Raw genomic sequence first — 55,680 nt, forward strand, 5'->3', positions numbered from 1 at the left:
CATGCTGGACACCCTGAAGGAGCGCAAGCCGATCGTCGTGCCGCACCGATGGGCCCAGATCCTCGAGGATCCTGCCTGGGAACCGCTGCACGCGTATCTCGGGGAGCTGAACTGGGATTCCTTCGTCAGTGTGCCGTTGATGGCGCGTGGACGTCCCGAAGGGGTGCTGAACGCCTACTTCGCCCCCGGCCAGGAGATCGGCAGTCGGACACTGGAGTTCCTCGCCGCCATGGCCGAACAGGCGGCCCTCGCCGTCGACCACGCCATGCTGCTTCAGAGGGAGCGCGAGGGAGCCCGCCGCAACGAGCGTCAGCGGCTCGCCCGCGACCTGCACGACTCGATCGTGCAGCAGGTGTTCTCCATCGGCATGCAGGCCAACGCCGTGGGAGTGCTGGGTGCGCGGGACGAAGCGGTTCCCGCCGAAGCGGTCCGGAACTTCGCGGACGAGGTCGGGGCCCTCTCGCGAACCGTCCTCGCCGATCTCCGGGCCATGGTGCACGAACTGCGTCCGTCCTCCTCCCTCCGGCTCGGGCTGGAGGACGCGGTGACCACGCTCGTCAAGAGCACCGAGAACCGGACGGGTCTCGACATCCGATTGCTGTACGGGCAGGAAGTGGACGCGGTCGAACCGGACCTGGCCGAGGACATGTACCGGATCGTCGCCGAGGCCATCCACAACGTGGTCAAGCATGCGGAGGCCACCACCGTCACCATCCGCCTCGGCGTACGCGACCACACACTGACCGCCGTGATCCGTGATGACGGTTGCGGATTCGCGGACTCCGGCGGACGACGGGACGCACCGGACGGCGAAGGGGGCCGGAGGACCGGTTCCCCCCGGCACCACGGCTATGGACTGACGACCATGCGCGAAAGGGCGGAGCGATGGGGCGGCACCATGAGGATCAGATCAGGCGCGAGGAGCGGCACGACCGTACGGGTCGTCGTACCCCTTCCGGTACGAGTGCCCCAGGTGCCGCCCGCGGACTCGGAGCGCGGCCGGAACGCCCCGTCGGCAGTCCCGCTCACGAAGGCGGAGCACTCCGCCCGGTCCGGGTCCTGATCGTCGACGACCATGCCGTCGTACGCCGCGGGATCCGCGCCTATCTCGAGGTCCTGGACGACATGGAGGTGGCCGCGGAGGCCGCAGACGGTCAGGAGGCGCTCACCAGGCTGGACGCGATGGCCGCGCACCGGGAACTGCCGGACGTGGTGCTGATCGATCTGCTCATGCCCCGGATGGACGGGGCGACGGCGATCGGAGCGATCAAGCAGCGTCACCCCGGTGTCCGGGTCGTGGTGCTCACCAGCTTCGGCGAGATGGAACGCGTGCACGCGGCGCTCGCCCAGGGAGCCGCCGGCTACCTGCTCAAGGACGCCGAAGCGGGTGAGGTGGTAGCCGCGATCCGTGCGGCTGCCCGGGGCGAGGTCTTCCTCGACCCCGCGGTGGCCAGGGGACTCACCCAGGAGATCGTTTCGCCGCCGACCGGGCTGGCCTCGCTCACCGGCAGGGAACGCGACGTCCTCGTCCTGGTCGCCGAGGGGCGGTCGAACCAGCAGATCGCCGATGAGTTGGTGATCAGCGAGCGCACCGCACGCACCCACGTGAGCAACGTCCTGCGCAAGCTCCGGCTCACCTCCCGGACCCAGGCCGCGCTGCTCGCCGTACGGCAAGGGCTGGTGCCACCCAAGGGCTGACCGCTCCGCCGACCGCGACGGATGTCCCGGAGCGGACGGGACACACGTCGGCCGGAGATGCCGTCATCAGCGGGATCCTTACGGACCCCGGCGTTCCTACGCTCGGGAGACACCGTACCGACCAGCTCAGGAGGACATCATGCTCGACGGCAAAGCCGCCATTGTCACAGGTGCGGGCCGAGGTCTGGGACGTGCCTACGCCCGTGCCATGGCGGCGGCGGGTGCCTCCGTCGTGGTGAACGACCTGGACGCCGACGTGGCCGAGGAGACCGTCGATCTGATCACGGACGCGGGCGGAGCAGCTGTCGCCCATGTCGGGGCGGTCGGCGGTGCCGAGTTCGCCGACGGGCTGGTGCGGCGCGCGGTCGACGAGTTCGGCCGGCTCGACGTGATGGTCGCCAACGCCGGTGCACTGCGTGACAGGACCCTGCGCAACACCACCGACGACGACTTCGACCTCGTCGTCACCAGCCATCTGCGCGGTACGTTCACCTGCGGCCGTGCGGCGGCGGCCCACTTCCGGGAACAGGGCGAGGGCGGTCGGCTCATCCTGGTGGGATCACCGGCGGGGCAGCGCGCCAGCTTCGGCCAGACCGCGTACTCCGCCTCCAAGGGCGCGATCGTCGCGATGACACGCACCTGGGCACTCGAACTCGCGAAAATCGATGTCACCGTCAACGCCATCGTGCCCACCGCGTTGACCCGCATGGTGGCTGCCATGCCCCGGATAGGTGACCTCGTGGCGACGGTCGACGCCGGGGAGCCCGTTCCCGACGCCGTCCGGCGGCAGGGGCTGGGATCGCCGGACGACGTGGCGCCGGTCATCGTGTATCTGGCGTCGAAGGAGTCGGCCCACATCACCGGACAGGCCGTCGCGGCGGGGGGCGACCGGATCGCACTGTGGACGCACCCCGGTGAGATCGAGGAGCGGTTCCGGCCCGGCGGCTGGACCGCCGGATCCGTCGCGGAACTCTTCTCCGGCGCCTACGCGAACCAGCTTCAGGACTTCAGGCCCACACCCCTCGATCTGGCAGCTTTCGAGGAGTCGTGAGGCGCACGCTGCCCCTGCACGGCCCTCAAGCCCGTGCAGGGGCAGTGGCTTTTCAGGCCTGCGGCACCGTGGCGACGCGGGCGAAATCCGCGCTGATGTCTCCCGCCGTCTGCAACAGCGGTGGCAGATGCTTCTCGACAAGTTGCTCGACCGATGTCTCGGCCGCATGGCAGTTGACATTGAGCGCCGCGATGACCTGGCCGGAGCCGTCGCGCAGCGGGGCCGCGACCGACCGGATGCCGGGCGCCAACTGCTGGTCCGTCAACGCCCATCCGCGTGCTCGCACCTCGCGCAGGACCGCGTCTCGTTCACCGAGGTCGGGCTGCCAGCAGGGCGTCAGCCCCGAGCGCGAGGGCTCGGCGAGCACCTGCTTCAGCTCATCGGCCCGCAAGGCTGCCAGCAGTACCTTTCCCAGGGAGGTCTGCAGAGCCGGAAACCGCGTTCCGATCTGCACCGACAGGGTCACGAGCTTCGGGACAGCCACCCGGGCCACATAGACGATGTCCGATCCGTCCAGCTGAGCCACGGAACACGACTCGCCGGTTCGCTCCACAAGGTGCTCCATATGGGGCCGCGCGATGTCCCACAGGCCCATGGAGCGTACGTAGGCGACCCCGAGTTCGAGCACCCTGGGGGTCAGCGCGAACCCCGCCTCGCACGAGCGGACATAGCCCAGTTCCTCCAGGGTCAGCAGAATCCTGCGGGCGGTAGGCCTGGCGAGCCCGGTGGCGCCGGCGACCTGAGTCAGCGACATCTGTGGCTGCCCGGGCGGGAACGCGGCAATGACCTCGAGCCCTCGGGCCAGTGCCTCGATGAAATCCGGTCCTGCTCCCTGGCGTGGCACGCGACTCCTCGACTGCGGTCGAACGGTGGGTTCCCACAGTCAGCCTAACTCCTGTCCGCGCTGCGGACAGGAGTACAGGCGGGAGTTCCGCAGCCAAGGGGTTGACACCGGCAGGGCCCGAAGTGACGCTGACCTCAAGCTGTCCGCCAGACGGATGATTGTCCGACAGGCGGGATCGGCCCCTTCCTTCCCGCGCTTCCTGGTCATGGACGTCCTGCACGCACACCTGATCCTCTGGAGAGTCGCATGTCCGAAAGAACCCGAGCAACGCCGGCGCAGACCTGGGCGGCGCCTGTCCGTACCGGACTGCTCATCGACGGCAAGACCATGGAGACCGAAGACTGGACGGCCGTCCACGACCCTGCGGCCCCTGACCAGATCGTCGGTCATGCCGCAGCCGCCACCGTCGAGCAGGCCCGGGCGGCGGTAGCCGCCGCGGACGCGGCGTTCCCGAGCTGGGCGGCGATGCCCGCACGCCGGCGAGCGGAGATCATCGGCCAGGCGCTCACCCTGCTCGACGGCAGTGAGGCCCAGCGCGCGGCCCTGATGACGAGGGAGAACGGCAAGGTCGCCTTCGAGAGCCAGGTGGAGATGGGGGTCTTCGTCGCACGCACCCGGGCGGCGATCGACCTGGCCGACTCCCTCGACCAGGTACGACGCCTCGACGGCCCGCCGCTGACCTCGCACATCCATCGGCTCCCCACGGGCGTGGTCACGGTCATCGTGCCGTTCAACTGGCCGATCGCCATCCTCGGGGCGAGCCTGCCGTACGCGCTGCTCGCCGGGAACACGGCCGTGGTCAAGCCTCCGCCCACTGTGCCGCTGGCCATGGTGCGCACCCTGGAGCTGTTCGCCGCGGGGCTCCCGGCGGGGGTGCTGAACGTCGTGACGGGCAGCAACGACGCGGTCGCCCCACTGCTCACCGACCCTCGTGTCCGAAAGATCGTCTTCACCGGCAGCACGGCCGCCGGCAAACACATCATGGCCGCCGCCGCACAGAACCTCGCCTCGGTGACGCTCGAGCTCGGCGGCAACGACCCCGCGATCGTCCTCGACGACGCCGTACTCGACCAGGAGCACGTCGGACGGCTCGTCCAGGGCGCTTTCCTGACCAGCGGCCAGGTCTGCATGGCGGTCAAACGGGTGTACGTCCATCGCTCCCGCTACGACGAGCTCGTCGACGCGCTGTCCTCCGCCCTCGACACCCATCGCGTGGGCGCGGGAACCGATCCCGCCTCGACCATGGGGCCGCTCAACAGCGCCGCCCAGCGTGACAAGGTCACCGCCATGCTGGCCGAGGCGGCCGACGCCGGAGCAGAGGTGCGCGAACGGGGCGTCCTGGCCCCTGGCGCCGCTGCTTCCACGGGCCACTTCCTGCGTCCCGCACTCGTCCTCGACCCCGACCCCCGCCTGCGGATCGTCACCGAGGAGCAGTTCGGCCCCGCCCTGCCGATCCTGCCTTTCGACGACGTGGATTCCGTCGTGGACCGGGTCAACAACGACTGGTCGGGACTGTGCTCCTCGGTCTGGAGCGGCGATCTTGACCACGCGGGCAGGATTGCGGAAAGGCTGCGTACCGGCACCACCTGGATCAACCACGCCAACGCCGTCGCGTGCGACGACCGGGCTCCCTTCGGCGGCTTCCGCCAGAGCGGCATCGGACGGGAGATGGGTCCGGAGGGCCTGCTCTCCTTCACCGAAGCGCACACCGTCACGACGCACGGATAGAAACGGCGAGTACGGCTGTACCCCGCCCGCTTCGAGCGGACGGGGTACAGCCGTACTCCGGTCGTACGTCACACCAACGGCACGGACACCGCGTTGTAAGGGGTGTTCTCGTCCCGGTCCGGGGTGGTGAAGCGGGAGTTGGGAAGGTACAGCCGGCCCTTGTAGGCGGCGGCCGTGGTGGGCAGGTCGAAGCGGTCGTCCCTGATCACTCCGATCGCAGTGCCCCTGGTGCCCGACCGGTTGAGCCGGAGTACGTCCACCTGGTTGGAGTTGGGCTGGACCACGTAGAGGATGCGGCCGATGAGCACCAGTCCGTCGCCGCTGGGCAGCGTCGTGTCACCCAGGTCGACCTTGCGGGCCACGCCGGTGCGGGGGTTGACGCGCATCAGTGAACCGCCGTCCGCGGCCGCGTTGGTGACGAGCAGGGCGCTGCCGTCGGGGGTGAGCGAGATGCCGTTGGACGTGAAACCGGACTGCACCCAGTCACCGCTCAGTGTGAGGCTCTCCGGGGCGCCGATGCGGCCCCTCCTGCCCAGGGGCAGCTTGAACAGCTGTGCGCTGAACGACTCGGTGAACCAGGCGGCGTCACGGGTGAGCAGGACGTCGTTGACGAAACTGGTCTCTCCGGCGACCACGTGGTTGGCGAGCAACTCACCACTGTGGGCGTCGACGACCCGCAGTTCGCCACTGCCGCCGCCCGCCAGGAACAGCCGCCCCCAGGAGTCGGCCTTCAGCCCGACCGTCATGCGTCCCAGGCCGCGGTGGACCACCTTGCCCTTGCCGTTCGTGAGGTCCACCCGGTACACGCCGCCGGTGGCGATCGACCCGAAGTAGGCGTACGGCGCGGAGCCGATCGCGACTCCCTCCGGCCCCCACCCGTCGGGCAGGGAGAACTCCTTGGGCCAGGATCCGGCGGTGCCCGGGGCGGCCTGTGCCGTACCGCCGATCAGGGCCGTCGCCCCCAGTGCGATGCCCGCGCCGAGAATCTGCCTGCGTGCGAGAGAACTTGTCATCGATCGTCCTTCCACGGAAAACAGCACGGGCCGTGCCGTTCCGGCTGGTCGCCTGGAGTTAATTATTGAGAGTTCAAGTATGTGGGTACAGCGACGAATGTCCTGACTCTCCGACTTCCTTCGTCCCACCGGAGGGAAGCGGCCTGGTCGGTGCGAGCCCGGACCGTGAGGGCGGGCCACCCGACACCAGGCCGACCTGGCAAGGCCGAACGTCGCGCACGGGATACGTCATTCGTCCTTACTTCCAGCGCTCGCCTCCCGGCTCCCTGTCCAGGCCGTCACCGGTGGGCCATCATCCGAAAACCTGCCGGTCGCAGTGGCGCGACCGGCGTGAGTACGGTGACGGCTTCGCGCCGCACCGGGAAGGCGAGCGGGCATGAGCGTGCAGCGGCCGCACATCGAACCGGGCAGGCTGTTCATCGGCGGAGAGTGGCGGGACGCGGAGTCCAAGGCACGGCGCGACGTCATCGACCCCTCCACGGGCAAAGTCGTCACCACGGTCGCGGAGGCGGACGGGGCCGATCTCGCCGCCGCGGTGGCCGCTGCCCGTGTTGCGTTCGACGCGGGGCCGTGGCCCCGGACGCCGGCCCGCGAGCGCGCCCGTGTGCTGCATCGAGTGGCCGATCGGGTGCGGGAGAGGGCCGACGAGATCGCCGCCGTCGAGAGCCTCGACGTCGGCAAGCCCGTCTCACTCAGCCGTGCGGTCGACGTGGAGACCGTGGCCGAGACGTATGAGTACTATTCGGCGCTGGCGCAGGCCGTCGACGGGGCCACGCGGGAGATCCCCATCCCCTCCCACGCCTACACCCGTAGAGAGCCCATCGGTGTGGTAGGAGCCATCACCCCGTTCAACTTCCCGCTGATCCTGAGCACGTCGAAGCTCGCGCCGGCCCTGGCAGTGGGCAACACCATCGTCCACAAACCGGCCGACGAGGCACCCCTCAGCGCTTTGCTGATGGCGGAGATTCTCGCCGACGCCGGCGTACCCGCAGGTGTGGTGAACGTCGTCACCGGCAGCGGCCCCGTCCTCGGCGAGGCGCTGGTGCGTCATCCCGGCATCGACAAGATCGCCTTCACCGGGTCGACGCGGGTCGGCCGTCTGGCATCGAGCGCGGCCGGCGAAGGGCTCAAGCCGGTCACCATGGAGTTGGGTGGCAACGCGCCGCACATCGTCTTCGAGGACGCCGACGTCGGCAAGGCGATCGGCGCGATCATCAAGGGCTTCGTCTTCAACACCGGACAGTTCTGCATGGGCGGACCCCGGCTGCTGGTCCACCGGTCCCTGTACGACACGGTGTTGGGGATCCTTGCCGAAGCGGTTCCGGCGGTTCCCGTCGGCGACCCCTTCGACCCGGCCACCGTCGTCGGGCCGATGGCGGGCGTGCGGCATCTGGAGAACGTCGAGCGGTATGTGAGAGCGGCCGTCGACGACGGCGGCCGCATCGTCGTCGGTGGCGAGCGCATGGAACTCGACGGCGGCTACTACTACAAGCCCACGGTCATCGCCGGCCTGGACAACAACGCCCGCACCGTCCAGGAGGAGATCTTCGGCCCGGTCCTGACCGTCCAGCCCTTCGACACCGAGGACGAGGCGATCGCGCTGGCGAACAGCACGCCCTACGGACTGGCCGCCGGTCTCCAGACCTCCGACCTGGCGCGCGCGCACCGCGTCGCGGCACGACTGGACGCCGGCATCGTCTGGGTCAACGACTGGGCCATGCTCGACCCCGCCGTGCCTTTCGGCGGCGTCAAGCAGTCCGGCTACGGACGCGAATCCGGGCCGGAGGCTTTGCAGTCGTACACGAGAACCAAGTCGGTCGTCATCTCCCTCGCCTGAATTCGGGACGGGGTCCGCTTCCGGCACGCTGCCGCCGACAGCGGGCCCTTCCGGCCGTCCCGCACGGACCAGCAGACCCAGGAGCCGCCGGGTATCCCGCTGGTGCCCGTCTTCTCTCCGCCCGTCGAAGATGGGGCAGCCGAGTGAAAAGTCGGCATCAAGTCAGCGTCAGGCGGCGAGACGGTCCCTGAGGCCCGGGACACAGATTTAGATTCTCCCAGGTCAGCGCACTCTTCCGCGGGGTTTCAGCGGCACCGGGGGCAGCTCCGGGGCGGGCAGTGGCGCGCCGTCGTAGCCCTTCACCTCGCCGAATCGGGTACCCGTCGTCCAGTCGGCGCGTGCCTGCTCGATCTCCTCCTGGGAGCGGCCGACGAAGTTCCACCACATGACCAGCTCCTCCTCGAAGGGTTCGCCGCCGAGGAGCATCAGCCCGGCGTCGGACTCCGCGCGCAGCGGCAGTTCGGTGCGGCCGCAGCCGAGGTAGAGCAGGGAACCGGGGAGCACCGGGACGCCGTCGACGTGGACCTCGCCGGACATCGACAGCACGCCGTACTCGAACTCGGGCCGGAGTGGCAGCCGTACGTCCGCGCCGTGGGCGAGTGTGAGGTCGGCGCCCACGAGAGGGGTGTACGCCGTACCGGGCGAGAGGGCCCCGTCGAGGTCGCCGAGGAGCACGGTGGCGTGGAGGCCGGGGGCCGTGACCACGGGCAGGTCGGCGTGGTGCTCGAAGCGGGGGTCGGTGTGCCGGTGCGCGTCCGGCAGCGCCACCCACAGTTGGGCGCCGTGCAGATACCGGGCGTGTGAGCGCGGGCTCTCCTCGGAGTGGCTGATGGCGCGCCCCGAGGTCATCAGTCCGAGTTCCCGGGGCCGAATCGTCTGGAGGCTGCCGGTGGAGTCGCGGTGCAGCACCTCGCCCTCGTGCAGCCAGCTGACGGTCTGCAGACCCATGTGCGGGTGCGGCGGGACCTGCATGCCGGGTTCGTCGGCGATGTCGTCGGGGCCGTAGTGGTCGACGAAGGCCCAGGCGCCGATCATGCGCCGGCCCAGGTTGGGCAGCAGCCGCCGTACCTCCGTCGATCCGCCGAGCTGCACATGCCGTGGGCTCAGCAGCTCGCGGACGGGCTCGGCGACGACGAAGCCACGGCCGCCGCACACGCTCGGCTGGGGCGAGCGGTCAAGGTTGCTCATGCGGCCCAACCTAGCGGTCGGGTGCGCGGACGCGCAGCGGGGAAAGGGACGGGCGCACTCCGCAGGGCCTCCCGGGCGGCTCCGTGCTCCGCACTCCGGGCTTCTCAGTCGGTGAGGGCGGCCGCTAGTTCGGTGGTGGCCCGCAGCATCTCGGCGTCGGGGGCCGGCTCCCGCAGTAGTTGACGCAGGACGTCGCGCTGGGCGTGGACGGCGTGGCGGGCCTCGCGCTCCCACCCCACGTAGTCGTCGGGGTGGTGGTACAGCTTGGGATACGCGGCGGCGGTGGTCTCCCACTGCCGGGCGTCGGCGATGCTCTTGAGCAGGCGCAGTATCTCCACCCGGCAGGTGACCTGGGGGAGCCGGACGAGTTCCCAGAGGAAGGGCACCGTGGCCGCCGTCGCCTGGTCGACGACGAATCCGAACTGGCAGATACGCCGCCGAAGTTGGCCCAGTGCCGGGCCGGCGCTGTCGGCGTCGCCCCGGGCGAGTGTGGTGAGCAGGGAGGGGATGGCCGCGGCGGACCCGGTGGAGTCCTTGATGTCGGGCCACGGCACGTGTCCCAGGCCTGCGAGCGGGGTGGTTCTCTTCGTGGCAGTCATGTCAGAAGTCAGGATCGGGCGTCGGGGATCAGGAAACGGGGCGGGTCGGCAGCATGGCCCATACGGTCTTGCCCACGGGGAAGCGGCGGGTCCATCCCCAGTGCTCCGAGAGAGCATCGATCATGCGCAGTCCGCGGCCGTGCTCGAGGAGGTCGTCCATGGACTGCGGGCAGACGGGCAGGCTGTCACTCGGATCGGTGACGGCGCACACCAGGTGCGAGCGGCGCAGGGTGAGTCTGAGCCGCACCGGGAACTGGTCCGTCCCGGCGTGGGGGAGTGCGTGCAGGACCGCATTGGCGGCCAGTTCGGTGACGACGGTGATCGCGTCGTCGCCGCAATGGCCGAGGGACCAGCAGTCCAGCGTGCGGTGGGTGAAGTCGCGTGCCCGGGCGAATCCCTCCCCGCTGCCCGTGAGATGAAGGGCGGCGGTTCTGGGCACGTCGCGGACGGCGACGGACTCAGGACTCCGGAACTGCGCAGGTGATGGCACGGTGCATCTCCCTGAGATGACGTCAGAACGGGGCGCCGGAAGAGCGGTTGACGACAGGGCTATTATCCACGCTGACGATGTCCTCGTGCAATTTCACGGGAAATTGCGCACACAAGTGAGGAGAGTGCGATGCCGTCAGTGCGTAACGGAGTGCGGGCGAGCTCGCTGGGCGTTCGCTGGATCAAGAGCAGCCACAGCAACGCCGAGGGCAACTGTGTCGAGGTCGCGGCCCTCGACGGGGGAGGTGTCGCGCTGCGCAACTCCCGTGATCCCGACGGGCCCGCGCTGGTGTACACGCCGGCGGAGGTGGCCGCGTTCCTGGCCGGCGCCAAGGGCGGGGAGTTCGACCACCTGGCGTGAAGGCCGCGCGAAGACCGCGTGAAATTCTGCAGCGCGACGACTCGGGGCGCGGTGGACGAGGTGGAGCGGACGGAGGTGGAGCGGTCGAAGACGGCTCGGGGCGAGGCGGGCGGCGGGTCCGAAGGACTCGAAAGGGGCTCAATTCCTCTGCCGCGTGCGGCTGGAGGGCTTCGGATGCGATACTTTCGGTCTGTCGTCTGCCGGTCCACGGGGAGTCAGGATGTCTGTCGAGTCGCCTCGCGTCTCCCGCCTCGAACCGTATCTGAACCGGGCCGAGCCCGCCCCGACCTTGCTGAAAATGCTGGTCGGCGTGCAGCTTGCGGGCATCCGGGAAGACGCCGGGTTCTCCCAGGAGCAGGCCGCTCGTTCCCTCGGATTCAGCCCGGCGAAGTTGTCGCGCATCGAGGCCGGCAAGGGGCGCAGGCCGCCCGTCGAGGCCGACGTCCGTGCGCTCCTGTCGTTGTACGAGACCGAGGACCACGAGGCGTCCGTGCTGCTGCAACTGCTGCGGCAGGCGGGAGAGCCGGGCTGGTGGCAGCGGTACGACAAGCGGCTGATGCCCGAGTGGTTCGACCGGCTGGTGGGGCTGCAGGAAGCCGCCACGGCGATCCGCACCTTCGAGATCCAGTACGTGCCGGGTCTGTTCCAGACGCCCGCATACGCGCGCGCCGTCGTGCAGCGCGGACTGCCGTCGGCCACCTCGCGGGAGGTGGAGCGCCGGGTGGAGCTGCGGACCCGCCGCTCCGAACTGCTGCGGCGACCGGACGCCCCGCGGGTGTGGGCGATCCTCGACGAGTCGGTGCTGCTGCGGGTGCTGGGCAGCCGCGACGTGATGCGGGAGCAGCTCGCCCACCTGGTGGAGCTGGCCACGCTGCCCCAGGTCACCGTCCAGGTCGTGCCGTTGGACGTCACCCACGCCTCGGCGCCCGCCATACCGGTCACCTACCTGCGCTTCGGCGGCGCCGATCTGCCGGATGTCGTCTATCTGGAGCAGATCAGGAGCGCCACCTTCCTCGAGGACAGGGACGAGACGGAGGAGTACCGGGTCGCCCTGGACCGGCTGGCCGACGAGGCGCTGAACCCGCGTGACTCCGTCGCGCTGCTGGAGTCGACCGCGCGGCAGCGCTACGCCTGACCTGCGGCGGCCTCCCCGACGGCCGCCGCGTTCCGGGCAGGTCAGCCCAGACGGCCGACGCCGCCGAACTCGATCCACTCCTGCGTGAGCTGGCGGGGCGTCACCTCGGTGTCCGGTCGCCAGGACGAGACCTCGACCAGCCCCGGGGGGAGGATCTCCAGGCCGTCGAACAGGGCGGCCACGTCCTGCTCCTGGCGCACCCGGCCCCAGTGGCCCTGGGTGGCCTTGTCCATGAAGTCGGTGACGAACTCCCGGACGCCGGCGTCCTCGCTGACCAGCTGGCACATCACCAGGAAGCTGCCGGGCGCGAGGTGTTCGCTGACCCGGCGCACCACCGCCCGCGGCCCGTCGCTCTCGCTGTCGGGGATGCAGTGGAAGACCGAGTTGAACAGCACGGCGACCGGCTGCGAGAAGTCGATCAGCCGCCGGGTCTCCTCGTGGCCGAAGATGGTCTCCGTGTCGCGCAGGTCGGCGTGGATGACGGTGGTCCGCTCGTCCTGCTCCAGCAGGGCCCGGCCGTGCCCGAGGACCATGGGGTCGTTGTCGACGTAGACGACGTGCGTGCTCGGGTCGACGCGCTGGGCCACCTGGTGCACGTTGTCCTGCGTGGGCAGACCGGAGCCGTGGTCGAGGAACTGCCGGATCCCGTGCTCCTGCGCCAGGGTCCGCACGACCCGCTGCAGGAAACGCCGGTTGTTCAGCGCGAGGGCACGGGTGCTCGGGACGACCTTGTCGAGCTCCTCGCAGGCGGCGCGGTCGGCCGCGTAGTTGTCCTTGCCGCCGAGATAGTGGTCGTACATGCGCGCGGCCGTCGGAACCGTGGCATCGATGTTCGTGGACAGCTGCTTGCCTGGCTGCATCTCTTCCCCCAGGATCGCCGCCGTGCCACGGGCTGACGCGGCGGACAACACATCCTAGGGAAACGCGGATTGGCGACACCACCCCCTTGATCGACGGTTCGCCTGAAGGTGTCCGTGCGCTCCCGTGCCCTCCCTTTTCGGCCCGACCTGATTGGACTGCTGGTCCAATAGCTGGACGCATGGTCTAATCGATGCATGGAACCCCAGGATCCACAGGCCCTGCGCGAACAGGAGCGCGAGGAACCCGAGGTGCGCGAGGAGAGCGAGGAGCGCGAGGAACGTGAACAGGAGCGCGAGGGGGAGCGGGACGCGATCCTGCGCGCCCTCGTCCCCGTGGTCGACGGCATCGCGGCGACCTTCGGCCCGGTGTGCGAGGTGGTCCTGCACGACTACCGGCGGCCGGAGAAGTCCGTCGTCGCCGTCGCCGGAGCGGTGACCGGGCGGACCGTCGGCGGCGCCATGAGCGAGATCGGCATGCGGGTCCTCGCCCGCGGGGACGCCGCCTCGGACGAGCTGAACTACGTCACCCGCACCCGTCCCGGACAGTTGGTGAAGTCGTCCACGATGGTGCTGCGCGACTCCACGGGCGCGGTCTTCGGCGCCCTCTGCGTCAACGTGGACGTCACCGAGGTGGACCGCGCGCGCACGCTGCTGGGCGCACTCGCGGGGACGACGACCGGGCCGTCCGACCCGCCGGCGACCACCTTCGGCGACGACATCGACTCCGTCGTGGACGCCCTCCTCGACGCCCATCTGCTGCGCCAGGACCAGACCTGGGCCGGTCTCGACCGGCCGCGGCGACTGGCCCTCTTCCGCAGCCTCGACGAACGCGGCGTGTTCGCCGTGCGCCGCGCGATCGAGCAGATCGCCGCCCGCCTCGGCATCTCCCGCGCCTCCGCCTACACCTACCTCTCGCAGGCCAGAGCCACCCCGGCGACCGGGACGGACGGAGCCGACGACACCTCTGAGGGAGCACACCCGTGACGACCACGCCCTTGCCGATCACCCTCGACGACGTCCGCGACGCGGCAGCCCGGCTCAAAGGCGTCGCGCACCGCACGCCCGTGCTGCGCTCTACGACCCTCGACCGGATCGTCGGCGCCGAGGTCCTGCTGAAGTGCGAGAACTTCCAGCGCGTCGGCGCCTTCAAGTTCCGCGGCGCCTACAACGCGGCCTCCCGGCTGGCCCCCGAACAGCTGGCCCGGGGCATCGCCGCGTACTCCTCCGGCAACCACGCCCAGGCCGTCGCCCTGGCCGCCCGGGAACTGGGCACGACCGCGGTGATCGTCATGCCCGAGGACGCCCCCCGCTCCAAGCGGGCGGCGACGGCAGGGTACGGGGCCGAGATCGTCACCTATGACCGTTACGCCGGCGACCGCGTCGCCATCGCCGAGGCGCTGGCCGCCGACCGCGGCCTGGCGCTGATCCCGCCCTACGAGCACCCGCACGTCATGGCGGGCCAGGGCACCGCAGCCCTCGAACTCCTGCAGGACGCAGGTGAGTTGGACGCCCTGCTGGTGCCGGTCGGGGGCGGCGGGCTGATCGCGGGCAGCGCGACCGCGGTCAAGGGGCTGCGCCCAGGCATCCGGGTGGCCGGCGTCGAACCCGAGGCCGGCGACGACACCAAGCGCTCGCTGGAGGCGGGCCGCCGGGTCGAGATCCCGGTGCCGCGCACCATCGCCGACGGGCAGGCCCTGCACACGCCGGGCGAGCTGACCTTCTCGGTGAACCGGCGGCTCGTCGACGAGATCGCGCTCGTCTCGGACGGCGAGATCCGCGCCGCCATGCGGTTCGCCTTCGAACGGCTGAAGATCGTCGTGGAGCCCAGCGGCGCCACGCCGCTCGCCGCGCTCCTCGCCGGACGGCTCGGCGACCTCCCCCGGCGCGTCGGGCTGATCGTCTCCGGCGGCAACATCGACGCCGGCCGTTTCGCCGAACTGTGCGGTGAAGCCGTCTGAGAGCGGCACGCCCCGTATGGCGACCCCCGGTGGCCAGGCGGACCATGGAGGTGTAGGGGCGCGGCTCCGACCGGTGGCCGTCCAGGTCCGCCGGGGGACCGCCCCCGGCCGTGGTCAAGCGCGGCCCGGAAGGGAGGAGCGTCATGATGGAAGTGAAGACCCTCGACAAGCCGGACGAGCGCCGCGATTTCCCGCGCGGCCACATCGAGGCCGTCCACATGACCGGGCTCGACTTCGCCAAGGCGACCTTCGAACCCGGCTGGCGCTGGACCGAGTCGCTGGCGGGTCTGGTCGGCACGGACACCTGCATGATCCACCACAACGGCTATGTGGTCTCCGGACGCATGCACGTCACCATGGACGAGGGCGGCGAGAGCGAACTCGGCCCCGGCGACGTGTTCGTGATCCCGCCCGGCCACGACGCCTGGGTCGTGGGCGACGAACAGTGCGTCGTGTACGACTTCGCCGGTGCGATGGCCACGGAGTACGCGAAGGCCAAGGACGCCTGAAAGCTGAGGACTTGAGGACTTGAGGACCTGAGGACCTGAGGACTTGAGCGCTTGAGGACCGCCCGACCGGACAGAGCCCGGCCGGGGACGCCTGAGGACCCGTCCGCCGTACCCGTCCTACACGGGAAGCAGCCGGCCGATGAGCGCGCCGAGTTGATGGGCGTTGCGGCACTCGTGCATCGCGATCAGCTCGGCGTACTCGGGTGCGGCCGAGTCGCCCGTGCCCCACAGGGACCGGGGTTCCGGATTCAGCCAGTGCAGATGGCGGGCCTGCCCGGCGATCAGGCGCAGCGCGGCCAGGTTCGGGTCGGCCATGTTCGTCCGGGCGTCGCCGAGCACGAACACCGTGGTCCGGGGGCCGACCGCGGCGCCGTACCGCTCCGCGAACTCGCCCAGAGCCATGCCGTAGTCGCTGCTGCCGTGATAGCCCGTCAGCCGCGCCTCGTCCTGGATGCGGGCGCCGAGGCCCCCGGGGTCGGCCGCGCCGTGTTCGAGCAGACCGGTCACCTCGTCGATCCGGTTGACGAAGGCGAACACCCGCACCTTGGAGAACTGGTCGTGCAGCGCCTGCACCAGCAGCATCGTGAAGTCGGAGAACCCGGACACCGAGCCCGACACGTCGCACAGCAGCACCAGTTCGGGGCGGACCGGGCGCCGGCGGCGCAGCACGGGCCGCATCGGCACCCCGCCCGTCGAGAGCGAGGCGCGCAGTGTGCGGCGCAGATCGATGGAGCCCCGGGCGGCCCGGCGGCGGCGCGCGGCCATCCGGGTGGCGAGCTTGCGCGCCAACGGCTGCACCGTCCGCCGCAGTTCGGCGAGCCGGTCCCTGCCCGCGTACAGGAAGTCGACCCGGTCCGCGGTCGGGGCCACCGCCCGGCGGGCGATCTCGTCCCGCCCGCGCCGCTCCGCCACCCGACGGCGCGCCTCCGCGGCGACCAGGCCGCGGAACGCCTCGATGCGCCGTCGGATCTCGTCCTCCAGCAGCCGGCCGGTGAAGCCGGAACCGTCCCGCGCCCGCATGTCGTCGCGCACGCGCGCCAACAGCGTCTGCGGGCGCAGCCGTTCGAGTGTCTGGTACGACGACCAGCCGTCCGCGCCCGGCGAACTCCCGTACCCGCCCAGCCCGTCGACCGCCTCGATCGCCAGTCGGCCCAGCATCGCCTCGTCACCGTCGGCGAGTGCGGCGGCCAGCCGCTCGCGCAGGTCGTCCCGGTCGCCCGGCTCGCCCTCGGGCGCGCCCACGCCGCGAGGGAAGTACAGGTCGAAGACGGTGTCGAACACCCGCCGTTGGTCGGCCGAGTGCAGCAGCGTCGCCGCCAGGCCTTCGCGCAGCAGGGCCCGGTCGGCGAATCCCAGCGCCGCGGTGGCCTCGGCGGCGTCCACGGTCTCGCCCGTGCCGACGCGGACGCCGTGGGCGCGCAGTGCGGCGACGAAGCCGGCCAGCCGGTCGGCGACCCCGGCGGCGCTCACACGGCGTCCAGGTCGAGCTTCGCGCCCGCCTTGAGGACGTCGTCCTGGTGCTTGAGGATCACGCCGAGACTGTCGCGGACGACGTTCTCGTTCAGGGTGTCGGCGCCGAGCGCGAGGAGGGTGCGCGCCCAGTCGATCGTCTCCGCCACGGACGGCGCCTTGCGCAGGTCCATCGCGCGCAACGCGCCCACCACCCGGACCACCGACTCGGCCAGCGCCGCGTCGATGCCGGGCACCTTCAGCCGGACGATCCGCCGCTCCAGCTCCTCCTCCGGAAAACCGATGTGCAGGAAGAGGCAGCGGCGGCGCAGCGCCTCCGACAGCTCACGGCTGGCGTTGGAGGTGAGGACCACGAAGGGGCGGCGGGTCGCGGTGATCGTGCCCAGCTCCGGGACGGTGACCTGGAAGTCGCTGAGCACCTCGAGGAGCAGTCCCTCCACCTCGACGTCGGCCTTGTCGGTCTCGTCGATCAGCAGGACGGTCGGCTCGTCGCCGCGGATCGCGGTCAGCAGCGGGCGGGGGAGCAGGAACTCCTCGCTGAAGATGTCGGTGCGGGCCGCGTCCCAGGTCTCGTCCCGGCCGGCGCTGATGCGCAGCAGCTGCTTGGCGTGGTTCCACTCGTACAGCGCACGGGACTCGTCGACGCCCTCGTAGCACTGCAGCCGCACCAGCCGGGCCCCCGCGACCTGCGCCACGGCCTTGGCCAGCTCGGTCTTGCCGACCCCGGCCGGCCCCTCCACCAGCAGCGGCTTGCCGAGCCGGTCGGCGAGGAAGACGGTCGTGGCGACGGCGGGGGAGGCCAGGTACCCGCTCTCGGCGAGCCGGGCGCGGACATCGTCGACGGACGTGAACAACGGGGGCCTCCGGCGGTCGGCGCGGGCGGGGTGCGTGATCCGCCCACTATCTAAGCGCTTGTTCACCGACTTTGTCATCAGGGTTCCCCGCCCCCTCGCCGCCGGGGGCGTTGTCGGTGGCGGGCGGTACGTTGCGGGGCATGGGTGTGTATCTGGTGAGCGTGGACGCGCGAGAGTGGTTCGGGCACGAGGAGGGCGGACACGGCGACAAGGCCACGGCGCTGAACGAGGAACTGCGCCGGCGCGGACTGCCGCCGTACCTGCCGGCGGAGTCCGCCGCACCGGCACGGGACTGGTTCGAGGAGAAGGCGAGCCTGTCCATGGCGGCGTTCGCCGCGCTGTGCCGGGCGCACCTCACCCCGGCCGAGGAGGAGACGCTGCTGGGCTGGACCGTCCTGGTGCCGGTCTCCCTCGACCGGGAGGTGAAGGTGCCGATCGGCGGCGCCTACGTGGACGAGACGCTGATCGTCGGAGCACCTCAGGTCCTCACCCTCGCCGAACGGCTGGCCCACGCTCTCGACCTGCCCCTGGACGCGATACCGGAGACCGGCGGCAACCTGGAGATGACGAACTGGTTCCTCGAGGGCGGGGCGGACGCGGCGGGCGCGGCGCGGCCGGCGCCGTGGGCCGACGCTCCGGAGGCGGCCTTCTACGCGGCCCTGTACCTGCGCGCCGCCCGGTACGCACTGCGGCACGGCTGCCCGATGACCTGGTCTTGACCCGAGACCGCAGCCGCAGCCGGGCCGCGCACGCCGTGCGAGGGAGGCGCGCGTCGTGGCGCGCCGGAGCCCGGTGCGATCCGCCCGGCGGCGGGAACCCGGCCGGCCTGCGCCGGGCGACGGTGCGGTCGTCCGCGTCGGCGGTGAGCGCCACGCCGTCCACCGCGACGAGGACGGGCAGTCGCACGGCCTGTCCCGCAGGGCCCGGCGGTCGACCCGCTCGAACCCCGCGCGACCTCCGAGCCGGCCCGGCGGCGCGCCGAGGGCGGCCCGGTCCGGCCCGCCTCAGTCGACCAGGACGACCTCCAGGGTGCGCGGGCCGTGCACCCCCTCCACCCGGTCCAGCTCGATGTCGCTGGTCGCCGACGGACCGGAGATCCACGTCAACGGGCGGGCCGGGTCGAGCCGCTCGAGGGCCTGCGGCACGGACGACACGACCTGTCCGGGCACCCGGACCACGCACACATGGTGGTCGGGGACCAGGGTGATGCGGCGCCGGCCCTGATCGGGTCCGCCGTCCAGGACGATCGTCCCGGTCTCGGCGATCGCCACCGCGCACGCCGTGACCACGCTGTCGACGCCGTCCAGCTCGTGCGCGGTGCTCTCGGCCCGGTCCTCGATCCGCTCGGCGTCCGTCGCGGACAGCCAGGCGCGGTCCAGCCCGGGCGGCGCGAGAACCGACCTCGCCCCGTGGTCCGCGAGCAACCGGCCGATCAGGGACGGGAGTTCGTCCTCCGTGCAGCGATGCACGAGCGCCCGGTAGTCGGCCAGGTTCTCCGCCAGCAGCTCCGCCGTCTGTGCGGCGTCGCGCTCGCCGTGCTCCCGCAGATACTCCCGGGCGACGGCTTCCCCGTACCCGGCGACCTGCCCGGACCCACCGGACCCACCGGATTCACCGGACCCGTCCTGAGCGTCGTCGCGCGGTACGTCGGACAGCGCCCGCCGCACCCGGCCCAGGATCTGTTCCCTGCTGCTCACTTCGCCGTCCCTTCGCCGGCGTTGCCGCCATTGGTCCGCTGCCACCAGTCGCGGAACGGTTCCGCGGGCACGGGCGGAAGATCCCGGCTGCCGCTCCACGCCCGGCCCGGACCGGGCAGGGTGCGGGGGTGCAGCCGGCGGGTGCGCGACGCCAGCCGCTGACCGGCGCGCAGTGCGCCGGGGCGGGCGAACGCCCAGCGGGCCGCCCGCATCGCCGCTCGCTCGGCGGCATGGCCCTTGGCCGGCTTGAGCACCGTCCGGTTGCCCTCCAGGGTCACCGGCCCGCCCTGCACGACCCGTTCGCGCAGGTGCACCAGCACCTCCGGGATGTCGATGGCGACCGGGCAGACCTCGTAGCAGGCCCCGCACAGCGAGGAGGCGTACGGCAGCGAGGCGTCGATCTCGCTTCCGGTGCCCCGCAGCTGGGGGCTGAGGATCGCGCCGATCGGGCCCGGGTAGACCGAGCCGTAGGCGTGGCCGCCGGCCCGCTCGTACACCGGGCACACGTTCAGACAGGCCGAGCAGCGGATGCAGCGCAGGGCCTGGCGGCCGACCTCGTCGGCGAGGGTGTCGGTGCGGCCGTTGTCCAGCAGCACCAGGTGGAAGGTCTGCGGACCGTCGCCGTCCACGGTGCCGGTCCAGGTCGAGGTGTACGGGTTCATGCGCTCGGCCGTCGAGGAGCGGGGCAGCGTCTGGAGGAAGACCTCCAGGTCACGCCAGGTCGGCACGATCTTCTCGATGCCGACGACGGAGATCAGGGTCTCGGGGAGGGTGAGGCACATCCGCCCGTTGCCCTCCGACTCCACGACCACCAGGGTGCCGGTCTCGGCGACCATGAAGTTCGCGCCCGAGACGCCGACCCTGGCCCGCAGGAACTTCTCCCGCAGGTGCAGGCGGGCCGCCTCGGCGAGTTCGGCGGGCGTGTCGGTGAGGCCCTCCGGGGCCGGCCGTCCCCACTCGCTCATCTCCGCGGCGAAGATGTCCCGGATCTCGCCCCGGTTGCGGTGGATCGCCGGGACCAGGATGTGTGAGGGACGGTCCTTGCCCAACTGCACGATCAGCTCGGCGAGGTCGGTCTCGTAGGCCCGGATGCCCTCGGCCTCCAGCGCCTCGTTGAGCCCGATCTCCTGCGTCGCCATGGACTTGACCTTGACGACCTCCGACTCGCCGGTCTCCTTGACCAGCCGCGTGACGATCCGGTTGGCCTCGTCGGCGTCGGCCGCCCAGTGGACCGTGCCGCCGGCCGCGGTGACCGACTCCTCCAGCTGCACGAGATAGCGGTCGAGATGCCGCAGCGTGTGGTCCTTGATCTGCTTGCCGGCCTCGCGCAGCTCGGCCCAGTCGGACACCTCGGCGACCGCTGCCGCGCGCTTGGCGCGGATGGTGTGCGTGGCGTGCCGCAGGTTGGCGCGCAAGGTGGTGTTGCCGACCGCCTCGTGGGCGGCCTTCGGAAACGCCGGCATCCCGACGAACGTCCCGCTCACAGTGCCGGCTCCGCTTCCGTGCTCGCCAGGATCTCCGCGATGTGCACCGGCCGCATCCCGGTCCGCAGCCGGGTCATGGTCCCGCCGATGTGCATCAGGCAGGAGTTGTCGGCCGCGCACAGCACCTCCGCGCCGGTCGACTCGGCGTTGCGCACCTTGTCGGCGCCCATCGCCGCGGAGACGTCGGAGTTCTTCAGCGCGAACGTGCCGCCGAAGCCGCAGCATTCGTCGGCGCCGGGCAGCTCCGCGAGCTCCAGCCCCTTGACCGCCTGGAGCAGCCGCCGGGGCCGGTCCCCGAGCCCCAGTCCGCGCAGTCCGTGACAGGTGGGGTGGTAGGTGACGGTGTGCGGGTAGTACGCGCCGACGTCCGTCACGCCGAGCACGTCCACCAGGAACTCGGTGAGTTCGTACGTCTTCGGGACGACCGGGGCGAGGGTCGCGGCGAGCGTGTCGCCGCGCCCTTCCGCCCGGGCCCGTTCGCCCATCCGCGGATACAGCTCCCGCACCATCGCCCCGCACGACCCCGACGGCGTGACGATCGCCTCGTACCCCCCGAAGACATCGGAGAAATGCCGAGCGAGGGGCTCGGCCTCATGGCGGTAGCCGGTGTTGTAGTGGGCCTGGCCGCAGCAGGTCTGCGCCATCGGGAAGTCGACCTCGACGCCCAGTCTGGCCAGCAGTTTAACCACGGCACGGCCGGTATCCGGATAGAGCGTGTCGTTGACACAGGTCAGGAACAGGGCGACACGCATCGCGGCTCCTCGGGAATCGGTCATCGGATGAATGAAGAGTAGCCCCCCACGGAGTTCCCGGGGAGACCCCGTCTCACCGTGTGGCGAGACGGGCCTCCGCCTCCCGCCACAGGCCGGCGTCGCCGCGCGGCGTGTAGCGCGTCAGGGGCTGGGTGCGGGCGAGCAGAGCGCGCATGTCGGCGCGGTCGCCGACCAGCCCGTGGGCCCGGGCCTGGACGAGCACGTTGCCGAGCGCGGCCGCCTCCGTCGGACCGGCCACCACGGGCAGCCCGCAGGCGTCGGCGGTGAGCTGGCACAGGAGCGTGTTGCGGGTGCCGCCCCCGACGATGTGGACCACGTCGACGGCATGGCCGGCCAGCCGCTGCGCGTCCTCGACCGCCCTGCGGTGCGCCAGGGCCAGGGAGTCGAGGATGCAGCGGGTGATCTCGCCGGGTGTGCCCGGGACCGGCTGCCCCGAGGCGCGGCAGGCCTCGGCGATCCGCTCCGGCATCCGCCCGGGCGCCAGGAAGACGGCGTCCCCCGCGTCCACGACCGAGCGCAGCGCGGGCGCGTCCGCCGCGTCCCGCAGCAGTTCCGCCAGGTCGGGGTGGTCCCAGGCGCGCATGCACTCCTGGAGCAGCCACAGTCCCATGATGTTGCGCAGATAGCGGACCGTGCCGTCCAGCCCCAGCTCGTTGGTGAAGTTGGCGGCGCGGCTCTCCTCGGTGAGCACGGGCGCCGTCAGCTCCAGGCCGGCCAGCGACCAGGTGCCGGTGCAGATGTAGGCGAACCGCTCGTCGACGGCCGGGACGGCCGCCACCGCCGACGCGGTGTCGTGCGAGCCGACCGTGGTGACCGGCACCGGTCCGGTGAGGCCCGTCTCCTCCAGCACCCGGTCCCGCAGCAGCCCCGCCGGGTCGCCGGGCCGCCGCAGCGGGGCGAACAGGGTGAGGTCGATGCCGAGCCGGTCGGCGACGGCGTGGGACCAGTCGCCGGCGCGGGGGTCGATCAGCTGTGTCGTCGAGGCGTTCGTCAGCTCGGTGCCCTGCTCGCCGGTCAGCCAGTACGTCAGCAGGTCCGGGATGAGCAGCAGCCGCCGCGCCTGCGCCAGCTGCGCCGTGGAGGCGGCGGCCGTCAGCTGGTAGAGGGTGTTGAACGGCGCGTACTGCAGACCGGTCGCCGCGTACAGCTCGGCCGCCGGCATGCTCGCCCACACCTTCTCGGCGACACCCTCGGTGCGTGCGTCCCGGTAGTGCACCGGGTTGCCGAGGAGCGCCCCGTCGGCGTCCAGCAGACCGTAGTCCACGGCCCAGCTGTCGATGCCGACGGAGTCCACCCGGCCCGCCGCGCGGAGCCCGTCCAGCACTCCCGCGTACAGGGACAGCACGTCCCAGCGCAGCCCCTCGGGGAGGCGGACCGGGCGGTTGGCGAAGCGGTGCGCCTCGGTCAGGTCCAGCGTGTCGGGGCCGACGCGGCCGACCATGACGCGCCCGCTGGACGCGCCGAGGTCGACGGCGGCGTAGGACCGCACGGCCGTCACCGGAGGAACGCGGCCGCCACACCCGCGTCGACGGGGACATGGAGTCCGGTGGTGTGGGTGAGCTCGCCGCCGGTCAGCGCGAACACGGCGTTCGCCACGTGCTCGGGCAGCACCTCGCGCTTGAGGATGGTCCGCTGCGCGTAGAACTCGCCCAGCTTCTCCTCCTCGATGCCGTAGGTGGCGGCCCGCTGGGCGCCCCACCCGCCGGCGAAGATGCCCGAGCCGCGCACCACGCCGTCCGGGTTGACCCCGTTGACGCGGATGCCGTGCTCGCCCAGTTCGGCCGCGAGCAGCCGCACCTGGTGGGCCTGGTCGGCCTTGGTGGCGGAGTAGGCGATGTTGTTGGGCCCGGCGAAGACGGCGTTCTTCGAGGCGATGTAGACGATGTCGCCGCCGAGGCGCTGCGCGATCATCGTGCGGGCGGCCTCGCGGGAGACGAGGAAGGACCCGCGGGCCATGATGTCGTGCTGGAGGTCCCAGTCCTTCGCAGACGTCTCCAGCAGCGGCTTGGAGATCGAGATGCCGGCGTTGTTGACGACCAGGTCGACCCCGCCGAAGGCGAGCGCGGCAGCGTCGAAGGCGGCGGCGATCTGCTCCTCGGACGTCACGTCGACGGTGACCGCGACGGCCTTGTCGGGCCCGCCGAGCTCCTCGGCGACGGCGGCCGCGTTCTCGCCGTTGAGATCGGCGACGACCACGCAGGCGCCCTCGGCGGCCAGCCGGTGCGCGATCGCCTTGCCGATCCCGCTGCCGCCTCCCGTCACCAGGGCGACCCGGGTGGCGAGCGGCTTGGCCTTCGGCATCCGCTGGAGCTTGGCCTCCTCGAGCGCCCAGTACTCGATGCGGAACTTCTCCGACTCCTCGATCGGCGCGTACGAGGACACCGCCTCGGCGCCGCGCATCACGTTGATCGCGTTGACGTAGAACTCGCCGGCCACCCGGGCGGTCTGCTTGTCCTTGCCGAAGGAGAACATGCCCACGCCCGGCACCAGCACGATCGCCGGGTCGGCGCCGCGCATCGCGGGGGAGTCGGGCTCGGCGTGCCGCGCGTAGTAGGCGGCGTATTCCTCGCGGTAGGCGGTGTGCAGCTCCCCGAGCCGGTCCACGGCCTCGTGGAGCGGGGCGGTCGGCGGCAGGTCCAGGACCAGCGGCCGCACCTTGGTGCGCAGGAAGTGGTCGGGGCAGGAGGTGCCGAGCGCGGCGAGCCGCGGGTGCTCGGCCCGCGCGGTGAAGTCGAGGACGACGTCCGAGTCGTCGAAGTGTCCGACCTGCGGCCGGTCCTGGGAGGCGATCGCCCGCACGTACGGCGCGAGCGCGGCCGCCCGCTTGCGGCGCTCGCTCTCGGGCAGCGGCCGGTAGCCCTCGAGGACGGGACCGAAGGGCTCGGCCCTGCCCTTCTCGGCGAGGAACGCCTCGGCGGCGCGGATGATGTGCAGCGAGTTGCGCTCGCACTCCTCGGCGCTGTCGCCCCAGGCGGTGACGCCGTGACCGCCGAGGATCACACCGATGGCCTGCGGGTTGGCCGCCTTGATGGCGGCGATGTCCAGGCCCAGCTGGAACCCGGGGCGCCGCCACGGCACCCAGGCGACCGCGTCGCCGAAGCACTCGGCGGTCAGCTTCTCCCCGTCGGCGGCGCAGGCGAGCGCGATGCCGGAGTCCGGGTGCAGATGATCGACGTGCGCGGCGTCGACGAGCCCGTGCATCGCGGTGTCGATGGAGGGGGCGGCCCCGCCCTTGCCGTGCAGGCAGTAGTCGAACGCGGCGACCATCTCGTCCTCGCGCTCGACGCCCGGGTAGACGTCCCGCAGTGCCCGCAGCCGGTCCAGCCGCAGCACGGCCAGTCCGGCCTCGGTGAGCGTGCCGAGGTCGCCGCCCGACCCCTTCACCCACAGCAGCTCGACGTCCCCGCCGGTGACGGGGTCGGTGTCGGAGCCCTTGGCCGACGTGTTGCCGCCGGCGTAGTTGGTGTTGCGGGGATCGGCGCCGAGCCGGTTGGACCGGGCGAGGAGAGCCGCGGCTTCGGGGTGGGTGGACATGGAGTTTCCTTACTTCTCAGGAGAGGGTGAGTGGACTTACCAGGGGGCGCGGGGAACTGCGCGACCAGCCACTTCCGGCCTGCACTCCGCGACGAGACAGATCACCGCGGACGCTCACGCGCCCCAACCGGCCTGCTCCCCTCCCACCCGTTCTGCGACGATCTTCTCCGCCCATCCGGACGCCCGGTAGGCGGCGATGGGGTCGGGGTGCAGCCCGCTCTCCTCGCGTACCTCGCGCAGCAGCGGCCGCACGTCCGTGTTGTACGCGTCCATCAGCACCGCGTTGGCTTCCAGGACGTCGCCGGAGGCCTGCGCGGCGGCCAGGGCCGAGGCGTCGACGAGCAGCGCCTTGGCCGTCGCCTCCTGGACGTTCATCACGGAGCGGATGATCGCCGGGATCTTCGCCTCGATGTTGTGGCACTGGTCGAGCATGAACGCCACGTCGGAGGTGAACCCGCCGCCGCGCACCACCTCGTACATGATCCGGAACAGCTGGAAGGGGTCCGCCGCGCCCACCATCAGGTCGTCGTCGGCGTAGAACCGGGAGTTGAAGTCGAACCCGCCGAGCTTGTTCTCGCGCAACAGCGTGGCGACGATGAACTCGATGTTGGTGCCGGGCGCGTGGTGGCCGGTGTCGACCACGACCTGTGCCTTGGTGCCGAGCTTCAGACAGTGCGCGTAGGCCGTGCCCCAGTCCGGGACGTCCGTCGCATAGAACGCCGGCTCGAAGAACTTGTACTCCAGCAGCATCCGCTGCCCGTCGCCCAGCCGCTCGTACACCTCGGCGAGACCCTCCGCGAGCCGGTCCTGGCGTCCACGGATGTCGTCCTGGCCGGGATAGTTCGTGCCGTCCGCGAACCACAGCTTCAGATCGGTGGAACCCGTCGCGTCCATGATGTCGACGCACTCGAGCAGGTGGTCGACGGCCTTGCGGCGCACCGCCGCCTCCGGGTGGCAGATGCTGCCCAGCTTGTAGGCGTCGTCCTGGAAGGTGTTGGAGTTGATGGCTCCCAGCTTCACGCCCCGGTCCTCGGCGTGCTTGGCGAGCGCGGAGTAGTCCTCCACCTTGTCCCACGGGATGTGCAGCGCGACGGTGGGGGCAGCCCCGGTGACCGCGTGCACCTGCGCCGCGTCGTCCAGTTTCTCCTGCGGGGTGCGCGGAACTCCCTGCTGGGCGAACACCTTGAAACGGGTCCCCGAGTTCCCGTACGCCCATGACGGCGTCTCGACGGCCTGGGTCTTCAGCGCGGCCTTCACGGCGACGAGGTCGGTCACTTCGGGCTCCTGTGACATCAGTCCGGGATCGGCACCCGGATGAAACGATTCAGGACGGGAAGCTATGAGGCCACCGAACGGGTGTCAACCCCCCAGGCCTGGCGTGTTCATCGTGACCGGTGCGTGACCTTAGGGTATCGAAAACTTTTCGACACGTACCCATTGACGCGACATGGCCGGAATGCCTAACGTCCCGGCCATCCAGTTGAAACCTTTCACGACGTCGCGGCGGCCCCGAGCGGCCCGGCCTGCGGACGTCGTCGAGGAGCCACCCATGACCCACCCGTCCGACACGGGACCAGCCCCGGTGCTGGCACTGAGGGACGTGACCAAGTCCTTCGGAGCCGTACGCGCCCTGCGGGGCGTCTCCCTGGAGCTGTTCCCCGGCGAGGTGCACGCCCTCGCCGGCGAGAACGGCGCGGGCAAGTCGACCTTGATCAAGACCCTTGCGGGGGTGCACCGACCGGACTCCGGCCGGGTGCTGCTCGACGGCGAGTCCGTCGTCTTCCACGGTCCCGGCGACGCCCGCGACGCCGGAATCGCGGTGATCTACCAGGAGCCCACGCTCTTCCCCGACCTGTCGATCGCCGAGAACATCTTCATGGGCCGACAGCCCCGGCGGGCCCTTCGCCGCATCGACCACAAGGCCACCCACGCCGCCACCGCCGCCCTGATGCAGCGTCTCGGCGTGGACCTCGACCCCGATCGCCCGGCGCGCGGCCTGTCCATCGCCGACCAGCAGATCGTCGAGATCGCCAAGGCGCTCTCCTTCGACGCCCGCGTCCTGATCATGGACGAGCCCACCGCCGCCCTCACCGGCAGCGAGGTCGCCCGGCTCTTCGGCGTGGTGCGCACCCTGCGCGAACAGGGCGCGGCCGTGCTGTTCATCTCGCACCGGCTCGAGGAGATCTTCGAGATCTGCCAGCGGGTGACCACCCTGCGCGACGGGGCGTGGATCGCCAGCGAGCCGATCGAGGGCATGACCGAGGACGACCTGGTCCGCCGGATGGTCGGCCGCGAACTCGACGAGCTCTACCCCAAGCAGGACGTCACACCGGGCGAAGTCGCCCTGAGCGTCCGTCGGCTGACCCGCGAGGGCGTCTTCACCGACGTCTCCTTCGAGGTCCGGCGCGGCGAGATCGTCGGCCTCGCCGGACTCGTCGGGGCCGGCCGCACCGAGGTCGCCAGGGCGGTCTTCGGCATCGACCGCTGGGACGCCGGCGAGGTCTTCGTGGACGGCCGTCCGCTCACCAACGGAGCACCCTCCACCGCGATGTCCGCGGGCCTCGCCCTGGTCCCCGAGGACCGGCGCGCCCAGGGCCTGGTGATGGACATGTCCATCGAGCGCAACATCGGCCTCACCGGTCTGCGCACCACCGTCAAGGCCGGACTGATGGACCGCGGCGCCGAACGCAGCCGCTCCCTCGACTGGGCCGTCAAGCTCCAGGTGAAGTACGCCCGGATCGCCGACAGCGTCAACACCCTCTCCGGCGGCAACCAGCAGAAGGTCGTGCTCGCCAAGTGGCTGGCCACCGGCCCCAAGGTGCTGATCGTCGACGAGCCGACGCGCGGCATCGACGTCGGAACCAAGGCCGAGGTGCACCGGCTGCTGAGCGAGCTGGCCGCCGACGGGGTCGCCGTCCTGATGATCTCCTCCGACCTGCCCGAGATCCTCGGCATGGCCGACCGCGTGCTGGTGATGCACGAGGGCCGGCTCACCGCCGAGATCGCCCGTACCGACGCCACCGAGGAAACCGTGATGGCCGCAGCCACCGGGAGGGCCGCCGCATGACGGTGACCACTCCCCACGAGGCCCCCGTCGCCGGGACGCCGAAATCCAGCGGCACCCGGCTGGTCGACCGTGTCTTCAAGATGCGCGAACTCGCCATCCTGGTCGTCTTCCTGGTGATGATCGCCGTCACCCAGGCCGGCAACAGCGAGTTCCTCTCCGAGCAGGGCATCAAGGACCTGCTGCTGAACGCGACCATCCTGGTGCTGGTCGCCACCGGCCAGTCCCTGGTCGTCATCACCCGCAACGTCGACCTCTCGGTCGGCTCCACCCTCGGCGTCAGCGCCTTCGCCACCGGCACCTATCTGCACGGCGGCGGCAACCCGGTGATCGCGATCGCCCTGGCGATCCTGCTGGGCGTCGGCTTCGGGCTGCTCAACGGCCTGCTGGTCAGCCTCGGACAGGTGCCCGCCCTGGTCGTCACCCTCGGCACGCTGTACATCATCCGCGGCATCGACTCCATCTGGGTCGGCTCCCGGCAGATCACCGCGGCCGACCTGCCGGGCTCCTTCGTCGACTTCGGCTCCGGCGGCCTCTCGGCGGTGCCGTGGCTGGCGCTCATCGCGGTCGTCGTCCTGATCGCGACCGCCTACTACCTCAAGCACTTCGGCAGCGGACGCGAGCTGTACGCGCTCGGCTCCAACCCCGAAGCCGCCCGGCTCGCCGGCATCCCGGTCCGCAAGCGGATCCTCGCCGCCTACACGTTCTGCGGCGGCCTCGCCGGTCTCGCCGGCGCCATGTACCTGGCCCGGTTCGGCAACGTCGACTCCGGGACCGGCAACGGCTACGAACTCACCGTCGTCAGCGCGGTCGTGGTCGGCGGCGTCGTCTTCACCGGCGGCTCCGGCAGCGTCTACGGCGCCGCCCTCGGCGCCCTGCTCCTCACCTCCATCAACAGCGTCCTGCCCGCCCTCGGCGTCAGCTCCGTCTGGGTGCTCGCCATCAACGGCGTGCTGCTCCTGCTGGCCATCGCGGTCGACCGGATCGTGGCGCTGCGGGTGGCGTCCGCCCTGAAGAAGAAGTCGGCCTCCGTGCCGGCCGTAGAGAAGGGAGAGGCCCGTGCCTGAGTCCCTGGCCCGCGCGATCCGCTGGGACACCGTCGTGGGCGCCCTCCTGATCGTCCTGCTGTTGTTCTCCTTCTCCTTCGTGGACGGCTTCGGCAACGCGCTGAACCTGTCCTTCCTGATCGGCAACACCCTGCCGATCGCGCTCATCGCCCTGCCGATGACCCTGCTGGTCGTCTCCGGCGAGATCGACCTCTCGGTCGCCTCCACGGCAGGCCTGTCCGGCGCGGTCATGGGCGCCCTGTGGAACCAGGGCCTGACCATCGAGGCGATCATCCCGGTCTGCCTGCTGCTGGGCGTGGTGTGCGGGCTGATCAACGGTCTGCTCGTGACCCGGCTCGGGCTGCCCTCCCTCGCCGTCACCATCGGCACCCTCGCCGCCTACCGGGGCATCGCGCAGATCGTGCTCGGCTCCGACGCGGTGACCGACTTCCCCACCCAGTACCTCGACTTCGCGGCCGGACGGGTCGGGGACAGTTTCCTCCCGCAGGCGTTCCTGCCCTTCGTCATCCTGCTCGCGATCGCGGTGGTAGTCCTGCACGCCACCCCGTTCGGCCGCTCGCTCTTCGCGACCGGCGCCAGCGAGGAGGCCGCCCGGTTCGCCGGCATCCGCGTCAAGCGGCAGAAGCTCATCCTGTTCACGGTGACCGGCCTGATGGCCTCCCTCACCGGCATCTTCTGGGCCCTGCACTACGCCAGCGCCCGCTACGACAACGCCACCGGCCTCGAACTCTCCGTCGTCGCCGCGGTGTTGCTCGGCGGCATCGACTTCGACGGCGGCAAGGGCACGCTGGGCGGCGCCATCGCGGGCGTGTTCCTCCTCGGCGCACTGCAGAACGTGATGAGCCTGCTCAACGTCTCCGCCCAGTCGCAGATCGTCGTCACCGGCGTCCTGCTCGTCGTCTCCGTGCTCGGCCCCGGGTCGCACGCCAGATCGCCGTCGCGAGGGCGGGCCGCAGAGCCGCCGCCTCGACCCCGACCGCCTGAACCGACACAAGCCCCGCCCTCACATCCCACCCCCCTCACAGCTCCGCCCTCCTCTCTAAGGACTCACCCACCATGCGCAAGTCATCCCTCCGCCGTGCCTGCGCGGCCGTCGCCGCCGTCTCCTCCCTCGCCCTCGCCGCCACCGCCTGCGGCGGCACCACCAAGGAGGACGTGAAGAAGGAGAGCACCGGCGCGGCCGTCGCCACCGGCAAGGCCGACCCGAACGCGGCCACCAAGAAGGGCCTGACCGTCGGCTTCCTGCCCAAGCAGGTCAACAACCCCTACTTCACCTCCTCCGACAAGGGCGGCGAGGCGGCCCTGAAGGAGCTGGGCTCCAACTACAAGGAGGTCGGCCCCTCCAGCGCCACCGACACCTCCAGCCAGGTCTCCTACGTCAACACCCTGACCCAGCAGCAGGTCGACGCGATGGCCGTGTCCGCGCAGGACCCGGGCGCCCTGTGCACCGCGCTCAAGCAGGCCATGAGCAACAAGATCAAGGTCGTCACCTACGACTCCGACACCAACCCCGAGTGCCGCAACGCCTTTGTCTCGCAGGCGTCCGCCGAGGACCTCGGCCGCACCGAGGTGCAGCTGCTCGCCGAGCAGATCGGCTACAAGGGCGAGATCGCGATCCTGTCGGCCGCGCAGACCGCGACGAACCAGAACACCTGGATCGACTTCATGAAGGACGAGCTGAAGGACCCCAAGTACAAGGACATCAAGCTCGTCAAGGTGGCGTACGGCAACGACGACGCCCAGCAGTCCTTCCAGCAGACCCAGGGCCTGCTCCAGCAGTACCCGAACCTGAAGGGGATCATCTCCCCGACCACCGTCGGCATCAAGGCGGCCGCGCAGTACCTGTCGGGCTCCAAGTACAAGGGCAAGGTCAAGCTGACCGGCCTCGGCACCCCGAACGACATGCGCACCTACGTCAAGAACGGCACCGTCGACGCCTTCGAGCTGTGGGACCCCTCGAAGCTCGGCGCGCTGGCCGCCCAGACCGCGGTGGCGCTGGTCTCGGGCCAGATCACCGGCGCCGAGGGTGAGACCTTCAAGGCCGGCGGCGCCGAGTACACCATCGGCAAGAACGGTGTGATCAACATCGGCAAGCCGACCGTGTTCAACGCCAAGAACATCGACCAGTTCAACTTCTAAGTCGGGAGCGGTACTTCATGCAGCGCGTCTGTTTCCTGCTCAAGGTCCGACAGGACCGCCTCGCCGAGTACCGCGAACGCCACGCGGCCGTGTGGCCGGAGATGCTCGACGCTCTCTCGGCCACCGGCTGGCACAACTACTCGCTCTTCCTGAGAGACGACGGCCTGCTCGTCGGCTACCTGGAGACCGAGGACTTCGCCGCCGCCCAGGCCGGCATGGAGGCCGCCGAGGTCAACGCCCGCTGGCAGGCGGAGATGGCCCCGTTCTTCGAGTCCCTGGACGGAGCCCGGCCGGACGAGGCCATGAAACCCCTCACCGAGGTCTTCCACCTCGCCTGAGGGGACCGCCCCCGAAGTCCGCCGACACCCCCCATCCCCCACCCCAGCCTCTTCCCTTGCTCTCGTACGACAACGGAGTCCCCGAGATGAGACGACGCACCCTGCTGGCCGGCGCCCTCCTCAGCGCCGCAGCCTCCCCCGTGCTGGCCGCCGGCACAGCACGCGCCGCCGACCCCGGCCCCTCGATCACGAGGAGGACGACCACGCGACTCGACGCCCAGGCCGTGTTCTTCGTGTCCTACGACGGCCTGGTCAACAACAACTCGTTCCAGAAGAACGGTCTGCTGACCTACAAGGGCTACCAGTACGCCACCTGGTACACCGCCACCCGCAACGCGGTCGTCGCCCGCCGGATCCTGGGCGGCACCACCTGGTCCACGGTGACGCTGCCGCACCAGCTCAAGTCCAGCGACTCGCACAACGTCATATCCATGGGCGTCTCCAAGGTCGACGGCCGGCTCCACCTCAACATGGACTCCCACAGCGACGGCTTCTTCTACGTCAAGTCGGTCGCCGGGCTCCTCGACAACCCGGCGACCACGTCCTGGACGTCGTCCGGGTTCGGCGCCGTCCAGACCACCCTCGACGGCCTCGCGCTCACCTCCCAGTTCACCTACCCCCAGTTCGTCTCCACCCCGGAGGGCAGACTCCAGCTCAGCTACCGGGTCGCCATATCCGGCAACGGCCGCAACGCCCTCGCCGAGTACGACGGTTCGACGTGGAAGAACCTCGGCGAGTGGTCCGGCTCCACCGGCACGTACACCAGCGAGCACGGCTCCAGCACCGCCCGCAACATGTACCTGCACGGCATCGACTACGACGTCAACGGCCGGCTGCACTCGTTCTTCACCTGGCGCGAGCAGAACGGCGCCGTGATGTGCTCCGGCGGCGGCATCACCAACCACGACACAGGCTACGTGTACTCCGACGACCGCGGCCGGACCTGGCGCAACAACGCGGGCACCGTCGTCGGCGTCACCGGCGGCTCCGACAAGGTCGCGGTCACCGACAGCGGGCTCGTCGTGGACCCGCTCAACCCCGACCACTCCCTGATGAACCAGGAGAGCCAGGCCACCGACTCCGCCGGCCGGCCGCACGCGATCATCAGCTATGTCCCCGGCCGCTTCGGTCAGTGCACCACCGACTACGTCAACGACCGCACCGTCAACGGCCGCGCCTTCCACCTGCGCAAGAACGCCTCCGGCGGCTGGCAGAAGACGGAGATCCCGGTCGTCCTCGGCTCCAGCCAGCGCACCAAGCTCATCCTGGACAAGTACGACAACGCGTACGCGATCTTCCCGTTCGGCAGGATCGCCGGCGCATCCAAGGCCTCCGGGTACACCGACTGGAAGATCCTCTTCGACGGCAGCGGCCTCAACGCCTTCGGCGAGGTCGTCATCGACGAGATGCGGGTCAAGGCCGACAACACGCTGTCGTTCATGTACCAGGAGAAGTCGAGCGGGACGACTCCGTCGGCGCTCCACGTCATCGACTTCACGCTGCCGGCATGACCGGCGCACCGGCCCGGCCGGAGGCCCGGCGGGATGGCGGTAATGTGAAGGCCGTCCCGCCGTGCCCCGTTCACCTGGAGGTTCACGCCTGATGGCCCAGTCGGTGGGTATCAAGGACGTCGCCCGTGCCGCCGGAGTCTCCGTCGGCACGGTGTCCAACGTCATCAACCGCCCGGACACCGTCGCCACGGAGACCCGGGCCCGGGTGCTTTCGGCGATAGACCGTCTCGGATACGTCCGCAGCGAGTCGGCCCGCCAACTGCGCGCCGGACGCAGCCGGATCATGGGGCTGCTCGTCCTCGACATGGGCAACCCGTTCTTCGTGGACGTCGCCCGGGGCGCCGAGCGTGCCGCCCGGGACGCCGGACTCGGCGTCATGGTCTGCAACAGCGCCGAGAGCGCCGGCGAGGAGGCCGAGTACCTGTCGCTCTTCGCCGAGCAGCGGGTGCGCGGCGTGCTGCTCACCCCGGCCGACGCGACCGGCCGCAACATCGAGTCGTTCCGCCGGCACGGCATCCCCTTCGTCCTCGTCGACCGGGTCTCCGAGGGCACCGCCGAGTGCTCGGTGTCGGTGGACGACGTGGCGGGCGGGGCGCTCGCGGTGCGGCACCTCATCGACGCCGGCCACCGTTCCGTCGCCTACGTGAGCGGCCCGCCCGGCTTCACCCAGGTCCGCGACCGCCGCACCGGCGCGCTGACCGCGCTCGCGGAGGCGGGCCTCGGCCCGGAGCGCCTGCGCGAACTGCCCACCGAACGGCTGGACGTCGCCGCCGGACGTGACGCCGGCGCCCGACTGCTGGGCCTCGCCGACCGTCCGACCGCCGTGTTCTGCGCCAACGACCTGCTCGCGCTCGGCGTGCTGCAGGCCATGTACGCGGCCGGGGTGGGCGTTCCCGACGACCTCGCCATCGTCGGCTACGACGACATCGAGTTCGCGGCCGCGGCGGCGGTCCCCCTCACCTCCGTCCGGCAGCCCGCCGTCACCATGGGCGCCCTGGCCGCCGAGATGCTGCTGGAGGAGACGGAGGAGGGGCACGAGAGCGGGAAACGGGCACACGAACACCGCCGCGTGGTCCTCCAGCCGGAACTGGTGGTCCGCCGATCGAGCCTGTCGGCCCGCTGAGCGCGGGCCGCCGGACGCGGTGGCGGCTGCGCCGGTCCGACGCCGCCGGCCTCGCGGCCTGTGGGCCCCGCGACCGGCATCCTCCTCGGCGGCGGCGAGGGCAGCCACCGTCTGCACCACCTCCTCGAAGACGCCTTCGTGCCCACCCCGCAGGGCCCCGCGCTCTCCGACGCCTTTCAGGAGGAGCTCCAGGGTCAGCTGTCCTTCGCCGGACACCCGCTCTACGCCCTCCTCCACGAGGCGATCTACCACGACGACCTGTACGTGGACACCGCCCACTCCCTGCGCACCGCGCGTGCGATCCGGGGGCTGCGCACCTGGGTCACCGACGAGTTCGAGCACGACGGCGTCCGGGCCGGCGGCCCCCGTGTCCTCGACCGGCTGCTCGCCCTCGCCAGTGACGAAGCGTGATGTCGGTGTCACGCACTAGTCTGCGGACATGACCGAGCCGACGAACACTCAGCTCCAGCCCATGCCCGAGGACTGGCGGCGCGCCCTGGCCGTGGTGGCCCACCCGGACGACCTCGAGTACGGGTGCTCGGCGGCGATCGCCGCCTGGACGGACGCCGGCCGCGAGGTCGCCTATGTGCTGGCGACCCGCGGCGAGGCCGGCATCGACACCCTCGCGCCCGCGGAGTGCGGCCCGCTGCGCGAGCGGGAGCAGCGGGCGAGCGCGGCCGTGGTGGGCGTCTCGACGGTCGAGTTCCTCGACCACCGGGACGGCGTCGTCGAGTACGGCACGGCCCTGCGCCGGGACATCGCCGCCGCGATCCGCCGGCACCGCCCGGAGCTCGTGATCACCCTCAACCACCGTGACACCTGGGGCGGCGTCGCCTGGAACACCCCCGACCACGTCGCCGTCGGCCGCGCCACCCTCGACGCGGCCGGGGACGCCGGCAACCGCTGGATCTTCCCGGAACTCGTCGAGCAGGGCCTGCAGCCCTGGGACGGCGTGCGCTGGGTCGCCGTGGCAGGGTCCGCGACGCCCACCCACGCGGTCGGCGCGTCGGCGGGGCTGGAGCGCGCCGTCGGCTCGCTGCTCGAACACGGCGCCTACATCGAGGCGTTGACCGACGAGGAGCCCGAGAAGTACGCACGGGGGTTCCTGACCGGGGTGGCGAACTCCGTGGGGGAGCGGTTCGGCGGCAGACCGGCCGTGGCGTTCGAGCTGTTCGGCCGGTAGCGGGCCGCCGCCTCAGGCGGGGCGTGCCGGTGGGCCGGGAAGCGGGCGCGCGTCGCGTGGCCGCAGGTCAGTAGGGTGGACGGATGCAAGAGGAGACGGTGGACCCGACCGCGTTGCGCGGCGACTGTGCCAACTGCTTCGGGCTGTGCTGTGTGGCCCTGCCCTTCGCCCGCTCCGCCGACTTCGCGATCGACAAGCCGGCCGGCACGCCCTGCCCCAACCTGGGCGAGGACCACCGCTGCGGCATCCACGCGCGGCTGCGGCAGAGCGGCTTCGGGGGCTGCACGGTCTACGACTGCTTCGGCGCCGGGCAGAAGGTCTCGCAGATCACCTTCGGCGGCCGCGACCGGAGCACCGCCCCGCCGGCCGAGGCCCGCCGGATGGCCGAGGTGTTCCCGGTCGTGCGGCAGCTCCACGAACTCCTGTGGTACCTCGCCGAGGCGCTCGCTCTGCCCGCCGCCCGCCCGGTCCACGCCGATCTGCGCCGGACGCTGGCGAGGACCGAGGAACTGACCCTGCTGCCCGCTGGTGAGCTGGTCGCGCTCGACGTCGCGGGGCACCGACAGGACGTCAACGTGCTGCTGCTGAGGACCAGCGAGCTGGTCCGGGCCGGCGTCGGCGGCGGACGCCGGAAGGAGCGCCGGGGCGCCGACCTGATGGGCGCCCGTCTCAAGGGCGCCGACCTGCACGGTGCGAACCTGCGCGGCGTCTGTCTCATAGCGGCCGACCTCACCGGCGCCGACCTGCGCCGGGCGGACATGATCGGCGCCGACCTGCGCGACGCCGATCTGACGGACGCCGACCTCACCGGCGCGTTCTTCCTCACCCAGCCGCAGCTGAACGCGGCCAGGGGAAGCGCGGGCACCCGGGTTCCGGAGTCACTCGCCCGTCCGGTGCACTGGACAACCTTGCTCTGAGGAAGATTCCCGGCCGGAGCCGGAGCCGGAGCCGGAGCCCGCTCCGATCTCGCCCGTTCCGTCCGCGTTGCCCGCCCTGCCCGCCCTGTCCGCGTCGTCCGTCGGCGTACGCCGCTCCAGGCGCAGCCGCAGCCCTTCCGGCATCAGCGTCAGCCGTTCCGTGACCCGCAGCCGGTACGCCGGGTCCGGCCGCAGCTCGTAGCGCCGCAGCAGCAGCCCGAGGACCAGTGTGGCCTCGTGCAGCGCGAACTGGCGTCCGATGCAGGCCCGTGCGCCCGTGCCGAACGGCTTGTAGGTGTGCGGGGCGCGTGCGCGGACGGCCGGGGCGTCGAAACGGTCCGGGTCGAACCGTTCGGCGTCCGGACCCCACACCGCGGGATCCCGGTGCAGCATGCCGGTCAGCACCAGCGCCCAGCCGCCCCGCCGCACCGGATGCTCCCCGCCCAGCACGGTGTCCGCGCGCGCCTCACGCGCGAACGCGGGTGCCGTCGGCCACAGTCGCAGCGCCTCGTCCAGGACCCGGCGGACGTAGCGCAACTTCGCCACCTGCTCGTAGGCGGGCACCGCCGTGTCGCCCCACACCCGGTCCACCTCGGCGCGGGCGCGGGCGGCGAGGCGGGGGTTGCGGGAGAGGTAGTGCAGGGCGAAGGAGAGTGCGCCCGACGTCGTCTCGTGTCCGGCGACCAGGAAGGTGATGACCTGTCGCCGCACGTTCTCGTCCGACAGGCGCTCGCCCGTCCCGGGGTGCGCGGTGTCGAGCATCCGGTCGAGCAGGTCGCCGTCCGTGCCGCCCTGTGCGCGGCGGGCCCGCACGAGGGCGTCGACGGTGCGGTCGAGGTAGGCGATGTCGGCCCGGTTACGGCGCGCGGCCCGCCGCAGCAGCGCGGGGGACGGCACCGTGTTGAGGCGCTGTGCGTAACTGAGGGTGCCGACCATCGCGGTGACGAACGGGTGCGGCCGGTCACGCTCGAAGGAGCCGAAGTCGTGGCCGAACCCGGTGCGCGCGATCGTCTCCAGGGTCAGTTTGGTCATGTCCCCGGGCACGTCCACCGCCCGGCCCGCGGCCAGCTCCCGGTCCCAGTGACCGGTCAGACGTTCGGCCACGTCCAGCATCATCGGGTGGTAGGCCGCCATGGCCTCCCGGCTGAACCCCGGCGCGAGGACGTCGTGCGCCAGCTGCCAGTTGGGTTCGTGGTTGTACGCCGTGAACAGGGCGTCCCCGACGACGGGCCGCAGGTTGGCGATGCCCAGTCCCACGTGTTTGGCGAACCGCTGCTCGTCCGCCATGTCGGCGGCCAACTCGGCGCCCCACACGAACACGAACTCCCGGTCGAACGCCTTGCGCCGGAAGATCGGCCCGAGCTGCGCGGCGTAGCGCAGAGAGTCCTGTATGGGGGTGCTAGGGCTCGTGCCCAGGACGTCGCCGAGCAGGGGGAGCCGGTGCCGGGGGCGCGGAATGCGGTGCAGTTCGGGCCACCCGAGCTCCGCGCCGCGGAACCCCTTCGGCAGCGCGCCCGGCGCCGCCGCCCCGGCCGTCCCCGCTCCCTTGGCGCCCACGGCGCCCGTCGTCCCCGTCTCCGCCATGACGCGATCTCCCTTGATGCACCGGCAGGTTGAGCATGTTGTACGTGGGTTCAATAGCGCGCCCAGTCTGGTCCGGTCGTCGAGCGGACGTCAAGTAAGGTGCGGGGATGGCCGCGAACCAGGGCGAGCGCACCCGGCGCCGACTCAGCACCGGGGAACGCAGGGAACAGCTTCTGTCGGTCGGCGCGCGGCTGTTCTCGGAGAGCCCCTACGACGAGGTGTGGATCGAGCAGGTGGCCGAGATCGCGGGAGTCTCCCGCGGGCTGCTGTACCACTACTTCCCCACCAAGCGGGACTTCTTCGCGGCGGTCGTCGAGCGTGAGAGCGAGCGGATGCTGCGGATGACGGCGACTGTCCCCGGCGTCCCGGTCCGCGAGCAGCTGACCGACGGCCTCGACGCCTACCTGGAGTACGTGGAGACCCACGCGCACGGTTACCGCGCCTTCCACCGGGCGGACGCCGCCGGTGACCGGAGCGTGCGCGCGGTCTACCGGCGGGCGCTGGCGGCGCAGGAGCGCCAGATCCTGGCCGCCCTCGGCGTCGACCCCGAGTTCGGCCCGGTGTTCGAGGAGCGTCCCGAGGTGCGGCTGGCGGTGCGCGGCTGGCTGGCGTTCACCACGGCGGTCTGCCTGGAGTGGCTGCGCGGCGAGGAGCTGTCGCGGGAGCAGGTGCGGGACCTGTGCGCACGGGCGCTGCTGGGGGTCATCGCGCCTGCCGCGTGATCCGCCCCTCGGGTGCGGGCGACGGGCGTGGTGTGGCCGGGGTGGTTGGCGCACGCGCGGATGTCCGATAGGTTAGGCAAGCCTTACCTTAGGAGGTTCCAGAATGGGTGACGACCAGCGCTGGGCGGCCGTGCCTGCCGTCGCCGAGCGCGCCCGCTCGGTGCTCGCGGCCTCGTGGTCCTGCGCGGTGACCGGGGACGGAGGGCGCGAGGAGTTCGTCGGCGCGCACACTGTCGACGACGACGGCCGGGTGACCCTGCGGGTGCCCGAGGACAGCGCCCTGCGCACGGCCGCGATCTGCGCGCCCCGCGGCGAGCCGGCCGCGGTGCTGGAGTTCGCAGACGTCGCGCCCGTCCCGGTGCGCGGCCGGATCCGCGCCCGGCTCTGGCTGGCCGGCTGGTTCGCCCCCGAGGACGCCGGCCTCGCCTTCCACGCCACGCGCGTCGTGCTGAAGGAGAGCCCCGGCGCGATGGTCGTCGACCTCGCCGAGTTCGCCGCCGCCGCGCCCGATCCGCTGGCCGGCGCCGAGGCCTACCTGCTCACGCATCTCGCCGACGCCCATCCGGGCGCCGTGGAGCGACTGACCCGGCTCGTACGGTCCGACAGTCTGCACGGCGCCGTCCGCGTCCAGCCGCTCGCCGTCGACCGGCACGGACTGACCCTGCGCATCGAACGCGCCCGCGCCCACGGCGACGTACGCCTGCCCTTCCACGCGCCGGCCGGCGACGTCTCTCAGCTCACCGAGCGCATGCACGTGCTGCTCACCCAGGCCGCCGCCGCGTCCTGCCCCCGCGCCGCCCTACAGCGGCAGCGCACAGACGGCGACCGGTGACGCGAACGGCTCGCCCGCCAGCCGCAGTTCACCCCGCGCGTCCACCCGGAAGACGCTGACCGTGCCGGAGCGCTGGTTGGCGGCGAACAGCAGGCCGCCGTCCGGCGAGAGGGCGATCTGGCGCGGGAAGTCCCCCTCCACCGGCACCGTGCCCAGCAGTCGCAGCCGGGCCCCGTCCTGCTCCACCGCATAGCGCGCCAGGCTGTTGTCGCCGCGGTTGGCGAGGAACGCGAACCGGCCGTCCGGCGTCAGGGCCGGCTGCGCCGGGTAGTTGACGTCCGCCTTCGCGCCCGTGGACTGCGGCCTGCCGATCGTCAGCCGGCCGCTCGACGGGTCGTAGGCGCAGACCGTGAGCGTGTCGTCGGCCTCGTTCGCCAGGTACGCGTACCGGCCGCCGGGATGGAACACGAGGTGGCGCGGACCGGCGCCCGGCCGGGTGTGCGCCTGCGCGACCTCGGTGAGCGTGCCCGCCTTCTCGTCCAGCCGGTAGCTGTACACCGTGTCCGTGCCGAAGTCGACGGCGATGACATGACCGCCGTCCGGAGCGGTGACGAACTGATGCGCATGCGGGCCCCGTTGACCGCTGCGGGGCGCCGGACGGCGGTGCGTGACATGGTCCGTGCGTTCGCCGAGCGCCCCCGAGGCGGCGATCGGGTGCACGGCCACACTCCCGGAACCGTAGTCGGCGCTCAGCAGCCACCGGCCACTCGGATGGACCGACACATGGCAGGTGTGCGCCCCGCCGGTGACCCTGCTGCCCAGCACCGTCCGGTCGGCGAGCCGAACGGCGGTCACCGCGCCCCGCTCGCGTTCGTTCACCGCGTACAGCGTGCCGCCGTCCGGATGCATCGCGAGGTACGACGGGTCCGGGACCCCGGTGATCGTGGCGCCGCCGGTGATCCGCCCGGATGCGGGGTCGTACGAGGCGACGCCGATGCCCTTCCCGCCGCCCTCGGCGGACGTGTAGGTGCCCAGGTAGAGGGGGCGGGGACCGGAGGCGCCCGGCGTGGACCCCGGTGCGGCGGACGACGACGGCCCGGACGACGACGGCTGCCCGGGCGGGGTGGCCTGCGGGGTTTCCCGCGCGGCCGCCGCGCCCTCACCGCCGCCCTCGTCGCCCGCGCAGCCGGTCAGGGCCGACGCCGCCGTCGCGCCGCCGAGCGCGCCGAGCGCGCCGACGAAGCGGCGCCTGCTCCAGCCCTGACCGCCGTCGGCTCCGCCCGGGCGGGGAGTCCCCCCGCGCGCCGCGCCCGTCCCGCTGCCCATGCCCGCACCTGTCGTCTCGTCGTCGTCCGCCCGTGCCGTGACAGCCACCTTGACCCGGTCCGCAGTCGAACGCAAAAGCTCGGCACGGTCGCGGCGGCCGACGGCGGGGGGCGGGGCTACCAGTCGCCGTCCTCCACCGGCCTGCCCGGCGTGTCCTTCAGGTGCTGCACCTGGCCGGGGGCGGGCGGCTCCCACGGGTCCAGGTCGTCGCCGATCCATTCGCCGACCGGCCGCACCGCGCCCAGGGTGTCGCTCGGGGCGACGTCCTGCGCGTCGTCGTCGTAGTAGTCGAACCACGGAAGCCCCGCCTTGGTGTACGCGGCGCGGTCGACCGGGGACGCCGGGGGCTCCTCGCCGGTGATCCGGCGCCACTGCGGGGGCGTCACCAGATGCACGAAGACCCGGGCGGCGGGTTCCGTCGTGTAATGCGCGAGCGGACGTTCGTCCCGGTAGACCTCCTGGCGCATCGAACCGCCCACCCCCAGGCCCATCGCCGCGGCCGCCCGCGCCCGCGGCGCGCCGCCCGGACCCGGCGCCGCGCCGGTCGCCGTAGGGGCCGCGGGCGGCGGCAGGCTGCCGAACACCCCGCCGATCAGGTCCGGCGTCAGCGGGATGCGGCGGCCGCGCTCGGCCTCCCGCCACTCGGCACGCCGACGCTCCTCCAGCGGGAACGACTGCAGCTGCACCCCGCCCCACACCTCCTCACCGGTGACCTGGCCCTCGACGGTCGCGCCCAGGCCCAGCGGCACCGCGACGAACTGGCGCACCGTGCCGCTGCCCGAGTTGATGCCGTCCAGCCAGGGCTGGCGGGGGAGCGCCACGTAGTTCTGCGGGTCCCGGGAGAGCCGGTCGCTCCACGGCCGGCCGGAGACCGCGCACACCTTGCCCGCCCCGACCTGCAGCGCGGCCGGCTCCGACGACGACGCGAAGCTCAGCCACATCGCCTCACGCAGGTACATCGGCAGCATCACGCCCCCGCGCGCGAGCCACTCGGCGGGCACCGTGCCGGCGTGGTCGGAGATCCGCCGCACCGGGAACGCGCCGAGGCCGGGCGGCAGGTCGTGGGTGCCCTTCTCCGGCAGTCGCAGCGTCCGCATGAACCGCACCGCCACCCCGCCCGGCAGCCGCAGCATGTCCCCGTCGATCCGTACGGCCGTGTCGGTCATCCGTGCGCTCCCCTCGTCGTCGTGCCCGTCAGTTCGTCGTCGCCTCGTCGTCGTGCACGTCAGTGGGAACGACCCGCGGTGGTGGTCCGGTTCCGCCGCGGCCGGAGCCCGCCGCGCCGCCGCAGCCGCTGCCTCAGCCGGTGCAGCCGCGGACGCCGCTCCCGCTGCTCCCGGCTGTTGCGGTCCAGCTCCTCCAGCAGGCGGTGGGTGCGGTGCTCGGTGTCGAGCTCGTCGAGGATGCGGTCGACCTCGGTGAGCACCGCGCCGTGCAGCTGCCACTGGCGGGCGTCCTGCTGGAGCTGCTCGAGCAGGACCTGGGCGAGCTTGTCCCGGGTCACCGCCGCCTGCCGCAGCTCGGCGGTGAGCCGGGACTCGGCGGCGTCCGCGTTCTGGCTGACCTGCGTGGTCACCAGCACCGCGAAGCTGACCACCGCGTCGGCCAACTCCGACAGCAGCCGCTCGACGACCTCCCCCGTCCCGGCCGGGAAAAGCGGCTGCGGCTCCCGCTGCCTGGCCAGGTCGGTGAAGGTGCGGGCGAGCACCCGCAGCACGACCGTGCAGATCTCCAGCGTGTCCAGGCCGGTGCGCAGCACCACCCGGTGCAGCAGCCCCTCCCGCACCCGGGGGTTGAGCCGCAGGCTGTCCTCGGCCTGCCGCAGCGCCGCGTCCACCTCGACGATGTCGTGGTCCAGCCGGCGTGCCTCGTGCAGCCGTTCGGCCGCCTCTTCGTACGGGGTGCGGCCGGCGGCCTCGTCGCCGATGCGCAGCATCAGCTGCCGCAGCCGGCGGGCCAGCCCCTCGATCGACTCGCCGGCCTCCTCCACCCACACCGGAGGCGGCAGCAGCAGGTTGCAGCCGAGTCCCACGAACGCGCCGATCAGGGTCTCCACCACCCGCGACCACGCCGTGTCCCCGACGGTGGTCACCCCGAGCACCAGCATGGCGCTGATCGCCACCTCGGGCACGTACTCGTCGACCCGCACCAGATGCCCCACGGCCAGCGAGGCCACGATCAGCAGCCCCAGGCTCCACCAGGTCAGGCCCACCAGAAGGCTGAAGGCGATGGCCACGATGACGCCGGCCACCACCGCGTTCACCCGGCGGATGCCGTTGGTCAGCGTCGCGTACAGGGTGACCTGCACGACGAGCAGCGCGGTCAGTGGCGCGGTGAGCGGCAGCGCCTCGGGGCTCAGGCGCAGCGCGATGACATACGCGAGGGTGGCCGCGGCGGCCGACCGCAGCGCCTGGACGACGACGGGATCCCGGTGGCGCTGTACCAGCCGCGCCAGCCGCACCAGCGGCGTCGCTCGGTCACGTGCTTCTTGCATCCTCAGACCCGTTCCCCTTCCCCCACGGCATCGAACGTCTACGCGGCACCTCGCACCACGCGCCGCCCGATCGGCCGCGTCGACGGCCGGCTCAGCGCCCCGACCGGACCGTCCGGTCTGATCGAACAATGTCCATTCAGGACGATAGCTGTCCGCGTGTATGCCTAGATTGTTCTCGAGGGCCGGGAGAACGCCGGGCGTGGGAGACATGGGGGAGACGCATGACGGACAAGATCGGCAGGATAGGCGCGGTCGGCAGCGGGATCGACGTCCTCGAGCGGGCGCACGACTACCTGCGCGAGGTCGTCGCGGGGGTCGGGGACGAGCAGTGGGGCAGCCCGACCCCGTGCGCCGGATGGACGGCACGGCAGGTGCTCAACCACGCACGCATCGACCAGCAGGGCTACGGTCTGGCGCTCACCGGCGGCCGGCCCGACAGCGACCCGTTCCACCCGGCCGACGCCCTCGACGGCGACCCGGCGGCCGAACTGGACAAGGTCCTGGACATGGTGGCCGAGGCCTACGCGGCGCTGCCCGCGGACACCGACGAGGCGCCGACCCCGCTCGGCCCGCTGCCCCTGCGGATCGCCGTCGGAGCCGCCGCGATGGACGCAGCCGTGCACGCCTGGGACATCGCCGTCGCCACCGGCCAGGACCGCCCGTTGCCGGTGGACACGGCCGAAGGCATCCGGCCGGCGGCCGACCGGCTCGTCGACCACCTGCGCGACGCCTACCAGGTCTTCGCGCCGGCCAGGGAGCCCGCACCGGACCACGACCCGGCGCAGGCGCTGCTGGCCTTCCTGGGCCGCGACCCGCACTGGACGCCGCCCGCACACTGAAAGGTCGCCCACCCGCTCCCGTCCGGCACGCCACGAACAGCCGGACGGGAGCCCCGGCGGAACGGGTCGGCCCGCCTCACCCGTGGACCGGATGCGCCGCCTGCCAGGCCAGCCGCAGCTCCGCGCCCTCCCCGACGGCCGTGAGGAACTCGTCCAGATCGAGGAACTCCTGCCACACCGGACGGCCGCCCGCCCGCGCCAGTTCCGCCACGACGCGATCCTCCAGAACCGCGACCCGCTTGTTCTTCCACACCTTGTCGGCCAGGCTCACCAGCAGGTCTTCCACCGCCACGCCCGGGACCGCCCAGGAGGCATGGGTCGCGGCGAACCGCGCCCGCCCGGCGGGCACCCCGTGGGCCAGCAGCAGCTCCCGCCCCGCCGCCTCGTGCCGCGCGCCCGGTCCGGACAGCTCTTCGGGGTGCAGCGTCTTGCCGATGTCGTGCGTGGCCGCACCGAACAGCACCGCCTCCCGGTCCACGGGCAGCCCCGGGCAGTGCCGGGCGATCCACTCGACGAGCTGGGCGGCGACATCGTGGACCGCCCTGAGGTGCGCCACCAGCCGGGGCGGGGCGCCGATCTCGTCCAGCAGCCGCACCGCCTCCGCCGGCAGCGGGCGCAGCGCGGGGTCCGAGGTGTCGTCCCAAGCGATGGACCTGACGGTCCAGACGGTGGTCATCGAGCCAGCCTAACGACCATGACACCGGCCGGGAGCCGCCCGCACCCAACGCCCGCACCCCAACTCCCGCCCGGAGAACCGCTCGTGCCGGGTGTACGGCGTCGTGTCCGGGGCGTGTTGCGTACGCTGGACCGGGTCGCGGGCCGCAGGGCGGGCACGCGGCCGGCTGAGCAGGCGAAGGGGCGGACGCGCGATGACGAACTCCCGGGAACGGGCCCGGAGCGTACTGGCGGCGGCGGGCATCCCGCCGGGGCGTCTGGCCCGCGTGCGCCCGCTCGGCGGCGGCACCTACAACACGGTCGAGGAGCTCCGCCTCACGGACGGCAGCGCATACGCCCTGAAGGTCGCACCCACCGCACCGGCCCTGCGTTACGAGAGCCGACTGCTGGTCGGGGAGGCGGAGTTCTGCCGGGGCGCGGCCGAGGCAGCCGTGCCGGCGCCGCGCGTCGTGGCCCTCGACGAGCAGTGGCTGCTGATGACGATGTGCCCGGGCGACCCCTGGGACGCATCGCCCACCACCGCCGAACAGGCGGAACTGCGAGCGGAGTTGGGCCGCCAGGTCGCCCGGCTGCACCAGGTGACCGGGCCCGGCTTCGGTTACCCCTCCGGCGTGTTCGGCCCGCTCACCGCCGACTGGCGCACCGCATTCACGGCGATGTTCGACGCCGTGCTCGCCGACGCCCGGGACTACGGCGCCCGACTGCCTCGCCCCGCCGACGAGGTGGCCGCCGTCGCCCGGTCCGCGTACGGCGCCCTCGACGAGGTCGCCGTCCCGCGCCTCGTCCATTTCGACCTGTGGCCCGGCAACGTCCTGGTCGACCGCACGGCAGGCGGGGCCCGCATCGGAGGCCTCATCGACGGCGAGCGGATGTTCTGGGGCGACCCGCTCGCGGACTTCGTCTCACTGGCCCTGCTCGGCGACATCAGGAAGGACGAGGCGTTCCTCGCGGGCTACCGCCAGGCCGGGGGCCGGGCCGTGTTCGACGCGCCCGCCCGGCTGCGGCTCGCGCTCTACCGTGCCTATCTCTACCTGATCATGCTCGTCGAGACGGTTCCCCGGGCGGTCGGCGCGGATCGCGAGCGCTGGACGCAGGAGACGGTCGCCCCGGAGCTCGTCGCCGCGCTGGACGAGATCGCCGGGACGGACGAGAGCGCCGGGACGGAAGTCTCTTGGCTCACACCGTGAACTAAGGGTTGGAAGGATGGGGGGTCCAGTCCGTCCGCAGAGGTATGTTGCAGGTCGAGCAGGGCTCGGAGGGAGCGACATGACGGGGCGGAGCGGGCGCACGGTACGCGACCTGAGGCGGGCCAACCGCACGGCTGTGCTGCAACGGCTCTACTTCGACGGCCCGTTGAGCCGTTTCGAGCTGGGCCCGGCCACCGGTCTGAGCTCCGGCTCGATCAGCAACGTCGTGGCCGAGCTGATCGCGGACGCACTGGTCGAGGAGGCCGGCAGCGTCGACTCCGACGGCGGCCGCCCCCGCATCCTGCTGCGGGTCGCCCCCGGCAGCGGACACATGATCGGTGTGGACGTCGGCGAGACCCGGGTGCGGATCGAGCTGTTCGACCTGACGCTGACCGAACTCGCACGCGTGGAAAAGCCGTTGGAGCAGCGGCGGTACGAGGTCGACGGCATCGTCGGCCACATCCGCGACGGCGTGGCCGAGGTGCTGGCGGCGGCCTCCGTCGCCCCCGGAGAGCTTCTCGGCGTGGGCATCGGCGTCCCCGGCATCGTCGAGCACACCCCCGGGCGCGGCGCGGTCGTGCACGGCCAGACCATCGGCTGGGACGCCGTCCCGCTGGAGGAGTTGCTGAGAGAGGGCTCTCTTCTCCCCGAGGCGGTCCCGTACTTCATCGACAACGGCGCGAAGACCCTCGGCCAGGCCGAGATGTGGTTCGGCGGCGGGCGCGGCGCGCACAACGCGGTCGTCGTCCTCTTCGGCTCGGGCGTGGGCGCCTGCCTCGTCACGCCCGAGGTGGAGCACGGCCGGGCGGTCGAGTGGGGGCACCTCACCGTGCGGGTGCGCGGCCGACGCTGCCGGTGCGGCGCCCTCGGCTGTCTGGAGGCGTACGCCGGTGCGGAGGCGCTGCTGGAGCGCTGGCGGGAGGCCGGCGGCCGGCCGCCACAGGGCGTGGACGAGGAGACGGCGCTGACGGCGATGCTCGCCGCCGCCTACCCGCTGGGCGGCGACGGCACCGCCGACGGTGGGCGGACCGCCGACCCGGTGGCGCTCGCGGTGCTGGAGGAGACGGCGGAGTACCTGGGTGCGGGCCTCTCCGACCTGATCAACCTCTTCCAGCCCGAACGCATCCTCATCGGCGGCTGGGCCGGCCTCCAGCTCGGGGCGCGCTTCCTGCCGGCCGTGCGCCGCCATGCCACCGCCTACGCGCTGCGCCACCCCGCGCAGAAGGTCAGCGTCGAACTCGGACGGCTCGGCCCCGACGCCGTCACCGTCGGCGCGGCGATCCTCCCGCTCGCCGACTTCTTCGGCCGCGGCGGCCGTCGCCCCGACCCCGCACCGACCGGCCCGGCGCCCGCCTGGCGCACGGTGCTGGAGGACCGCGCCCCGCGCTGACCCGCCCGCGCCACGCCGAGGGCACCGTTCCGGTGCTGATCGGGCAGTTGCCGTTGCCGTTGCCGCTGCCGTTGCCGTTGCCGTCCCCGCCACGGCGACTCGTCGGGCATCCCCCGGCTCCCGCCGCCGATCCGCGTCACGTTTCACGGGCCGTGCGGGAGGTACTCGCGGGAGGCCGGACGGACGGCGTCCGGCAGGCAACACGAGCGTGAAGGGAGACCGCCGTGGCCGCACAACGCCTCGAAGGCCCGGGCGAGACCAGCGCACCCGTCCCGCGCGACCCGCCGGACCAGCAGGCCGACGAGGGCGCGGAGGACCCCTGGGACATCGCCGGGCCCGAGGGGTCCGGTCGGTCCGATCGGGCGGAGATGCCCGCCGAGAGCCAGGGCGAGGGCGAGGCCGAGGTCGAGGACGTCCCCGACACCGACGAGTCGGGCACCGGCCGGAAGGGCGTGTCCCCGGGCGTGTCGCACACGGACATCGACCAGTCCGACGATCCCGTGCCCGAAGAGCCGTCCGACTGAGGAGTTCCCCTGCCCATGGGTACGCGGCCGACCGGACCCGCTCATGGCCCGGGAGCCGGACAAGGGAGAGCCCCGACCGGACGGGGGAATCGCGGTCGGGGCGGTCTGTGTGGGTGCGCACGGCGGTCGCCTCTCGGCGAGACGCTCCACAGGGCTTCAGCCGGACGATCGTCCCTGTGGGCAGAAGGTGAGGCCCGGGGACACTGTCCCGTCCGCACCCACGATTCGTTCAACGGGTAACCACTGCTGGGTGTTCCCCGGTCCGTGACCGGGCGCGGTGACGTGGGTCACCCAGGATCCCGGCCCAGCGGGCTCGCCGACAGAGCGGCCAGAAGGCCGGCCGGGTCGTCGTAGACCGTCTCCGCGCCCGCCGCCAGCAGGTCGGCGCGGGGGATGCCGCCGCACAGGACGCCCACGCAGCGCACCCCGGCCCGGCGACCGGCCCGCATGTCCCACACGGTGTCGCCGACGAACACGGCCCCCTCCGCGGACGCCCCGACCAGCTCGAGGGCGTGGGCCACCGGCTCCGGCGAGGGCTTGCCCTCCTCCACGTCGTCCGCGCTCGCGGTCGCTGCGATGGCGTCGTCGGCGTCGATGGCGGCGCGCAGGGCCGACAGCTCGGGCCCGCTCGCCGACGTGGCGAGCACCACCGTCCAGCCGTCGTCGCGCAGTCGGCGCAGCAGCCGCCCCGCGTCCCGCAGCGGCGGCAGCCGGTCGAAGTACTGGCCGTACAGCGCCTTGTGGGCGGCGCTGAGTTCGGCGTCCTCGTCCCGGTCCCGGTCCTCGCCGAGCAGGTGGGCGATCAGATCGCCGGAGCCGAGGCCGACCGCCCGGTGCACGGCGTGCATCGGCACCCGGTGGCCCGCCTGCCGGAAGGCCTCCCACCAGGTGACGACATGCAGGTGGTTGGTGTCGACGAGGGTGCCGTCGACGTCGAACACGGCGGCGCGCGTCATCTCGGATCCTTTCTCTCGAACCACCGGTCGGGTACCACGTCAGCGACCCGCCACGCCGACCGGCGTCCGCCCTTCGTGCGTCCAGGCCAGCAGATCCGCGAGCGGCCAGGCGGTGACGATCCGTTCGGCGGGCACCTCGCACTCCTCGGCCCGCGCGCAGCCGAGGATCTGCCAGTCCAGCTGGCCCGGCGCGTGCGCGTCGGTGTCCACGGAGAACAGCGTGCCCGCCGCGACCGCCCGGCGCAGCAGCCGGCGCGGCGGGTCGAGCCGCTCGGGCCGGCTGTTGATCTCCACGGCCGTGCCGGACTCGGCGCACGCCGCGAACACCTCGTCCGCGTCGAACTGCGACTCCGGCCGCCCGCGTCCGCCGACCAGCCGTCCGGTGCAGTGGCCCAGGATGTCGGCGTGCGGATCGCGCACGGCCCTGACCATGCGACGCGTCATGGCCCGGGCTTCCATGCGCAGCTTGGAGTGCACGGACACCACGACCACGTCGAGCCGCTCGAGCAGCTCCGGCTCCTGGTCGAGGGACCCGTCGTCGAGGATGTCGCACTCGATGCCGGTCAGCAGCCGGAAGGGCGCCCAGGTCGCGTTGAGCTCCTCGACCACGTCCAGCTGGTGGCGCAGCCGCTCGGGGGACAGCCCGCGGGCCACCGTCAGCCGGGGCGAGTGGTCGGTGAGCGCGGCCCACTCGTGGCCGAGCGCCGCCGCCGTCCGGCCCATCTCGTCGATCGGGCTGCCGCCGTCCGACCAGTCGGAGTGGACGTGGCAGTCGCCGCGCAGCAGCGCCCGCAGTCCGGTCCCCGCGGCGTCCGTGAGCGGCCGGCCGGCCTCGTCCTCCAGTGTCGTCAGGTACGACGGCTGCCGCCCGGCCAGCGCCTCCCGCACGACCTGCGCGGTCTTGGGGCCCACGCCCTTCAGCGACTCCAGGGTTCCGGCGGCGGCGCGCTGCTCGACCTCCGCCGCGGGCAGCCGCCCCAGCACGCGGCCCGCCGTGCGGAACGCGCGCACCCGGTAGGTCGGGGCCAGCGACCGCTCCAGCAGGAAGGCGATCCGGTCCAGGGCCTCGACGGGGTCCATCGCCACCTCCTGGCTCCAGAGTTCCCCGCCCGCGCGCGGACCGCACGTCGGGGGCAATGATTCCCGTCCAGGCTGTTTGTCCGGGATCAGATGATTCGTGCGGACCGGTTCCGCTCTACCCTCTATGTCATGACCGAAATCGCGAGCCTCCGTATCTCCCGACCGCGGATCATGGTGCTCGGCGTGCAGCCCGCCGCCGTCCCGTTCCGCATCGTGGAAATCGACGCCGAGGTGGTCGGCGAGGCCAGGGACGTGACCGACGTCCTCGAGATCGCCGCCGCGTACGGCATCACCGTCCACGACCTCGACGACCCGGACGTGGTGCGCTGGGTGGGCGGGGACCGGTACACCTGGAACCCGCACTGACAGACACCGGCCCGGTCCTCGCCTCCGCGCCGGTCTCGGCCCCCGCCCCAGCCCCCGTCCTGTCTCACGTGCGCGGCTTGCGGGCGTGTACCGCCCGGCCGACCCTGCGCCCCAGGAACAGGTAACCGATCAGCGCGCCCGCCGTGTTGAGGATGACGTCGTCGATGTCGAAGGCGCGTCCGGTCACCAGCGCGCCCTGGGCGAACTCCACCAGCAGCATGACGGCCGCCGTCAGCAGCAGCACGCGCAGCAGCCCGCGCGCCCGGGGGGCGACGACCGGCACCAGCACGCCGAAGGGCACGCCCAGTAGCAGGTTGCCGCCGATCTGCTTCCCGGCGTCACGCAGTTCCGGCTGGTCCAGATAGGCCCGCAGCGAGTCGCCGGGCCGCAGGTTGGAGTGCACCAGCGCCGTGGAGGCGGGCGACGGCTCCAGGGTGATCCGGGCGAGCACGACGGCGAACGCGACCATGAACGCGAAGGCGCACAGCATGGCCAGCAGTCGCAGCGGGAACGGCAGCGGCCGAGCGGCCGTCCTGTCGGCGCTCTTCCTGTCGGTCTTCGCGCCGTCCTTCGCGCCGTCCTTCGCGCCGTCCTTCGCGCCGGTCTTCCGGCCTGTCTTCGCGCCGGGCTTCCGGTCGGTCTTCTTGCCGGGCTGCGGAGCCGTCCCGGTCGCGTCCTCGGGCTTCCCGGGCTTCCGGGGCCGGGCCTCCCGGGTTTCTTGACGCCGCGCGGGCGGAACGCGGCGAGCGGACGTAGCGCTGCACGGGCCATGCGGTCCTCCAGTAGTCAACTTCCCTGTGTGACAGGGCGATTACCCGTGAAAACCCCGAGGATGCCGACCTTCCGGACCGGCGCCGGACGCGAGTTCCGGCGCCGAGAAGGAGGTCAGGAGCCGTACACCACCTTCACCTCCTTGAAGCCGAGGGAGTGCAGCAGACCCTCCAGCATGTCGGTGGTGTTGCTCTCGGCCCGCGCGGTCAGCTCGCTCTCCTTCGCCGCGTCGCCGATATGGCGGACCGCGAGCTTCTGCACGGCCTGTTCACCGCCGGGGTTGTCCGAGAAGAGGTCGCCGAGGCGGTCCAGGAGGCCGCGCTGCTTGGAGACCGCGTAGGAGCGGTCGGGGTCGAGCGCCGGGGTGCCGAGCAGTGCGTGCGGCAGCCGGAGCGTGGCGGAGGTGCGGTCCTCGTCGACCGTCACGTCGTCGTCGCCGACCTTGCCGAGGTCGACGTAGGCGTCCACGGTGCCCGCCCCGACGTACAGGGTGCGGGTGCCGCGGATCGCGTCCGGGAGGTACTTGGCGTCCTTCTCCAGGTCCACGACGACCTGGAAGTTGCCGGAAGCGGCGTCGTAACGGCTCATGTCCTGGATGGACTGGAGCAGGGCGGGGCCCGAACGGTCATGGGTCTCGGTGCCGAAGAAGTCGCGCAGTCCCGGCAGCAGGCTCAGCCGGATCCCGGCGAACATCACGACGAGCACGACCACGACGGCGGTGAGTGCCTTGGCCCAGCCGGGCATGCGGCCGGGGAGGCGCCTGGCGGGCTTGTCTGCCTCGGTGGGCTCGATGGAAGTCGTCATGCGGACGGCCCTCCTTCCTGAGGACACGGATTCCCGCCAATGGGGGTGTCAGACCGCCTTGTTGGCAACCTGTGACGTACGGGTCCGCCGGTCGCGCCGCTCCCGACGCACGGGCCACCGCCACCCGTCACGCGTACCTCGTCGCTCGGTCAGGGCGGCGACCGGGCTCGGCCGGTCCGGAAATGTCACCCGGGCGGCCGATCCGCCCCGGTGCGTCCCGCCCCGCCGGATCGGACGGGCCCGGCGGGCGGCCGTGTCCCGGATCTCCCCGGGTCCGGGAGGAGCGGGGGAGGGGGCGGGGGAGGAGGCCGGTGGGTCACGGCGTGATCGCGAGGTGGGCGAAAGGGGTGCGGTCCGTAGCATGAGAGGTCCCGCCCCAGCCGGACATGATCAGCGAGGAGCCGATCGTGCGAGACATCTCCGTGTTCAGCGGCAGTGCCCATCCCGAGCTGGCAGCCGAGGTCTGTGCCCACCTCGGCGTGCCCCTGAGTCCCACCCGCCTCAGCAGGTTCGCCAACGACTGCTTGGAGGTCCAGCTCCAGGCCAACTGCCGGGAACGGGACGTCTTCCTCGTCCAGCCCTGGTCAGGCCGGTGCAGGAGCACCTCGTCGAACTGCTGTTGATGTGCGACGCGGCCCGGGGCGCGTCGGCGGGCCGGATCACGGTCGTCATGCCGCACTACTCCTACGCCCGCTCCGACAAGAAGGACGCGCCCCGGATCTCGCTGGGCGGCCGGCTGGTCGCCGACCTGATGGCGGCGGCCGGCGTCCACCGGGTGCTCACCATGACGCTGCACTCGCCCCAGGTGCACGGCTTCTTCTCGATGCCGGTGGACCATCTGCACGCCCACCGGGAGCTGGCCGCGCATTTCCGGCGTTACGACCTCACCCGCACCACCGTCGTCTCGCCTGACCTCGGCAACGCCAAGGAGGCGGCGGCCTTCGCGCGGATGATCGGCGCCCAGGTGGCGGCGGGCGCCAAGCAGCGGTTCGCCGACGACCGGGTCAGCATCAGCGCCGTGATCGGCGAGGTGGCGGGGCGGGACGTGATCGTGCTCGACGACGAGATCGCCAAGGGCAGCACGGTCCTGGAACTGCTCGACCGGTTGCGGGAGTCGCAACCGCGGTCGATACGGGTGGCGTGCACGCACGGTCTGTTCGCGGCGGGTGCGCTGAAACGGCTCAGCGAGCAGCCCGACGTGCTGGAGATCGTGTGCACCAACACCGTGCCGGTGCCCGCCGAGCAGCACACCGACAAGCTGCGGATCCTGTCCATCGCCCCCGCCCTCGCGGAGGCCGTTCGCCGCATCCACAACGGCGAGTCCGTCAGCGCCCTGTTCGACGCGGCGCGCAGTCCATAGGGGGACGGCCGGGTCGGAAGGGTCGTCGAGCAGCGCTTCCGGGCGCCGTCATAACGTGCCGGAGGCGGCCCCGGGCCGCTCCAGGGCGGCGTCCAGGGTCGCGGCGGGCGGCAGCAGCCGGGACAGCCCGGTGGCCCGCAGGATCCGCAGGGTCAGCGGGTGCGGGCAGACCAGGTGCAGACGGCCGCCGTGGTCGAGGACCCGCCCGCGGGCCCGGTAGAGCAGACGCAGTCCGGAGCAGTCGAAGAACTCGACCGGGGTCAGGTCGATCACGATGCGCGGCGCGGCGCACGCGGTCGCGTCGTCGAGGTGCGGGCCGATCTCGGCCGCCGCGACGATGTCGATCTCGCCGTGGAACTCCAGCACCGTGTACCCCCGGTCCTGGCGGACGCGCAGATGCGGGGTGCCCGCCGCGGATGCCTGCTGCACGACGACATCGCCTCCAACCCGCTCCACCGGTCGGGAGCCTCCAACGGGCGGGGAGCACACAGCAGTTCCCCGCCCCAGCAAGTTACCCCCGTTGGAGTGAATCTCAGCATGTTCGATTGACATATGTCTTCGAAATGCAGCCGACTCTGGCCGAGTTTTTTCGCGCCGTGAGCGAAGGGGGGTGCGAGGAGCGGTCCGAGGGGTGGAGGGAGGGGCGGCCGGAGGGGATGGCGAAGGGGGCGGGACGGGTGCCGGCAGGGGGTGCGGGAGGGTGCCCGGAGGGGTGCGGGGGGTGCCCGGAGGGGGCGGGAGGGTTACGACAGGGCGTGCCAGGCCGTCGACAGGGCTGCGCGGAACTGCTCCGTCTGATGTGCCGTGAGCTGCCCCACCATGCGCTCTTCCAGCTCCCGTACCGGGCCGGCGTGCCGGTCGAGGAGCTCGCGCCCGGCGTCGGTGAGCAGGATCCGCAGCTCGCGCCGGTTGTGCGGATTGCGCTCGCGGCGGATCAGCCCGCGCCCCTCCAGGGATCGCACCAGGTCGGCGATGGACTGGGCGGTGACGAAGGAGTCCCGGGCCAGCTGGGCGGCCGACAGCCCGTCGTGCCGCTGCAGCACGGTGAGCGCCGTGTACTGCAGGGCCGTGATCCCGGACGGCTTGACCAGCTCGTCAAGATGGGAGCGCACGACCAGCTCGACCTGCTTCACCATGTAGAGAAGGGACGGGGGCGCCCGGTGGGGCGAGGGTGCGGACGCTGTCTTTCGCGTCTGGGAGCCGGCCATGGGCCCGAGCCTAGAGCATTGACAGGAAACCTGCCTGTGAAGAGACTGCAAACCAACAGGAATCCTGTTTGTTGAAATCTTGGCGACGATGCTGAGGAGTGGCGATGACCACCTTCGAGACCGGCCCCGGTCGACTGTTCATCGGGGGACAGTGGCGTGAGGCCGCGGACGGAGCCCGGACCGAGGTGGTCGACCCGTCACGGGGCGCGGTCGTCACCACCGTCGCGGAGGCGGGGGCCGTCGACGTGGACGCCGCCGTGCGGGCCGCGCGGGAGGCCTTCGACGCCGGGCAGTGGTCCGGTCTCAGCGGCAGGGAGCGCGGCCGTGTCCTGCTCCGGGTGGCGGAACTGATCCGCGCCGAGGCCGACGCGATCGCCCGGCTGGAGAGCCTCGACGTCGGCAAGCCGATCACCTTGGCGCACGCCGTCGACGTCACCAACGCGGCCAACGACTACGAGTACTTCGCCACCCTCGCCTTCGCCCTGGACGGCGCACACCGCGACACCCCCATGAACGCCCTCGCCTACACCCGACGCGGCCCGCTCGGCGTCGTCGCCGCGATCACCCCGTTCAACTTCCCGCTGATCCTGGCCGGCTCGAAGATCGCCCCCGCCCTCGCCGCCGGCAACACGGTCGTCCACAAGCCCGCGGACGAGACCCCGCTGAGCGCCCTGTACATGGCGGACCTGTTCCAGCGGGCGGGCGTGCCCGACGGCGTCGTCAACGTCGTCACCGGCAGCGGCCCGGTGGCCGGCGAGGCGCTGCTGCGCCACCCCGGCGTCGACAAGATCGCCTTCACCGGCTCCACCGCCGTCGGCCGGCACGCCGCGAGCATCGCCGGCGAGAACCTCAAGCCGGTGACCATGGAACTCGGCGGCAACGCGGCGCACCTCGTGTTCGAGGACGCCGACCTGGAGAAGGCGGTCGGCGCCGTCATCAAGGGCTTCGTCTTCAACACCGGCCAGTTCTGCATGGGAGGCCCGCGGCTGCTGGTGGCCCGCCCGGTCTACAGCACGATGCTGAACATCCTCGCCGAAGCCGTCCCCGGCGTGCCCGTCGGCGACCCCCGGCGGCCGGAGACCGTCGTCGGCCCGATGGCGGGGGAGAAGCACCTGCGCAAGGTCGAGGAGTACGTCGCCCTCGCCCGCAAGGAGGGCGCCCGCATCGTCTGCGGCGGTGAGCGGCTCGACCTCGACGG

At 72.0% G+C, this 55,680-nt stretch carries 52 protein-coding genes and 3 pseudogenes (2 of these 55 running past the window's edge); 30 read left to right on the forward strand and 25 right to left on the reverse strand.

The genetic code is table 11. The features are described from left to right. From QA802_RS37965 to QA802_RS37975, 3 genes are all read left to right on the forward strand, one after another. Window positions 1-1,063 carry the 3' portion of a sensor histidine kinase gene (locus tag QA802_RS37965; protein WP_334532723.1) on the forward strand. Its footprint begins 593 nt before the window's first position, so only the last 1,063 of its 1,656 coding nucleotides appear in the window; its start codon lies beyond the left edge, outside the window; it ends in the stop codon at window positions 1,061-1,063. Then, a complete protein-coding gene (locus QA802_RS37970; protein WP_037692756.1) occupies window positions 1,060-1,698 on the forward strand; it encodes a response regulator in 639 nt (212 codons plus the stop codon). Before QA802_RS37965 ends, QA802_RS37970 begins: the two co-directional genes overlap by 4 nt. A gap of 139 nt (window positions 1,699-1,837) precedes the next feature. Next, window positions 1,838-2,749: an SDR family NAD(P)-dependent oxidoreductase gene (locus tag QA802_RS37975; RefSeq protein WP_334532725.1), complete on the forward strand. Its 912-nt coding sequence runs from the start codon at window positions 1,838-1,840 to the stop codon at window positions 2,747-2,749. A 52-nt stretch (window positions 2,750-2,801) separates the two neighbouring features. Here QA802_RS37975 and QA802_RS37980 read toward each other — a convergent pair whose 3' ends face one another. Further along, complete coding sequence (locus QA802_RS37980) at window positions 2,802-3,593, reverse strand: IclR family transcriptional regulator domain-containing protein (protein ID WP_319169086.1); 792 nt, start codon at window positions 3,591-3,593, stop codon at window positions 2,802-2,804. Window positions 3,594-3,839: 246 nt separating this feature from the next. Here QA802_RS37980 and QA802_RS37985 point away from each other — a divergent pair, with 246 nt between their 5' ends. Beyond that, entirely contained in the window at window positions 3,840-5,321 is a 1,482-nt protein-coding gene (locus QA802_RS37985; protein WP_334532731.1) for an aldehyde dehydrogenase family protein, read from the forward strand. A 68-nt stretch (window positions 5,322-5,389) separates the two neighbouring features. Here the strand turns inward: QA802_RS37985 and QA802_RS37990 are convergent, their stop codons facing one another. Then, window positions 5,390-6,334 (reverse strand): NHL repeat-containing protein, encoded by a 945-nt coding sequence (locus QA802_RS37990; protein WP_334532733.1) that lies wholly within the window; start codon window positions 6,332-6,334, stop codon window positions 5,390-5,392. A gap of 376 nt (window positions 6,335-6,710) precedes the next feature. On the opposite strand from QA802_RS37990, the gene QA802_RS37995 reads away from it, so the two are divergent. Then, entirely contained in the window at window positions 6,711-8,171 is a 1,461-nt protein-coding gene (locus QA802_RS37995) for an aldehyde dehydrogenase family protein (RefSeq protein ID WP_334532736.1), read from the forward strand. 222 nt (window positions 8,172-8,393) lie between these two features. On the opposite strand, the gene QA802_RS38000 is transcribed toward QA802_RS37995, so the two are convergent. The 3 genes from QA802_RS38000 to QA802_RS38010 all read right to left on the reverse strand — a co-directional run bounded on the left by QA802_RS38000 (window position 8,394) and on the right by QA802_RS38010 (window position 10,448). Further along, window positions 8,394-9,359: a pirin family protein gene (locus QA802_RS38000; RefSeq protein ID WP_334532739.1), complete on the reverse strand. Its 966-nt coding sequence runs from the start codon at window positions 9,357-9,359 to the stop codon at window positions 8,394-8,396. A gap of 104 nt (window positions 9,360-9,463) precedes the next feature. Then, window positions 9,464-9,958, reverse strand: a complete 495-nt coding sequence (locus tag QA802_RS38005) for a hypothetical protein (RefSeq protein ID WP_334532742.1) — start codon at window positions 9,956-9,958, stop codon at window positions 9,464-9,466. A 28-nt stretch (window positions 9,959-9,986) separates the two neighbouring features. Further along, the gene (locus QA802_RS38010) at window positions 9,987-10,448 is read right to left on the reverse strand and encodes an ATP-binding protein (protein ID WP_334532745.1); all 462 of its coding nucleotides are present in this window, start codon (window positions 10,446-10,448) and stop codon (window positions 9,987-9,989) included. Between the two features lie 129 nt (window positions 10,449-10,577). Here QA802_RS38010 and QA802_RS38015 point away from each other — a divergent pair, with 129 nt between their 5' ends. After that, window positions 10,578-10,808 (forward strand): DUF397 domain-containing protein, encoded by a 231-nt coding sequence (locus QA802_RS38015; protein ID WP_319169071.1) that lies wholly within the window; start codon window positions 10,578-10,580, stop codon window positions 10,806-10,808. 220 nt (window positions 10,809-11,028) lie between these two features. Then, window positions 11,029-11,943 (forward strand): helix-turn-helix domain-containing protein, encoded by a 915-nt coding sequence (locus tag QA802_RS38020; protein WP_334532750.1) that lies wholly within the window; start codon window positions 11,029-11,031, stop codon window positions 11,941-11,943. A 41-nt stretch (window positions 11,944-11,984) separates the two neighbouring features. Here QA802_RS38020 and QA802_RS38025 read toward each other — a convergent pair whose 3' ends face one another. Then, a complete protein-coding gene (locus QA802_RS38025) occupies window positions 11,985-12,803 on the reverse strand; it encodes an SAM-dependent methyltransferase (RefSeq protein WP_334535144.1) in 819 nt (272 codons plus the stop codon). A gap of 195 nt (window positions 12,804-12,998) precedes the next feature. Here QA802_RS38025 and QA802_RS38030 point away from each other — a divergent pair, with 195 nt between their 5' ends. From QA802_RS38030 to QA802_RS38040, 3 genes are all read left to right on the forward strand, one after another. Then, on the forward strand, window positions 12,999-13,787 hold the full coding sequence (locus QA802_RS38030; protein WP_334532753.1) for a helix-turn-helix transcriptional regulator: 789 nt from the start codon (window positions 12,999-13,001) through the stop codon (window positions 13,785-13,787). Beyond that, a complete protein-coding gene (locus QA802_RS38035) occupies window positions 13,784-14,761 on the forward strand; it encodes a pyridoxal-phosphate dependent enzyme (protein WP_334532755.1) in 978 nt (325 codons plus the stop codon). Before QA802_RS38030 ends, QA802_RS38035 begins: the two co-directional genes overlap by 4 nt. A 143-nt stretch (window positions 14,762-14,904) precedes the next feature. After that, on the forward strand, window positions 14,905-15,270 hold the full coding sequence (locus QA802_RS38040) for a cupin domain-containing protein (RefSeq protein ID WP_334532758.1): 366 nt from the start codon (window positions 14,905-14,907) through the stop codon (window positions 15,268-15,270). 117 nt (window positions 15,271-15,387) lie between these two features. On the opposite strand, the gene QA802_RS38045 is transcribed toward QA802_RS38040, so the two are convergent. Together QA802_RS38045 and QA802_RS38050 are read right to left on the reverse strand one after the other, a co-directional pair. Continuing rightward, window positions 15,388-16,740, reverse strand: a complete 1,353-nt coding sequence (locus tag QA802_RS38045) for a vWA domain-containing protein (protein WP_334532762.1) — start codon at window positions 16,738-16,740, stop codon at window positions 15,388-15,390. Continuing rightward, window positions 16,737-17,594, reverse strand: coding sequence for an AAA family ATPase (locus tag QA802_RS38050; protein ID WP_334535146.1), 858 nt, complete (start codon window positions 17,592-17,594; stop codon window positions 16,737-16,739). Before QA802_RS38050 ends, QA802_RS38045 begins: the two co-directional genes overlap by 4 nt. Before the next feature lie 140 nt (window positions 17,595-17,734). Between QA802_RS38050 and QA802_RS38055 the strand changes: the two genes are divergently transcribed. Next, window positions 17,735-18,313, forward strand: a complete 579-nt coding sequence (locus QA802_RS38055; RefSeq protein ID WP_334532765.1) for a hypothetical protein — start codon at window positions 17,735-17,737, stop codon at window positions 18,311-18,313. A gap of 285 nt (window positions 18,314-18,598) precedes the next feature. Here QA802_RS38055 and QA802_RS38060 read toward each other — a convergent pair whose 3' ends face one another. From QA802_RS38060 to rhaI, 6 genes are all read right to left on the reverse strand, one after another. Further along, window positions 18,599-19,291 carry a LutC/YkgG family protein gene (locus tag QA802_RS38060; protein ID WP_334532768.1) on the reverse strand — a complete coding sequence of 231 codons (693 nt, stop codon included), beginning with the start codon at window positions 19,289-19,291 and terminating at the stop codon, window positions 18,599-18,601. Continuing rightward, window positions 19,288-20,775, reverse strand: coding sequence for a LutB/LldF family L-lactate oxidation iron-sulfur protein (locus QA802_RS38065; protein WP_334532771.1), 1,488 nt, complete (start codon window positions 20,773-20,775; stop codon window positions 19,288-19,290). The genes QA802_RS38060 and QA802_RS38065 overlap by 4 nt, the downstream gene beginning before the upstream one ends. Further along, a complete protein-coding gene (locus QA802_RS38070; RefSeq protein WP_334535148.1) occupies window positions 20,772-21,527 on the reverse strand; it encodes a (Fe-S)-binding protein in 756 nt (251 codons plus the stop codon). Before QA802_RS38070 ends, QA802_RS38065 begins: the two co-directional genes overlap by 4 nt. Before the next feature lie 73 nt (window positions 21,528-21,600). Continuing rightward, window positions 21,601-23,037: a rhamnulokinase gene (locus QA802_RS38075; RefSeq protein ID WP_443042235.1), complete on the reverse strand. Its 1,437-nt coding sequence runs from the start codon at window positions 23,035-23,037 to the stop codon at window positions 21,601-21,603. Between the two features lie 5 nt (window positions 23,038-23,042). Next, window positions 23,043-25,082 carry a bifunctional aldolase/short-chain dehydrogenase gene (locus tag QA802_RS38080; RefSeq protein ID WP_334532774.1) on the reverse strand — a complete coding sequence of 680 codons (2,040 nt, stop codon included), beginning with the start codon at window positions 25,080-25,082 and terminating at the stop codon, window positions 23,043-23,045. A 114-nt stretch (window positions 25,083-25,196) separates the two neighbouring features. Further along, entirely contained in the window at window positions 25,197-26,357 is a 1,161-nt protein-coding gene (rhaI, locus tag QA802_RS38085; protein WP_334532777.1) for an L-rhamnose isomerase, read from the reverse strand. A gap of 274 nt (window positions 26,358-26,631) precedes the next feature. Between rhaI and QA802_RS38090 the strand changes: the two genes are divergently transcribed. The 10 genes and pseudogenes from QA802_RS38090 (at window position 26,632) to QA802_RS38135 (ending at window position 36,424) form a co-directional block, all read left to right on the forward strand. Beyond that, window positions 26,632-28,149 carry a sugar ABC transporter ATP-binding protein gene (locus tag QA802_RS38090; RefSeq protein WP_334532780.1) on the forward strand — a complete coding sequence of 506 codons (1,518 nt, stop codon included), beginning with the start codon at window positions 26,632-26,634 and terminating at the stop codon, window positions 28,147-28,149. After that, window positions 28,146-29,213 (forward strand): ABC transporter permease, encoded by a 1,068-nt coding sequence (locus QA802_RS38095; RefSeq protein ID WP_334532783.1) that lies wholly within the window; start codon window positions 28,146-28,148, stop codon window positions 29,211-29,213. Before QA802_RS38090 ends, QA802_RS38095 begins: the two co-directional genes overlap by 4 nt. Then, window positions 29,206-30,197 (forward strand): annotated as a pseudogene (locus QA802_RS38100) (ABC transporter permease). The gene QA802_RS38095 and the pseudogene QA802_RS38100 overlap by 8 nt, the downstream one beginning before the upstream one ends. A 72-nt stretch (window positions 30,198-30,269) precedes the next feature. Further along, on the forward strand, window positions 30,270-31,352 hold the full coding sequence (gene rhaS, locus QA802_RS38105; protein ID WP_334532786.1) for a rhamnose ABC transporter substrate-binding protein: 1,083 nt from the start codon (window positions 30,270-30,272) through the stop codon (window positions 31,350-31,352). Between the two features lie 17 nt (window positions 31,353-31,369). Beyond that, a complete protein-coding gene (locus QA802_RS38110; RefSeq protein ID WP_079657971.1) occupies window positions 31,370-31,690 on the forward strand; it encodes an L-rhamnose mutarotase in 321 nt (106 codons plus the stop codon). 86 nt (window positions 31,691-31,776) lie between these two features. Continuing rightward, the gene (locus QA802_RS38115) at window positions 31,777-33,201 is read left to right on the forward strand and encodes a BNR repeat-containing protein (RefSeq protein WP_334532796.1); all 1,425 of its coding nucleotides are present in this window, start codon (window positions 31,777-31,779) and stop codon (window positions 33,199-33,201) included. A gap of 91 nt (window positions 33,202-33,292) precedes the next feature. Continuing rightward, window positions 33,293-34,324, forward strand: a complete 1,032-nt coding sequence (locus QA802_RS38120) for a LacI family DNA-binding transcriptional regulator (RefSeq protein WP_334532798.1) — start codon at window positions 33,293-33,295, stop codon at window positions 34,322-34,324. Between the two features lie 75 nt (window positions 34,325-34,399). Continuing rightward, window positions 34,400-34,735 (forward strand): annotated as a pseudogene (locus QA802_RS38125) (hypothetical protein); the annotation flags it as partial. Window positions 34,736-34,763: 28 nt separating this feature from the next. Then, window positions 34,764-35,507, forward strand: coding sequence for a PIG-L deacetylase family protein (locus tag QA802_RS38130; RefSeq protein ID WP_334532800.1), 744 nt, complete (start codon window positions 34,764-34,766; stop codon window positions 35,505-35,507). A gap of 83 nt (window positions 35,508-35,590) precedes the next feature. After that, on the forward strand, window positions 35,591-36,424 hold the full coding sequence (locus QA802_RS38135) for a pentapeptide repeat-containing protein (protein WP_334532802.1): 834 nt from the start codon (window positions 35,591-35,593) through the stop codon (window positions 36,422-36,424). Here the strand turns inward: QA802_RS38135 and QA802_RS38140 are convergent. Continuing rightward, window positions 36,386-38,008, reverse strand: a complete 1,623-nt coding sequence (locus QA802_RS38140; protein WP_334532805.1) for a cytochrome P450 — start codon at window positions 38,006-38,008, stop codon at window positions 36,386-36,388. The two genes, QA802_RS38135 and QA802_RS38140, sit on opposite strands and share 39 nt — an antisense overlap. A 107-nt stretch (window positions 38,009-38,115) precedes the next feature. Here QA802_RS38140 and QA802_RS38145 point away from each other — a divergent pair, with 107 nt between their 5' ends. Further along, on the forward strand, window positions 38,116-38,730 hold the full coding sequence (locus QA802_RS38145; RefSeq protein ID WP_334532808.1) for a TetR/AcrR family transcriptional regulator: 615 nt from the start codon (window positions 38,116-38,118) through the stop codon (window positions 38,728-38,730). 103 nt (window positions 38,731-38,833) lie between these two features. Continuing rightward, on the forward strand, window positions 38,834-39,562 hold the full coding sequence (locus tag QA802_RS38150; protein WP_334532811.1) for a DUF2470 domain-containing protein: 729 nt from the start codon (window positions 38,834-38,836) through the stop codon (window positions 39,560-39,562). Here the strand turns inward: QA802_RS38150 and QA802_RS38155 are convergent. The 3 genes from QA802_RS38155 to QA802_RS38165 all read right to left on the reverse strand — a co-directional run bounded on the left by QA802_RS38155 (window position 39,530) and on the right by QA802_RS38165 (window position 43,322). Further along, window positions 39,530-40,828, reverse strand: a complete 1,299-nt coding sequence (locus QA802_RS38155; RefSeq protein WP_334535152.1) for a lactonase family protein — start codon at window positions 40,826-40,828, stop codon at window positions 39,530-39,532. The two genes, QA802_RS38150 and QA802_RS38155, sit on opposite strands and share 33 nt — an antisense overlap. 116 nt (window positions 40,829-40,944) lie before the next feature. Next, window positions 40,945-41,994, reverse strand: coding sequence for a hypothetical protein (locus QA802_RS38160; protein ID WP_334532814.1), 1,050 nt, complete (start codon window positions 41,992-41,994; stop codon window positions 40,945-40,947). Window positions 41,995-42,053: 59 nt separating this feature from the next. Beyond that, a complete protein-coding gene (locus QA802_RS38165) occupies window positions 42,054-43,322 on the reverse strand; it encodes an aromatic acid exporter family protein (protein ID WP_334532816.1) in 1,269 nt (422 codons plus the stop codon). 221 nt (window positions 43,323-43,543) lie between these two features. Here QA802_RS38165 and QA802_RS38170 point away from each other — a divergent pair, with 221 nt between their 5' ends. Then, window positions 43,544-44,161, forward strand: a complete 618-nt coding sequence (locus tag QA802_RS38170) for a TIGR03086 family metal-binding protein (protein WP_334532819.1) — start codon at window positions 43,544-43,546, stop codon at window positions 44,159-44,161. A 76-nt stretch (window positions 44,162-44,237) separates the two neighbouring features. On the opposite strand, the gene QA802_RS38175 is transcribed toward QA802_RS38170, so the two are convergent. After that, a complete protein-coding gene (locus tag QA802_RS38175; RefSeq protein ID WP_334532822.1) occupies window positions 44,238-44,837 on the reverse strand; it encodes an HD domain-containing protein in 600 nt (199 codons plus the stop codon). Between the two features lie 193 nt (window positions 44,838-45,030). Between QA802_RS38175 and QA802_RS38180 the strand changes: the two genes are divergently transcribed. From QA802_RS38180 to QA802_RS38190, 3 genes are all read left to right on the forward strand, one after another. Continuing rightward, window positions 45,031-46,023 carry a phosphotransferase family protein gene (locus QA802_RS38180; RefSeq protein ID WP_334532825.1) on the forward strand — a complete coding sequence of 331 codons (993 nt, stop codon included), beginning with the start codon at window positions 45,031-45,033 and terminating at the stop codon, window positions 46,021-46,023. A gap of 79 nt (window positions 46,024-46,102) precedes the next feature. Beyond that, entirely contained in the window at window positions 46,103-47,413 is a 1,311-nt protein-coding gene (locus QA802_RS38185; protein ID WP_334532828.1) for an ROK family protein, read from the forward strand. A gap of 224 nt (window positions 47,414-47,637) precedes the next feature. Then, window positions 47,638-47,937, forward strand: coding sequence for a hypothetical protein (locus QA802_RS38190; RefSeq protein WP_334532831.1), 300 nt, complete (start codon window positions 47,638-47,640; stop codon window positions 47,935-47,937). A 287-nt stretch (window positions 47,938-48,224) separates the two neighbouring features. On the opposite strand, the gene QA802_RS38195 is transcribed toward QA802_RS38190, so the two are convergent. Both QA802_RS38195 and QA802_RS38200 read right to left on the reverse strand, forming a co-directional pair. Next, window positions 48,225-48,893: an HAD family hydrolase gene (locus QA802_RS38195; RefSeq protein WP_334532834.1), complete on the reverse strand. Its 669-nt coding sequence runs from the start codon at window positions 48,891-48,893 to the stop codon at window positions 48,225-48,227. 39 nt (window positions 48,894-48,932) lie between these two features. Continuing rightward, the gene (locus QA802_RS38200; RefSeq protein ID WP_334532837.1) at window positions 48,933-49,973 is read right to left on the reverse strand and encodes a PHP domain-containing protein; all 1,041 of its coding nucleotides are present in this window, start codon (window positions 49,971-49,973) and stop codon (window positions 48,933-48,935) included. 129 nt (window positions 49,974-50,102) lie between these two features. Between QA802_RS38200 and QA802_RS38205 the strand changes: the two genes are divergently transcribed. Continuing rightward, window positions 50,103-50,339 carry a hypothetical protein gene (locus tag QA802_RS38205; protein WP_107445551.1) on the forward strand — a complete coding sequence of 79 codons (237 nt, stop codon included), beginning with the start codon at window positions 50,103-50,105 and terminating at the stop codon, window positions 50,337-50,339. A 64-nt stretch (window positions 50,340-50,403) separates the two neighbouring features. On the opposite strand, the gene QA802_RS38210 is transcribed toward QA802_RS38205, so the two are convergent. Both QA802_RS38210 and QA802_RS38215 read right to left on the reverse strand, forming a co-directional pair. Then, window positions 50,404-50,856, reverse strand: a complete 453-nt coding sequence (locus QA802_RS38210; RefSeq protein ID WP_334535154.1) for a VanZ family protein — start codon at window positions 50,854-50,856, stop codon at window positions 50,404-50,406. Between the two features lie 368 nt (window positions 50,857-51,224). Continuing rightward, window positions 51,225-51,914 (reverse strand): DUF4230 domain-containing protein, encoded by a 690-nt coding sequence (locus QA802_RS38215; protein ID WP_334532842.1) that lies wholly within the window; start codon window positions 51,912-51,914, stop codon window positions 51,225-51,227. 407 nt (window positions 51,915-52,321) lie between these two features. Here QA802_RS38215 and QA802_RS38220 point away from each other — a divergent pair. After that, window positions 52,322-53,274 (forward strand): annotated as a pseudogene (locus QA802_RS38220) (ribose-phosphate diphosphokinase). Between the two features lie 48 nt (window positions 53,275-53,322). Here QA802_RS38220 and QA802_RS38225 read toward each other — a convergent pair. Both QA802_RS38225 and QA802_RS38230 read right to left on the reverse strand, forming a co-directional pair. Next, entirely contained in the window at window positions 53,323-53,703 is a 381-nt protein-coding gene (locus QA802_RS38225; protein WP_334532845.1) for an anti-sigma factor antagonist, read from the reverse strand. A gap of 314 nt (window positions 53,704-54,017) precedes the next feature. Then, window positions 54,018-54,410 carry a MarR family winged helix-turn-helix transcriptional regulator gene (locus QA802_RS38230; protein ID WP_334532848.1) on the reverse strand — a complete coding sequence of 131 codons (393 nt, stop codon included), beginning with the start codon at window positions 54,408-54,410 and terminating at the stop codon, window positions 54,018-54,020. Window positions 54,411-54,586: 176 nt separating this feature from the next. Between QA802_RS38230 and QA802_RS38235 the strand changes: the two genes are divergently transcribed. Continuing rightward, window positions 54,587-55,680, forward strand: the 5' portion of a protein-coding gene (locus QA802_RS38235) for an aldehyde dehydrogenase family protein (RefSeq protein WP_334532850.1). 361 nt of this gene lie beyond the right edge of the window; only the first 1,094 of its 1,455 coding nucleotides appear in the window; it begins with the start codon at window positions 54,587-54,589; the stop codon falls past the right edge of the window.

The organism is Streptomyces sp. B21-105 (assembly GCF_036898465.1).
In the GTDB taxonomy this organism is placed as follows: domain Bacteria; phylum Actinomycetota; class Actinomycetes; order Streptomycetales; family Streptomycetaceae; genus Streptomyces.

What these genes read in the sequence shown, in the direction of transcription:
- QA802_RS37975 (WP_334532725.1), top strand. Translation starts at nt 1,838, where the DNA reads ATGCTCGACGGCAAAGCCGCCATTGTCACAGGTGCGGGCCGAGGTCTG.
- QA802_RS37985 (WP_334532731.1), top strand. Translation starts at nt 3,840, where the DNA reads ATGTCCGAAAGAACCCGAGCAACGCCGGCGCAGACCTGGGCGGCGCCT.
- QA802_RS37990 (WP_334532733.1), bottom strand. Translation starts at nt 6,334, where the DNA reads ATGACAAGTTCTCTCGCACGCAGGCAGATTCTCGGCGCGGGCATCGCA.
- QA802_RS37995 (WP_334532736.1), top strand. Translation starts at nt 6,711, where the DNA reads ATGAGCGTGCAGCGGCCGCACATCGAACCGGGCAGGCTGTTCATCGGC.
- QA802_RS38000 (WP_334532739.1), bottom strand. Translation starts at nt 9,359, where the DNA reads ATGAGCAACCTTGACCGCTCGCCCCAGCCGAGCGTGTGCGGCGGCCGT.
- QA802_RS38005 (WP_334532742.1), bottom strand. Translation starts at nt 9,958, where the DNA reads ATGACTGCCACGAAGAGAACCACCCCGCTCGCAGGCCTGGGACACGTG.
- QA802_RS38015 (WP_319169071.1), top strand. Translation starts at nt 10,578, where the DNA reads ATGCCGTCAGTGCGTAACGGAGTGCGGGCGAGCTCGCTGGGCGTTCGC.
- QA802_RS38020 (WP_334532750.1), top strand. Translation starts at nt 11,029, where the DNA reads ATGTCTGTCGAGTCGCCTCGCGTCTCCCGCCTCGAACCGTATCTGAAC.
- QA802_RS38025 (WP_334535144.1), bottom strand. Translation starts at nt 12,803, where the DNA reads ATGCAGCCAGGCAAGCAGCTGTCCACGAACATCGATGCCACGGTTCCG.
- QA802_RS38030 (WP_334532753.1), top strand. Translation starts at nt 12,999, where the DNA reads ATGGAACCCCAGGATCCACAGGCCCTGCGCGAACAGGAGCGCGAGGAA.
- QA802_RS38040 (WP_334532758.1), top strand. Translation starts at nt 14,905, where the DNA reads ATGATGGAAGTGAAGACCCTCGACAAGCCGGACGAGCGCCGCGATTTC.
- QA802_RS38055 (WP_334532765.1), top strand. Translation starts at nt 17,735, where the DNA reads ATGGGTGTGTATCTGGTGAGCGTGGACGCGCGAGAGTGGTTCGGGCAC.
- QA802_RS38070 (WP_334535148.1), bottom strand. Translation starts at nt 21,527, where the DNA reads ATGCGTGTCGCCCTGTTCCTGACCTGTGTCAACGACACGCTCTATCCG.
- QA802_RS38080 (WP_334532774.1), bottom strand. Translation starts at nt 25,082, where the DNA reads ATGTCCACCCACCCCGAAGCCGCGGCTCTCCTCGCCCGGTCCAACCGG.
- QA802_RS38090 (WP_334532780.1), top strand. Translation starts at nt 26,632, where the DNA reads ATGACCCACCCGTCCGACACGGGACCAGCCCCGGTGCTGGCACTGAGG.
- QA802_RS38095 (WP_334532783.1), top strand. Translation starts at nt 28,146, where the DNA reads ATGACGGTGACCACTCCCCACGAGGCCCCCGTCGCCGGGACGCCGAAA.
- rhaS (WP_334532786.1), top strand. Translation starts at nt 30,270, where the DNA reads ATGCGCAAGTCATCCCTCCGCCGTGCCTGCGCGGCCGTCGCCGCCGTC.
- QA802_RS38110 (WP_079657971.1), top strand. Translation starts at nt 31,370, where the DNA reads ATGCAGCGCGTCTGTTTCCTGCTCAAGGTCCGACAGGACCGCCTCGCC.
- QA802_RS38115 (WP_334532796.1), top strand. Translation starts at nt 31,777, where the DNA reads ATGAGACGACGCACCCTGCTGGCCGGCGCCCTCCTCAGCGCCGCAGCC.
- QA802_RS38120 (WP_334532798.1), top strand. Translation starts at nt 33,293, where the DNA reads ATGGCCCAGTCGGTGGGTATCAAGGACGTCGCCCGTGCCGCCGGAGTC.
- QA802_RS38130 (WP_334532800.1), top strand. Translation starts at nt 34,764, where the DNA reads ATGACCGAGCCGACGAACACTCAGCTCCAGCCCATGCCCGAGGACTGG.
- QA802_RS38135 (WP_334532802.1), top strand. Translation starts at nt 35,591, where the DNA reads ATGCAAGAGGAGACGGTGGACCCGACCGCGTTGCGCGGCGACTGTGCC.
- QA802_RS38140 (WP_334532805.1), bottom strand. Translation starts at nt 38,008, where the DNA reads ATGGCGGAGACGGGGACGACGGGCGCCGTGGGCGCCAAGGGAGCGGGG.
- QA802_RS38145 (WP_334532808.1), top strand. Translation starts at nt 38,116, where the DNA reads ATGGCCGCGAACCAGGGCGAGCGCACCCGGCGCCGACTCAGCACCGGG.
- QA802_RS38150 (WP_334532811.1), top strand. Translation starts at nt 38,834, where the DNA reads ATGGGTGACGACCAGCGCTGGGCGGCCGTGCCTGCCGTCGCCGAGCGC.
- QA802_RS38155 (WP_334535152.1), bottom strand. Translation starts at nt 40,828, where the DNA reads ATGGGCAGCGGGACGGGCGCGGCGCGCGGGGGGACTCCCCGCCCGGGC.
- QA802_RS38160 (WP_334532814.1), bottom strand. Translation starts at nt 41,994, where the DNA reads ATGACCGACACGGCCGTACGGATCGACGGGGACATGCTGCGGCTGCCG.
- QA802_RS38165 (WP_334532816.1), bottom strand. Translation starts at nt 43,322, where the DNA reads ATGCAAGAAGCACGTGACCGAGCGACGCCGCTGGTGCGGCTGGCGCGG.
- QA802_RS38170 (WP_334532819.1), top strand. Translation starts at nt 43,544, where the DNA reads ATGACGGACAAGATCGGCAGGATAGGCGCGGTCGGCAGCGGGATCGAC.
- QA802_RS38175 (WP_334532822.1), bottom strand. Translation starts at nt 44,837, where the DNA reads ATGACCACCGTCTGGACCGTCAGGTCCATCGCTTGGGACGACACCTCG.
- QA802_RS38180 (WP_334532825.1), top strand. Translation starts at nt 45,031, where the DNA reads ATGACGAACTCCCGGGAACGGGCCCGGAGCGTACTGGCGGCGGCGGGC.
- QA802_RS38185 (WP_334532828.1), top strand. Translation starts at nt 46,103, where the DNA reads ATGACGGGGCGGAGCGGGCGCACGGTACGCGACCTGAGGCGGGCCAAC.
- QA802_RS38195 (WP_334532834.1), bottom strand. Translation starts at nt 48,893, where the DNA reads ATGACGCGCGCCGCCGTGTTCGACGTCGACGGCACCCTCGTCGACACC.
- QA802_RS38200 (WP_334532837.1), bottom strand. Translation starts at nt 49,973, where the DNA reads ATGGACCCCGTCGAGGCCCTGGACCGGATCGCCTTCCTGCTGGAGCGG.
- QA802_RS38205 (WP_107445551.1), top strand. Translation starts at nt 50,103, where the DNA reads ATGACCGAAATCGCGAGCCTCCGTATCTCCCGACCGCGGATCATGGTG.
- QA802_RS38215 (WP_334532842.1), bottom strand. Translation starts at nt 51,914, where the DNA reads ATGACGACTTCCATCGAGCCCACCGAGGCAGACAAGCCCGCCAGGCGC.
- QA802_RS38230 (WP_334532848.1), bottom strand. Translation starts at nt 54,410, where the DNA reads ATGGTGAAGCAGGTCGAGCTGGTCGTGCGCTCCCATCTTGACGAGCTG.